Source organism: Syntrophales bacterium, assembly GCA_023228425.1.
In the GTDB taxonomy this organism is placed as follows: domain Bacteria; phylum Desulfobacterota; class Syntrophia; order Syntrophales; family UBA2210; genus MLS-D.
The window spans coordinates 1-44,394 of the sequence record JALOBE010000021.1 but is presented as its reverse complement, the minus strand read 5'-3'; the positions used below and the strand labels follow the sequence as shown (position 1 = coordinate 44,394).

Sequence of the window (44,394 nt, the reverse complement as noted above, 5' to 3'; positions counted from 1 at the left end):
CAAAACCCTATTTCTAATGGTTTCCATTAGAACATACTCAGGATAATCTCACAACTAAAAGCGACTAACGCTATCTATTATGACCAAAATCTGCTAATGGAAAATCTGGGTTAAAATAACAAATCACGCCGGGCAGGCAATGAAACACCATCTCATCCATCGCTCCTTATTCATCGAAACGATTTACCCGTTCTTTACGGTATTGCTGGTGCTGACCTTTGTCCTTCTCATGGGGCGGATCCTCCAGTTAATGGACATGATGATCAACAAGGGAGTCAGTCTCTTCAGCATGGTGAAGCTGATTCTCTTCCTGGTTCCTTCTTTTCTGTCGATCACCATACCGATCGCGCTGCTGATCGCCATACTGATCGGTATGGGGCGACTGTCCAGAGAAAATGAGCTTCTGGTCATGAAATCCGCGGGTCTCAGCCTGTACCAGCTCGTTCCCCCCATCGCCCTGCTTGCCGTCGTCGCCTTCATTCTTTCCCTGTTCCTGGGGTTCTTCGTCGTACCCGCGGGCAACACGGCGGGCCGTGAACTTCTCGTCGATCTGGCCCGGCAGAGGGCCGGGATCGGCATTAAGGAGAAAATTTTCAACGATGATTTTCCCGGCCTCATGCTTTACGCTGACCAGGTTTCAGTGGACGGATCCATGATGACGGGCGTGTTCATAGCGGATCAGCGCGTTGAGCACAGTCCCGTGACCATCATTGCCCGCAGGGGGAGACTTCAGGCTGACCCCGGGTCCATGGGTGTAACCTTGAGACTTGAGGAGGGAAGCACCCACATGGTGGGGGCTGACCTGGCAACCTATCGGAAGATGGATTTCGCGGTTTATGAAATCGCCCTCGACATGTCACAGACCATCGCGGGAGCCGGGGGAGAATCTCGTCGGGATGGAAGCGACACGATGACGATTGGCCGCATGCTCGGTGAGCTGAGGGACGCCGGGCGGTCCGCGGCGGAGCGCAACGTGCTGGTGATGGACCTGAACAAGCGTTTTGCCGTGCCCGTGACCTGCGTTGTTTTTGCACTCATCGCGTTTCCCTTGGGAATGGTACGGCATCGGACGGCCAAATCCCGGGGATTCGTCACGGGCCTGGTCATCGTCGTTGTCTATTACGTTCTTCAACTCGGTGGAGACGCGCTGGGAGAGACGGGAAAACTCTGGCCGGCCGCCTCCGCCTGGGGACCAAACCTGATTCTCGGTGCAGCGGGTGTATGGTCGTTCAGCAGAGCCCTGGCTGAAAAACCTCTTCTGGACGTTGAGGCGCTACAAAAAAGAATCAACCGCCGGGTCCTTCTGCCGCCGGCTCACATTGATTCCAGTCCTCCGGTTCCGCCGAAAAGGACACAAAGGAGATTTACCGCGGAGTACAAGCGCGCTATTCTTCGTGAAGCAGAGGCATGCAGACAGTCCCGCCGGATCGGCGAGCTCCTGCGCCGTGAAGGTCTGAGTTATTCCCATCTGTCAGCGTGGCGCCGGCAGGAAAAGCGTAACGTCCGGAAGGCCCGGGCAGTGGTGAAGGATACACCCGAAGAATAACGCTTCCGTACATGTCGAAGTATCGGAAGGCCGATTGATGCGTACCGTAGACACCTATATTCTCAAGGAATTTGCCAGGAATCTGGTTCTCATCATCCTGTCGCTGATCGTCCTGTATCTCGTCGTTGATTTTTTTCAGAGAATCAGGATGTTCATCAGTAATGGCGCGACGCTGCCCCAGATGGCGGCCTACTTCATCTACAGCCTTCCCATGATATTGGTCCAGATGACCCCCGTAAGTGTTCTCCTGTCATCACTTATCACCTTCGGCATCCTTTCCAGGAATTGTGAACTCGTCGCCCTGAGGGCCGCCGGTGTGAGCCTCTACCGGGTGGCCGCGCCCCTGGTCCTGGTTGCCGCGGGCATAGCCGCCTTTTCATTCATGGTAAACGAACTTGTAACACCCTGGAGCAATCAACGGGTCAAGTACACGAAGTACATTGAAATACAGAACAGAGCCCATGCGGGGTCTTTCAAACAATACCAGATATGGTACCGGGGGAAGGAGGGTATCTACAATTTTGCCGTTTTCGATCCCCATGAAGGTGTGCTGAGGGGGATAAAGATCAATTACCTCGACCGGTCGATGAATATGACCAGGAGAATCGATGCGGCTGAAGGACGTTGGCGCGATGGAGCCTGGGTCTTCGAAGATCTTATAATCACTACCTTCCCTGAAGGTGCATTCCCCCTGGTGGAAAAACTGGCATCCGCTCCGGTAAATCTTCCGGAAAAGCCCCAGGACTTCCTGGCTGTCCAGAGGGAGCCCGATGAAATGGGGTTTGGCGAACTGAGGAGGTTCATTGAAAAAATCCGTTCCGAGGGATATGATGCCACTCCCTACAGAGTGGATCTCTACGGCAAAGTCGCCTTTCCCATTGTCAGCATACTGATGGCGGTACTCGGCCTGTGCTTTGCCGCCCGCTTTGAGCGCAGCGGCGGTGTTGTCCAGGGCATAGGCATCGGAATAGCCGCGGGGCTTTCCTACTGGTTGTTCTTCGCCTTCGCCGTGTCTCTGGGCCGCTCCGGCGTTCTTCCGCCCATGCTGAGCGCCTGGGCGGCGAACCTGGTGTTTCTGGCGGGTACCGTTCTTCTTCTCAGGCGCGTCAAAACATGAGCAACAAAACGGGAATTACGTTCCCATCTCCCAGGAATTAAGATACCTGCTCTGCTCCTCCGTGAGGGTGTCAATGGAGATTCCCAGCGACGCGAGTTTCAACCGGGAGATTTCCTGATCGATGTCACGCGGTACGGAATAGACGATCTTCTTCAGACCCTTCCCCGACCCGGCCAGGTATTCCGCCGACAGGGCCTGGTTTGCGAAGCTCATGTCCATGACACTCGAGGGATGTCCCTCCGCAGCGGCAAGGTTGATAAGACGTCCCTCTCCCAGCAGATAAATCAATCGGCCGTCATCAAGGCGGTATTCGTCGATATGTTCCCGTACGCGGCCCCTGTACTCCGCGATTTCTTTCAGCCCCTCGATATCGAGTTCGACATTGAAATGGCCTGAATTGCTTACGATGGCACCGTCCTTCATGGACAGGAAATGCTCTTTCCTGATGACGTTTATGTTTCCCGTGAGGGTGCAGAAGAAATCGCCCGTCTGTGCGGCCTCGGCAATGGGCATTACACGGTATCCGTCCATGACTGCCTCGAGGGCGCGAAGAGGGTCTGTTTCCGTTATGATGATGTTGGCTCCCATTCCATGGGCCCGCATGGCCACTCCGCGGGAGCACCAGCCGTAGCCGCAGATCACGAAGACCGATCCCGCGAGGAGGCGGTTCGTCGCCCGGATGATGCCATCGACGGTACTCTGCCCTGTTCCGTAACGGTTGTCGAAAAGATGCTTCGTGTCAGCGTCGTTTACGGCAATGAGGGGAAACTGAAGAACACCGCTTGCCGCCATGGCGCGAAGCCTGATGACGCCCGTGGTTGTTTCTTCGGTTCCGCCGATGATGCCGGGGATCAGATCCCGCCGATCAGCGTGAATTCTGGACACCAGGTCCGCTCCGTCATCCATGGTGATAGCGGGTGCTATGTCAAGGACAGCGTCTATGTGACGGTAATAGGTGTCACGGTCTTCTCCCCGTATAGCGAATACCGGGATTCCGCTATGCTTTACCAGGTAGGCCGCCACGTAATCCTGGGTGCTCAGGGGGTTTGATGCGCAGAGGGCAACCTCGGCCCCCCCGGCTTTCAAGGTGTCCATAAGGCTCGCCGTTTCGGTGGTCACATGCAGGCAGGCGCCGAGGCGGATACCTGCCAGGGGCCGTTCCCGTTCAAATCTCTCGCGTATGCTGTTCAATACGGGCATGCTCTTGTTTGCCCACTGTACACTGGACCTGCCCTTGTCCGCCAGGTCGATGTCCGCAATATCATAATCCATAAATCTAAGTCCCCGCTTCCTTTTTCAGAATGTCGACCATGTCGGTTTTTTCCCACTCATAATCATCCAGGAAGAGATTACGCGCTATCTTTCGGTACACGTTCCCGTTGAGCAGGTCAAATTTCTCGATCATCCCCCGGGGTGTAAAATCGAAAACGCGCCGTATGATGGCTGAGAGCTCCTCATCGGGGATGACGCCGGTCCCGAAGGTGTTCACGAACACCGACATCGGCCGGGCAATCCCGATGGCGTAGGCGATCTGAATCGATATTTTTCCGGCCAGGCCGGCGGCCACCACATTTTTCGCCGCGTACCGACTTCCAAAAACAGCGGAGCAGTCAACTTTTTCAGGTGTCTTGTTGACGATCGCGCCGCCTCCGATCTGGGCTCCCGGGTAGGCTCCGTAGAGCTGGCAGACCAGTTTCCTGCCCGTTATGCCTGAATCGGCGGAACTGCAGGAGTGAACAGCCTGCCATTCCCCTGTGGGGTTAAAGAGAAATTCCGTCGCGTCGTCGACCCATTCACCGAGACTGTCAAAGGCAATTTTCCGGGCCATATCTTCGATGTTGTTGGCTTCAGACACGTAGCGGTAGTCGATGGAGTTTGACATGAGAACCTTCGCGAGCCTGGTCGGTTGCCCGCTGCTGTCATATTCGACGGTAACCTGTCCCTTGCCGTCGGGAGCAAATACGGGATCATTGCATGTTTCAAAGGCACGCATCATGGTATTTGCCAGGACGAAGGGAAGGGGCAACAGTTGAGGCGTTTCATTCACGGCGAACCCGAACATGATCCCCTGGTCTCCGGCACCGATTTCCTTGTATTTCCCCAAATCCGCTCTGGTGCCGATGTTGATGTTCGGCGACTGGGGTATAATGGCGTTGAAAACTCCCATGGAATGGCCGTTGAGACCCACGGCGGAATCATTGTAGCCCAGCGAAAGGACGGTCTGGCGGAGCGATTTTTCGATGTCAAGGTAAATCCGTGTGGATACTTCACCGCCGATGATACAGAATCCTTTTCCCAGAAACGCTTCGAGACCACAATGGGGCATGGTGTCAACAGTCATGCCGATTTTGCGTTCTTCCTCGAGAATTTTCGCTATAAGATGGGCCGTGATGGTGTCGGCGACAATGTCGGGATGCCCCATCTTGACTGCTTCAGATGTGATCAGCATGTCTTTTTTCCTCCTCGATGATTTTTTTAATGTCCTGTGGTGTGAATATGCCGCCCGACACGATCAGGGCGAAGGCGTGGTCGATAGGCATGTCCAGGGTAATGGTGTCTTCCTCCGGTACCAGCAGAAGGAAGCCGGAGGTGGGGTTTGGCGTCGTGGGAACAAAGACGTTGATCATGCGGTTCCTGGTCTTGTCCTGAAGCTCGCCCCGGGTGATTCCTGAAACAAAGGCAATGGAGTAGACCCCCCTGCGGGGATATTCAATGAGTACGACCCGGGAAAAACTCGTACTGTCCTCGCTGAATATGGCATGGGTGAGTTGCTTCGAAGCGATATAAATAGTTCGGACCACGGGTATCTTGTCAAGAAGTGTTTCCCCCCAGGCTACAACTTTTTTGCCCACATAGCTTCTGACGATGAGGCCGACCAAGAATATGAGCACTATCAGTACGACGAATTCGATTCCCGGGACGGGAAGAAGCCCGTCGATCTGAAAGTAGGACATCAGCGCCCGGGCAAGCCCCTTCATCATCCTGACCAGGAAGATCAGGAGATATACGACGATGCCGATGGGAATAAGCGCCGCCAGGCCCGTAATAAAGACACGTTTGATTGATTTCTTCATAACCTGTTGCGATTGAGCGTCATATCAAAGTCCCGGCAGGTTTTCAACAAATGAAAAGGGGTGAACACCGCGGCTCACCCCTGTCGATTCAGTATCGCAGTTGCCTTTACTGTGCGTTTCTGACGATCCTGTTGGATTCGTCAAGAAGAAAACAGCGTGTTTTCCAGGATCTCGTCTCCTGTTCGTCCACCAGGGCGTAGGTTGCTATAATGACAAGATCACCCTTCTGGGCCTTCCAGGCGGCGGCGCCGTTCAGACAGATGACCCCCGATCCACGCTCACCCTTGATGACATAAGTGGAAAACCGCTCACCGTTGGATACATTGTATATGTCGACCCGCTCGTGCACGAGGATGTCTGCGGCCTCCAGGAGTTCTTCGTCGATGGTGATACTTCCTTCGTAATGAAGCTGGGCATCCGTTACCGTTGCCCGGTGCAGCTTTGATTTGAGCATTGTCCTCTGCATGATTCTGTTCACCTCTATGGAATAGGGAGTGGTTCGCCGAAGACATAGTTGTCGATAAGGCGCGGCAAACCCACTCGCACTGCCAGGGCGATAACGGCCTCCCGGTCAATGTGTTCAATATTCTCCAATGTCTGCGTGTCGCAAATCGAAATGTAGTCGATGCCGGCGCATTCATGGACTTCGATGTTGTTCCTGACGGCATCGATGATCCTCGCAGCGTCGCGTTCACCTGATTCGTAGAGGTCTCGGGCGATTTTCAGGCCCCTGCTCAAGCTGAGGGCCGCCTCTCGTTCACCCTCCTTCAGGTAGGCATTCCGTGAACTCATGGCCAGGCCGTCATGTTCTCTCGTGGTGTCCATTCCGACGATTTCCAGGTCCATGTCGAGGTCGGTCACCATGCGCTTGATGGTGACGAGCTGTTGAAAATCTTTCTTGCCGAAAACGGCGGCGTGGGGCTTGACGATGTTAAAAAGCTTCGTGCAGACTGTGGCGACGCCCCTGAAGTGGGTCGGTCGGGAGCGGCCGCACAGGTTCTTTGTTACATTTTCAACGGTAACGTATGTCTGGTAATTCTTGCCGTACATTTCGGCGGCGGTGGGATAGAAAATGATGTCCACGCCAACCTCGGCAGCGAGTCTCTCATCCCGTTCGAAATCGCGGGGATACTTTTCGAAATCCTCACCGGGAGCGAACTGGGTGGGGTTGACGAAAATGCTGATGACCAGACAGTCGCCCCGTTTCTTTCCCTCTTTCATGAGGTTCAGGTGCCCGTCGTGAAGATAGCCCATGGTTGGCACGAAAGCGATGCGTCTTCCCTCCATTCGGAGAGACTCGGCGCGTTCCTGCATCTTTTTGCAACCGTTGATGACTTCCATCATCCAATGCCCGTTTCAGTATCAAAAAAGGCCTCCCCAGCGGACAGTCGGGAAGGCCTGTATCATCACCTCGTTCGGTTCTCGGATCCTTCCGTCCCGGTCCTTATCGGGGATCCAGGCGGTTTGCCGTGCTATTAGCAGAGGCGTCATTTTCTGTCAAGAACATTCGCCCCCTTTTTTTGTTTTTTCGGTCACTCACCACTCCGGTTCAACTCGTTGAGAGAAGATCCGGTCAGAATCGTGTCACGCTGCCAGGCCTTGTCATCCCGTTCAGGGTAGTCAAGGTTGAAGTGGAGGCCCCTGCTTTCTTTCCGCAGGCGCGAGCAAGCGATGATCAGCTTGGCGACCAGAGCGATGTTGCGAAGCTCCAGCAGCTCCGTGGTTATTTTAAAATTCCAGTAATATTCGTCAATTTCCCGGGATATGAAGTCTATTCTCCGCTTCGCCCGTTCAAGCCGTTTGTCGGAACGGACGATACCCACATAGTTTGACATGCACCGCCGTATTTCGTCCCAATTGTGGGACACCACAATGGATTCATCGCTTTCCGTCGCCCCCTTGGGATCCCATGGCGGAAGGGTCAGCGATTCGGCCCTGGTGGAAGGGAACAGGGCTTCGATTTTTTTGAATATCCGGTGAGAGAATACCAGCGCTTCCAGAAGAGAGTTGCTTGCGAGGCGATTGGCCCCGTGAAGTCCCGTGCAGGAAACCTCACCGCAGGAAAAAAGCCCGCCGATCGATGTTTCCCCCGACCCGTTGACCACGACACCGCCGCACTGATAATGTGCGGCGGGAGCCACGGGAATAGGGTCAGTCGCCATGTCGATACCGAATTCCCGGCACTTCCCGTATATGTGGGGGAACCTGTTCATCAGAAAATCCCTGCTACGATGCCTGATATCAAGGTAGACACAGTCATCACCGGACTTTTTGAGCTCCCTGTCGATGGCCTGGGCCACCACGTCCCGGGGAGCGAGACTTTTCATGGGGTGGTAGCGTTCCATGAAGGAGGTGCCGTCCTTCAGTATCAATACGCCCCCCTCGCCGCGGACGGCTTCGCTGACAAGGAATGACTTCGCTTCCGGGTGGAAGAGGCAGGTGGGGTGAAACTGGATGAACTCCATGTTCGACACCACGGCGCCGGCTCTGAACGCCATGGCAAGGCCGTCGCCGGTTGCAATGTCGGGATTCGTGGTGATCAGGTACACCTTTCCGGACCCGCCGGTGGCGAGAATGACGAAGCGGGCCCTGAAGGTCAGCACGACCTGACGCTTTACATCGAATACATAGGCTCCCAGGCACTGATCAGGGGAATCGTCCGCTCCGGTCAACCTCGACCGGGTAATGAGGTTGACGGCGAAATGATTTTCAAAAATGCTGATATTTTTGTTGATTTCAGCTTTCTCGACAAGAACCCTCTCAATCTCTCTGCCCGTGAAATCTTCGGCGTGGAGGACCCTCCGGTGGCTGTGGCCGCCCTCACGGCCGAGGTCATAGACGTTCGTTGACGCCGGAGAGTCGGCCCGGGTAAACCGCACGCCCCAGTCGATCAGTTCACGGATACGGTCGGGTCCTTCGGTAATGACGAAACGCACCACGTCTTCACGGCAGAGGCCGGCACCGCTTTCCAGGGTATCCCTCACATGGGATTCGAAGCTGTCCTCACGGTCCGTCACCGAGGCGATACCGCCCTGGGCGTAGTTGGTGCTGGATTCGATGGCATCTTTTTTCGTGACGATCGCAACGGTTCCCAGACGGGCCGCCTTGATGGCGAAAGCAAGTCCGGCGATGCCGCTTCCGAGAACCAGAAAATCGCGTTCGATTTCCATAAGCTTGCTCCAGCGGTATTGGTATTTACAAAGCTTCGTGTTTCTTATATACCTTTCGCTCGACCATGTGAATACCTTTTATGGAGTCAAATGTCCATGCGCGTGCTGGGAATCGAATCATCCTGTGATGAAACGGCGGCGGCCGTCGTCACCGGGGGGAGGACACTGCTTTCAAACGTCATAGCGTCTCAGGCGGATTTCCATGCCCGCTACGGGGGGGTGGTCCCGGAAATAGCCTCGCGCAAGCACATGGAGGCGATCATGCCCGTCATTGACGCCGCGCTGGACGACGCGGGCCTGACCCTGGATGCCATAGACGGGATTGCCGTCACCAGGGGCCCCGGCCTTATCGGATCCATCCTTGTAGGCCTGTCGGCGGCAAAGGCTCTTGCCTTTGCCCGGAACATACCCTTTGTGGGAGTCAACCACATTGCCGGTCACATCGCCGCAGTGTTCCTGACCGACAACCCGCCGTCCTTTCCTTTTGTTTCCCTGGTTGTTTCCGGGGGACACACGAATATTTACCGTTTCGGCAATTTCGACAGGGCGGTACTCCTGGGACAGACCCGGGACGATGCCGCGGGAGAAGCCTTTGACAAGGCCGCGAAAATGCTCAATCTGGGGTATCCCGGGGGGGTGGTCATCGACAGAATGGCCGAGGGTGCGGACCCCGAGCGTGTCAGGTTCCCCCGGGCCATGAGAAAAAGCCTGGACTTCAGCTTCAGCGGGCTTAAAACAGCCCTGCTGTCCCATATCAGGCAACGGGATTCGCTGGCGGAGGAGGAGGTGCCTCATCTGCTTGCCTCCTACCAGCAGGCAATTGTCGACGTACTTGTTGAGAAAACCCTGCGGGCCGCCGAAGAAGCCCGGGTGTCTACTGTTGTCGTTGCCGGGGGCGTCGCGGCGAACCGTCGTCTTCGCGCCTGTTTTCTGGAAACCTGTGAGGCGAAAGGGATCGCCCTCCACATCCCGCCGCCTATTCTCTGCACGGACAATGCGGCCATGATCGCCGCCTACGGTTCCAGTCTTCTCGAGAAAGGCATCCATCACCCCCTGGACCTCAACGCGCTTTCCCGGTGGCCCCTTGGAATGAGTGAGCCCTGAAAGGACACTATCCGCATGACGACGCCACGAAAAATCCTCGACCGTCATGACCTGCGACCGCTCAAGCGGTACGGCCAGTCTTTCCTGGTGGACCGGGACATCATGGCCCGTATTGTGGACAGCGCCGCCATCGGGCCCCATGACCACGTGGTTGAAATAGGGGCCGGCGTGGGCATTTTGACGGGTATGCTCGCCGACAGGGCGGGCCGTGTCACCGCCCTGGAAGTGGACCGCCGCATGATCGCCGTTCTGGAGGAGGAAATGGCGGGGCGCGAGAACGTCATGATCCTGAACGAGGACGTCCTGTCCTACGATTTTTCTTCGGCGGCGACGTCGGGAGACAGGGTGCGCGTCGTGGGGAACATACCCTACAACATATCCTCGCAGATCCTTCTTCATCTCATCCGCCGCCGGGAGCACCTTTCCACGGCAACGCTCATGCTCCAGAAAGAATTCGCCGAACGGATCCTTGCCGCACCCGGGACGTCCGATTACGGATCCCTGTCCGTTCTGACGGCGGTGTACATGATTCCGACCCGGGTCATCGCCGTGCCGTCCAACTGTTTTTTCCCCTCGCCGAAGGTGTCGTCGCTGGTCATCAGGCTCGAAACCAGGGACAGGCCGCTTGTCACCGTTAACAACCCCGACCATTTTGAAAACGTCGTGAGGGCATCCTTCGCCAAGCGGCGCAAAACCCTGCTGAACAGCCTTAAAGACAATCCCTTTCTGACCATAGACCGGAAACAGGCCCTGCCGGCCCTTGCCGAGTCGGGCATCGATCCGGACAGGCGGGGCGAGACACTTACTCCTCAAGAATTCTGCCGTCTGGCCGACAGTCTCGGCTGATTCGGGTTTTTTCTGGACCTTGAGGCTGTCCTGCGTTACAGTGATTCACATGTCTGATGATTGACGGCTTCGTACAATGGTACAGGAGGCTTGGTTGCGCTCACTCCTTCGTCACTGCGGTGTACCCGAAGTACGTCTCATTCCTCAAAATGTGCGCGCCGTGCCTCAAGGAGCTTTTTACAGAGCCGTCCTCATTTGAACGTTTTTCGACTTCTCGGTACCAGAGGCGTACGTATATGACATCATGCGGCACACGATACCGGAGATGGGAGCGTTGCCCGCACCGATGTCAATTTGGCCTCCTTCTCCGGGTTTGCCGGTGCCTCCATATTCAACGATGCCCGCTTACGGCACGTCAGTTGTATGATGCAGGCCCGCCGGAGGCGGGCCGGGGCGCTTTGTACGAGTTCATCATGATTGGCGGGTAGGGGGAGACAGGATTCTGCATGAAGGTTCTCTGCTCGAAGTGTGGTTATCCGAACGATTTGAAGAAGGTATCTTTCAAGGAGCCGACCCGGCGGTTTACCTGCGGGCGCTGCGGGCAGGTGACGGTTCTTGAAACGGGGACCATCGGTGTTCCCGAAGCTATAAGACAGCGGGAGACGGCGACGGTACGACGCCGCTTCGGGATCCGACGTCCTGTTCCCGGGCGCCGTGACACTCGAGGCCCTGAACCCGATGTCCCGGCGTCCGGGGAAGATCTGTTCCCCCTGTCGCGGGAGCCTTCGGGGGAAGGCAGGGGAGAAGCTGAATATCCGGTCAAGGTCCCGAAAAAGTTCAGGATGTTTGCCGTTTTCATGGCTCTGGTCATTGTCTCCGTGGCCCTTTCCACCCTGGGGACCCTCTATTACCGAACCAAGGCCACGGAAGCCGTCAATACCGCGAAAACCTACGTCATGGAAAACCCCGAGGTTGCAAGGGTGGCAGGTAAGCCGGTGAAGATCGAATTGACCCAGATGCAGTTTATCCGGGACGGGCAGAAAATAGAACGTGCACGGTTTGCAATGAAGGTAACCGGTGCCGACCGGACGATTACCGTGGTAACCTACCTGAAGAAAAACGGTGGTTGGGCCGTAACAAGCATCCGCCACCTCGACAGCTCCGGCATGGAACGAAGCCTGGATCGGGCTGACGCTCCGAGGGACAGAGAGAGGCGCCACGCTGTTGTGGCCGCCCGCCCCGTCCTGGGCGCATTCATAAAAGACTTATTCCCGCCTTCGCGGGAATGTCGCTGACACCTTCTGCCGAACCGGCCCGACATTTCTCAATCCCCAAGCGTCCGCAGGGGCCGGGTGAACCCTGCCTGGGGGCGTTTTACATGTAGGGGAAAATGTGCTTCATCACGACGGCAAAGTTGCTTCTCACCGCTTCCCGTCCCTCAACGATCTCCATGTGCCCCGGCAGCAGATACCGGGCGTCCAGTTCGGACAGGCGGGTGATGCTGTCCTTGAGAAGCGGGCTGCTTCCCCCGGGGAAGTCGGTGCGTCCCACGTTCTGAGAAAAAATCACGTCGCCTGAGAAGAGAGCCCCCTCCGTCGGCCACCAGAGGGCCAGTGACCCCGGTGAATGGCCGGGTACATGAATGATTTCGAAGGATTCGTTCCCGAATTCAGCGGTTCCGGGTTCAAGGAGGAGGTCAACAGGTATGCCGGGGGCTGTGAACCCGAACATGGCGTAAATATCCCTGCCGAGGCCCCGATGGAACGCGAGTTCTTCCTCCATGAGACAGATGGAGACGTTTTCACAACCCGCGAACTGTTCCGATCCCTCGAAATGGTCCGGGTGTGAATGGGTGTTGATCACATACCGTATATCCCCGCGATCAATTCCGTCATCTTCCATCCTCGCGAGCAGGTCCGGTACAAATGCCGACAGGCCCGGGTCTATGAGAGCTTTCACGCCGCCTCCGATGTAGTAGCTGTTGCAGTTGTTTTCGAAGAAATTGGTCCACTTATAGACATAGATGGTTTCAGTAAGTTTCATAATGTTCCTTTCGGTTATTCATCGTCGGGGCAGTTGTGTCAGTGGGTCTATGGGCCGATTTGCACGTCTCATTTCAAAGTAAACCCGGTAGTTTCCGCCTGTTTTACCTTGTCCGGACATGGCGATTGTATCACCCCGTGATACCTGGTTTCCCGTCTGAACCTTTCTGTTTTCAAGGTGGGAATAGATAGTCAAGTAGTCGTTCCTGTGCCGTATGATAATCGTTTCACCATAAAACTTTATAGGTGCCGAGTGAAGAACTGTACCCGCTTCCGCAGCGACAACGGGAGCCCGGGCTTCCGATTCTATGGTGATACCGTTCATCCGTGTTCCACCCTGCTGAAGGCCGAAGCGGGATGTGACCGATCCTCCAATGGGCCACAGAAATCGCAGGGGGCCATCGACGGGAACGGCGGTTTTGGAGGCTGCCGTTTCTTCAGACCTCTTTATGGACGCCGTCTGTTCCCGGGGCGTTCCGTCGCGGGCCGCGGGTTTGGGAGCCGCCGCGGGCTGAAGAGTCTCTTCCCGGATCTTTCGATGGGATGATGACCTTTCAGACGGCGCCGGAGCGTCCCGGGGGATGTCGGCCCGTGCCCCTGACACGACCGGCGTGCCCCGGGGAATGAAAAGAACGCGGTTACTTTCTATCCTGTGGATGTCATCGATGCCGTTCGCCGCCGCGATGTTTTCCGGGCTCGTGTTGTAGGTCGCGGCTATCTCGTAGAGGGTTTCACCGGGCTGCACCCGATGGTATACCCCTGCCGACCGTTCCTTGGCCGCGCAGCCGAGGCACACAAACAACAGGCAGAGTGCCGCGATGCCTCCAATGCTCCTCATGAGGAAAATTCGATGTTTCATGATCGTCATAATAACCATGTCAGAACAATAAATCCACCCAGGAGGAGAACGGTAAACACGACCGTCATCAGGTTAAAGTAGCGGTCGATGAAAGCACGTATAGCAGGGCCGAAGCGATAGATCAACGCGCCTACCAGGAAAAAGCGCGCCATCCGGCCAACGGCTGAGGCCGCGACAAATATCGGGAAGTTGATAGAGAATGCTCCGGCCGTGATGGTGATAACCTTGTAGGGCAGGGGAGTAAATCCGGCGATGAATACGATCCATGCGTTGTTCTGGTCAAAAAGACGGGCGATCTGCTCGTATTTTGCGACAAGGCCGTAAAATACGATAATTTTCATGCCTATGGACTGCATCGAAAAATAGCCGATGGCGTATCCCGCAATCCCTCCCAACACGGATCCCGCGGTGCATATGAGCGCGAATTTGAAGGCCCGTGCCGGAATCGAAAGCGCAAGGGCTATGAGAAGCACATCGGGGGGAATCGGGAAAAAACTCGATTCGGAAAAGGCCAGAAAAAAAAGCGCCCAGGATCCGTACGGTGTCTCGGCCCAGTGGAGAACCCAATCGTATAATCTCCGTATCATGGGTCAACTCAGCCCTTCCAGCCGTGTTCACCGATGAGGTTCACAAAGCGGCACCCCCCCAAATCCTCGTATTCAAGGTCGTCTCTATCCTCGGAGCGACGGGTTACCTTCGTCAGATTCTGGCTGTAGCCGCCGCCTACGGGGATGACCAGCCGCCCGCCCGGGGCGAGCTGTTCGATGTAGGTTCGGGGAATCTCCGGCGCTCCGGCGGTCACCATGATCGCGTCATAAGGTGCCTCGTCTTTCCACCCGAAGGTTCCGTCAGCCACAATCAAGAGAACATTGTAGCACTTCAGCCGGTCAAGGATGCGGCGGGCCCGTGACGACAGAGAGGCGATCCTCTCAAGAGAAATTACCCGGTCCGCTATTCGCGAAAGGATTGCCGTCTGGTACCCCGACCCGGTCCCTATTTCCAGCACCTTGTCGTAACCTGTCAGTTCAAGGGCTTCCGTCATCAGGGCTACCATGTAAGGTTGAGAAATAGTCTGCCGTTCGCCGATGGGCAGGGGGTTGTCGGCGTAGGCCTGGTCAAGAAGAGCCTCGTCCACGAAGAGATGACGGGGAATCTCCGTCATCGCGTTGAGGACCAGTGTGTCTGAAATGCCCCGAGCCCTGATCTGGGTTTCCACCATCTTCATTCGCTGTTTTAAATACTTGTCCATTAAGTCACTTCAGCGTTCTCTTTTTTGGCGGAATCCTGTATATCTTTTCGATCCACTGATGCTTTCGCAATCCCAGGGCCTCCCGTGTCACGACGAGGTAGTAGTATTTCAGCCGGGCCTGTTCCCGTGTCTGGTTATAGGTGTCGATTTCTTCGTTTATCTCGCGCAGGACCCTCCTGGTGAAAGACGTGCCGCCGTCGCACACCTCGACCTGGAAGCTCTCGATTTTACCGCTGATTGAGTACTCAAGGATTTTCAGCTCGTCCAGGACGGCGGACAGGTTTCTCCCCGCCCGACTGAGAACATCGGCTCGTTCCCTGAGGATTTCCTCCAGCGTTTTCTGGTATCCTTCATTCGACACGGTCACCACCGCGGAACGGTTCGCAAACCAATTCTTTCTCCCAATGATTCATGTTGTGTCCGGGTATTATCCTGCGACTACCATGGATGCGGGCCGTTTTCAATGAAAAAGGGCAGAGCCGCCGGCCATGGTACCGTTCGTCGACGGTCCTCTGTTTGACTTTGCCGGCACCCTGTATTACTAACAGAAATAAAGGAGGAAATCACTGTCGTCATGAGCCGTTTCAGGGCGCGCATTCTGCCGGCAGCGGTCGTGCTGGCCGCGGCGGTGATCCTTGCTGTCCTTGCCTGGGGGGCCGCCCGCATCATGGATCCCGACCGATTCGGCGCGATTCTGGCGGAGAGGATGGAAGCGCGGCTCGGCATGGAGGTTTCCCTCGAAAGGGCGTCTGTTTCGTTCAGCCGGGGACCCGTGATAACGTTTCGAAACATCACGATCGGAAGTCCGGACGGCACTTCACGCTTTACCTCCGGCGTACTCGAAGCCCGTCTTTCCCTCTTTTCCCTTCTGCTGGGGCGGATCACAGTTACCCGCGTGACCCTTGTGGGTCCGACGGTTGTGGTCGAGACCCTTGCCTTTCCCCCGTCTTCCTCCGGGGGCGGGGATGATGTTCCAATGCTCGACATTCGCGGCGGAACCCTGATTGTCGGCCGGGACCCCGGCCGGATTGTCCTGGATGGTATTGAAGGAAGCCTTGATGCCGGAGCGATCCACGGCACCGCCTCGTTCAAGGGGCAGAAGATCGTTGCGGATCTGGCCTTCAGCGAATCGTCATTGAGGGGTGTCGTCGATCTGAAGGATGTTGATCTTAAACGGGTTCACCCATTTTTACTGGGCAGAACCGATGCCCGGATTTCTGTTCTCACGGGCCCCCGTTCCGCTCGGCTGGATTGCACCCTTGCTGCAAGAGACTTTAAGTTGCATTGGTGGACCGAAGAGATTGCGGTACAGACTTCTTTCGTGCTTCAGGCTGACGAGGACCGGGTGTCTCTTTCGGACCTGGATTTCCACTGTCCCGCCATGCATCTGTCAGGAAGTGGGGAGCTTTCCGGATATCGCCACGGCAAGAATAATGAAGAGGCCCGACTGACCCTGTCGGCCCGGACATCGGAACTGGACTATGAGAGCGTTATCGCCCTTCTGCCCCTGCACCTCTTTCCGGAATGGCTTGATCTTCTTCTGGCCCGCCAGGTCCGGGACGGGACAGTCACCATTACGGAACTGAAATACGAAGGAACGCCGGCGGAACTGCTCTCGGCCGAACACTTCCTGGAAGGGCTTCGCATAGAGGCCATGTTGCGTGATCTGAGCTTTGGAGCCTGCCATGACGACAGCCGGGTCCACCGTATCAGCGGCCGGGCCGCGTTGTCCGGTGCGACCCTCTCATTTCACGACCTTTCAGGACAGGCGGGGTCGTCGCGGGTCGACGAAGTGGAACTCCTGTTTGATAACATCACCCGGGGGGATGACCTGGAGGTCTCTGTCCGTGTCAGGGCCGACATGGAACTGCCTGACTTTGTCACCGCCTGGCGTGCCTCCATGACTCCCCGAAATGTCTATGACCTGCTCGGCCCCCTCTCCGATGCCCGGGGCGGGAGGATACAAGGTTCGGTCTATACCTGGAGCGGCCCTGAACGGTCAGGGCCCGTGCGCGTACGGGGCGATGCCGCTGTGGAAGGCGGACTGTTCCGCTGGGACAACCATGTGCTGGAATCTCTCGAGGGCCGTGCGTACAAGGAGAGTTTTGAAGACTCACTCGTTATCAGTGCTGAAGGTATAATTGACGATTATGCCGTGGATGACTTCCGTCTGTCCATGCCCGATCCCTTTCGTGAGAAAACGTACGACTTGTCTTTCAACCTGACCCGCCCGCCCGGTCCCTACCTCGAGGAGGTCATACGTTTCGGAAAAGGGCTCACGATTGCCGCGAGCGGCAGGGGCGCGGGCAACCGGGTGGATGGAACAATACGCATCGCCTTGCCGGAAACGATCACGGCTGCCGGGGAATACGGTCCCGACGAAGTCAGGGTCGACGGTTCCTTTACCATAGGTTCCGATTGTATCTCGTCGGAGGATATCTCCATTCTCTACGGGGATGTCACCGGCCTGGTGTCGGGATGTGTAACACTTGGTGATGTCAAACGATTTGAAGGATCCATCACCCTGGATAACCTGGTGATTGACGAGCAGGTTTCCGAAAGGATGTCCCTGCTCGGGGGCTATGCCGGCTCTGCCCGCGTTCTTCTGCGTAACACGCTCTTCAGGGGTATACCCATTGAAACCCTGGAGACCCTGGCCGATTTGGAGGAGGGTGTTCTTCGTCTGGAGGATTTCGAGTGCCGTCTTTCCGACGGGAGGGTCCGGGGACGCCTTGTTTTCGAACCGTCGCTGACTCCCCGTTTTGACCTTGAACTGGATGTAGGGAGGGCGGACATCACAAAACTGATCGAAGCATTCTCGTCCTCTCAATCGCCCATCGAAGGTTGGCTTGCCGCCCAAGGTACCCTGCGGGGATCCCTGGATGCCCTCAACGGGGATATGGCCATTGAGGCCAACGATGGCCGCCTCCAGCACTTCTCCGTCATGTCGAAGATATTGACAGTGACCAACCTGTACAGGCTGTTTGCCCCTGAGCCCACGGGATTGTTTGAACAGGGACTGAAATTCAACCGCCTGGCCGTTTCCCTGAAAATACGGGACGGAATGGCCTCCTTTGAAGACTTTCTCATGGAAAGTCCTTCCATACAAGCAGCGGCGGCAGGCTGCTTTGATGTCGGTGAAAAAACGATCGATGCCGTCATCGTCATGCAGCCCCTGGAAACGATCGACCGGATCATAGGGATGATTCCACTGGTGAACTGGATACTCCTCGGGAATGAGCGGCGGCTTGTGGTGGTTTCCGCAAAGGTCCGGGGACCCGTTGAAGATCCTTCAATCAGGCTGACTCCACTGGATACTCTGTCCCGCCCCGTGACCGGCATTCTCCTGCGCACTCTCCGGCTTCCTCTTGATATCATTCTCAAGCCCGGTGTGCTGGTTCCAGGCGGGCAGTCCCGGTCACAGGGCACCGATCAACCGTGATGGTCCCGTAAAAAGTTGTCGGATGCTTGATTGTACTTCCTCATTCGACACTGCGGCGTATCTCGAAGTACGCATCGTTCCTCAGGATTTTCCCGTCTTGCCTGCACAATTTTTTTGCGATGCCGCCCCAGGTCGAACGCTTTTTGACTTTACGATCGATCAACCTTGACACGGTCATGGTTAATGTGTACTCTTCCCCAATTAAACTCCGGTTTAAATACCACGAAAGACAGATAAGAAGGCAGACTATGCCACAGAGAAAAAGGATTAAATCAGTACTTGTAGCCAATCGCGGTGAAATCGCCCTGCGAATCCTCCGAACCGTCAGGGAACTGGGCATGAAAGCCATTGCCGTGTATGAAAAACCCGATTCCAACGCGTTGTTTATCCGTTTCGCCGACCAGGCCATACTGATCGGGAGCGGTCCCCGGAAGGATTATCTTGATATCGATCGTATTCTCTGGGCGGCGCGGGTCAGCGGCGCCGACGCGATCCACCCCGGATACGGCTTTCTCTCCGAGAACCCTGATTTTCCCGAGGCCTGCGAAAAAGCGGGTATCGCTTTTATCGGACCTCCACAGGAAGTAATGAAGATCTTGAGCGACAAGGTCGTGGCTCGGGGAATCATGGAAAAGGCCGGCCTGCCCTTCATCCCCGGAACCGATGACCTTGCGGACGCAGAGGAAGGATTAAAACAGGCCCTCGCATTCGCTGAAAAGGAGGGCTATCCGGTAATGCTCAAGGCATCCGCCGGCGGCGGCGGGCGGGGAATCCGTAAAATTACCACACCGGAAGAACTCGCCGCCCAGATGCCGAACGCCCGTGCCGAAGCACGGTCAGCGTTCAACGACGACCGCCTGTACATAGAAAAAGGTATTGTCAGTCCCCGGCACGTGGAAGTTCAGATACTTGCCGATCATCACGGTACGGTGCTTCCCATGGGCACCCGGGACTGCTCCATTCAACGGCGGCACCAGAAACTGCTTGAAGTGGCCCCGGCGGATCTTCCCCCGGATGTGCTTGAAAACATATCGGAAACCGCTGTCGAAGCGGCACGCAGGGCAGGCTACCGCAATGCCGGTACCGTGGAGTTTCTCGTCGACTCAGAAACCAACCAGTTCTGGTTTATGGAAATGAACACGCGGCTGCAGGTAGAGCACACGGTAACGGAGGTTCTCACGGGTGTCGACATCGTTCGGGAACAGATACGGATCGCTGATGGTGAGTATCTGGAGATAGCCGACGCCTGTAACAATCTCATCGGGAAAGCGATCCAGGTACGAATAAACGCGGAAGATCCCAAGAACAACTTCATGCCCGAAGGTGGAAAGCTTGTCGCCGTGTACCAATCTCCGGGAGGCCCCGGTATTCGGCTTGACGGTATCGCCTACCAGGGCTATCGGGTTCCCACGGAATACGATTCGCTTCTGGTCAAGATGACTGTCAGGGGATACAACTGGGAGCAGGCTGTGCAGAGACTGCGCAGGGCGCTCAATGACTTCCTTATCGTAGGACCCAAAACGACCATTCCCTTCTACCTGGCACTGTGTGAAGAACCGGACTTCAAACGGGGCGTTTTTGATACGGCCTATCTTGAGAAACACCGGGAGATATTCGATTACCACGACCGGGAGAGGGAGATTACGAAACTGTCACGGCTGATAGCTGAAATACACGCCAAGAAACACAACCCCTTCGCCTCCTGATGGGCGGAGCGCGTGAAGAGATACAACAGGAAATTTTATGAGTGCAAAAAAGAGCCTTATCCAGGAAAGAATTACACCGAAAGAACTGAAACTCAAGGGCGTCGCCCATGTGCTCGACAAGATACGAAAAGCCGATGGGTATTACGTAACCAACAGCGAACGTGACCTGTCTCAGTCGGATTTTAAAAATCGGATCATGCCTCACACGCAGCTCCTGGTTTCAGGAGACCGGAACGAAACAGGATTTTTTTCCCTTGAGATAACGGGAGGTGCCTCCGTTCATGTGGACATGCTCCGCAAGCAGATCAATCCTCTGGAAAAGCTTGAATTGTTGAGCAGGTTCATGCCCGACACCATGTTTCAGACGCTGTGCCGGGGGATCAACCTCTTCGGATACCGGCCCTATCCGGACAATGTGGTCCGCATGACCGTGAAAAGTTTCGCGCGTTATGTCCACGTGTGGAGAGTTTTCGACTTTCTCAACCATATTCCCAACATGGAGGCCGTTTTCGAAGGAGTGAAGGCGGCGGACCGCATTCTCGAGCCTTCTATCTGTTTCTCCACCGGCGAAGAGCATACCGACGCCTATTACGTGAAAAAAGTGAGGGAACTGGTAGAGGTTGCCGGAGAAGACATTATCCTCTGCATTAAAAACCACGGCGGACTGGGAACACCGAAGCGGATCGGAGAGCTGGTGCGATCGATCCTGGACGTCTTTCCGGATCTCATCGTTCACTACCACGGACACAACACGGACGGAAACGACACGGGCCGCATCATTGCCGCCGTGACCAACGGGGCGAAGATCGTCGACGCCTCCGACCACGCCCTTACCGGATTCTATGGTCCTCCACCGTTACTGACCGTCGTGGACACCCTGGCCGACTATGGTCACAGGGCCATGGGCCTGGATCGGCAGAAGCTCATTGACGCGTCAAACCGTCTTCGTTCGGAGCGAAAATATTACAGCGAGTTTGAATCCCAGTTTTTCGGATTCGATCCTACCGTGCAGACCCACAAGCTTCCCGGCGGCGCCACGGGGTCGAGCTTCGAGCAGGCCGTCAAGGGAGGTTTTATCGATAAAATGCCGACAATTCTCCAGGAAGAACTTCCCCGGGTTCAAAAGGAACTGGGCAACTGGTGGAGTGTTACGCCGGGATCGCAGATTCTCTGGACAACGGCAGTCAGCAACGTTCTCGAAGGCAAACGCTATTCAAAGGCGAATGATGACCTGAAGAATCTCATGCTGGGTCGCTATGGAGAGCTTCCTTTCTACTGGCCCGCCGATGAGATTTACGAGGCCGTTTTCGGACCGGACTGGAAGAACATTGTCGAACGTGAACGGGGCTACCAGCACATTTCCGACATCGATGTCGACATTGAACGACGGGTTCTGGAGAAGCGTCTGGGCAGGGAAGCCACCGATGACGAGCTGGTCCTGTACCTGCAGCATCCCAACGATGCCGCGGCCTTCTTCAAGTTCGAGGAAACCTACGGCAAAACCTGGGTGCTTCCGCCCGACATATGGTTCAGGAGAGGCGGCTTCAATCTCGGAGAAGAGCATGAGTTCACCGACTATTGCGGCCAGAGCCATGTAGTGGAAATCGGTCCTATGAGAAGGACCAAGAATGGCGATGTGGTTACCTATTTGATGATAGATCATCACTCCCAGCCGCTTCTGACCGAAATGGATGCCGAAGGGGCCCGGATAGAGCGGAAACGAACTCTCTCCATGAAAGAAATCGTCGAGCTGGCACAGGTGGGGAACATGCTCTCTCCCCTCAAGGGTGTCGTGAATGCCGTTCCTGTGGATGCAGGGCACGATGTGGTAGCCGGCCAGGTACTTGTTGTTCTTGAAGCGATGAAGATGCTCAACAACGTGGAATCAAAAATCAGTGGAAAAGTAACAGAAATTCTGGTATCGCCGGGGGATGAAATTGACGTTGGTGATGCCCTGGTAATGGTGGAAAAAAAGAAGTAGTGCGCAGGACGGTTCGTTTTCCCTGAAGCCCTTTCAACGGTGCCGGTGACCCGGCATGCACCAGAAAAAGGAGGAAAGGATGAAAAAAGGAAAAATCACTGTTCTGATCATTCCACACGGCCGCCGGGCGGTTCGCGAACTGAAAGTATCGGTCGGCCTCATCACAACACTCACGTTTCTTTTCTTCATCGGTCTCGTGGCGACGGGATACCTGGGGAGCCGGTACATTGAATACAGGAAAAACCTGGTGGCTCTCGCGGAGTTGGAAGAAGCCCATCGGACCCAGGGGGAAAGCCTTTACGCGCTGGCGGAGAAAGTCTCCTATTTCGAAAAGAGAATCGCCGAACTCAACAATTTTGACCGCGAGATACGAATAATCTCCAATCTCGAAGTGGCCGGCGGGGAGGAAAACTTCTTCGGAGTGGGTGGGTCGTCACCGGAAGAAGACGAGGCAGTGGAGCGTCTCCTGGAAACGCAGCAGGTACTGATCGATGAGATTAACCGGGACATCGATCAGCTTCTCGAGGAATCGCTGGCCCAGGAGCGAAGTTTCCGCGAACTCGTAGAATACCTGAAAACGCAGAAATCGGTCCTTGCCAGGACACCCTCCATCTGGCCCGTTGTGGGATGGGTGACATCGGAATATGGAAAAAGAAAATCTCCCTTCACCGATCGGACTGAATTCCACAACGGTATCGACATAGCGGCTCCTCACGGCAGAAATGTCATGGCCCCTGCCGATGGCGTGGTGAAAGTGGTGAAAAACGACCGGCACATGGGAAAACTGATATGGATTGATCACGGTGACGAGGTGATGACCTGTTACGGCCATCTGCGAACCCAGTCCGTCAAGGCCGGTCAGCAGGTAAAGCGGGGTGAAGTCATCGGTACCGTGGGAAGCACCGGACGGAGCACCGGCCCTCATCTGCACTACGGCGTGCAGGTAAGTGGTGAATACGTGAACCCGCGGCGTTACCTCTTTTAGACAGACAGAGAAGTCAGTAACATTATCGCTACTTGGCAGGCTACTCCCGGTGCCGATGGTTGCCGGGTTTTTCATATGAGGGACCATGTTTCAATATCTTTTGAAAAAAATAGTGGGAAGCAGGAACGATCGTGAACTGAAACGATTGTCCCTGTATATCGATGAAATCAACGGCTACGAGCCGGAGATGCAGAAACTCACCGACGAGGCGTTACGAAACAAGACGATCTGCTTCAGAGAAAAGCTCGACCGGGGGACGGAGCTCGACGACATCCTGACGGAAGCCTTTGCCGTTGCCCGGGAAGCGGCCCGGCGAAACGTGGGCATGCGGCCCTTCGATGTGCAGTTGCTCGGCGGTATCGTACTGCATGAAGGGAAAATCGCCGAAATGAAGACCGGTGAAGGCAAGACACTTGCCGCTACCTTGCCCATCTACCTGAACGCGCTTTCGGGCAGGGGTGTGCATGTGGTTACCGTCAACGATTACCTGGCCGGCCGCGATGCCGCATGGATGGGCCCGGTTTATACCTCTCTGGGGCTCACCGTCGGGACCATCGTCCACGGAATGGACGACCGGCAACGGCGGGAGGCATACCGCTGCGACGTAACCTACGGGACGAACAACGAGTTTGGTTTTGACTACCTGCGGGACAACATGAAGTTCACCTTCGACGAGTATGTCCAGCGGGATTTTCACTATGCCATCGTCGACGAGGTGGACAGCATCCTCATTGACGAAGCCAGGACACCTCTCATCATATCGGGCCCCTCGGACGAATCGACGGACAAGTACGTAAAAATCAATCAGATTATACCCACTCTCAAGAAAGATGTCCATTTCTCGATCGATGAAAAGAGCAGGACGGTGGTGCTCACCGAAGAAGGCGTGGCGAAGGTTGAGAAACTGCTGAACGTGCAGAACATCTACGAACCCGGGAATATCGAAGTCCTGCACCACGTCAACCAGGCTCTGAAGGCTCACACCCTTTTCAAGCGTGACGTGGACTACCTGGTTTCCGACGGCCAGGTGGTCATCGTTGACGAGTTCACCGGCCGTGTCATGCCGGGAAGGCGCTATAGCGACGGTCTCCACCAGGCCCTGGAGGCCAAGGAAAATGTCAGGATCGAGCGGGAAACCAGACCTATGCCTCGGTCACCTTCCAGAATTATTTCAGGATGTATAAAAAGCTTGCCGGCATGACCGGTACAGCCGACACGGAAGCGGAGGAGTTCAAGAAAATATACAATCTCGAAGTGGTGGTCATTCCCACGAATATGCCCATGATCAGGGAAGATTGCGTCGACGTCATATACAAGACGGAAAAGGAAAAATTTGATGCCGTCATCGAAGAAATCAAGGAACTCAACGTCATCGGACGACCCGTGCTGGTAGGGACCATTTCCATTGAAAAATCAGAGCTTTTGAGTAAATACCTCAAGAAATACGGTATCAAACACAATGTTCTGAACGCGAAAAACCATGAGAAGGAAGCGGAAATCATTGCCGCGGCGGGTCAGCGAGGTGCCGTTACCATATCGACCAACATGGCCGGTCGGGGTACGGACATCAAGCTCGGTGCGGAAGTGGCGGAACTGGGGGGGCTTCACATTCTCGGTACGGAGCGCCACGAGAGCAGGCGCATTGACAACCAGTTGCGCGGACGGTCCGGGCGACAGGGCGACATGGGATCGTCCCGGTTTTACCTGTCCCTGGAGGACGATCTTCTCAGGATCTTCGGTGCCGACAGGATCTCGTCCATCATGGACCGGATCGGCGTTGAAGAGGGGGAACCCATTGAGCACGGAATTATATCCAAGGCCATCGAAAATGCCCAGAAACGTGTTGAAGGACAGAATTTCGATATACGGAAGCACCTGCTCGAGTACGACGATGTCATGAACCGGCAGCGGGAAGTCATCTACCGGCAGCGCAGGGAAATCCTTGCCGGGACCGACCTGTGGAGTACCGTGGACGAGATCGTCGAGGAACTCGTTGACGACATAGTCGAGGAATTCCTGAGCGAAAAACACCACGAAGAATGGAACCTGAAGGGACTGGATGATGTCTTGTTGAAGCAGTTTTCACTTCACCTCGATTTCGCGAAACGCGAACCGGCAGACCTGAACCGGGAGGAGGTGAGGGACGAACTCACGGAAGCCGTGAGCGGGCATCTGCAGAAAAAAAAGGAGGAGTACGGAGAGTCCATCATGGACTACGTGGCACGCATGGTCATGCTCCAGTCACTGGACGTTCACTGGAAAGACCATCTGCTGGCTATGGACCACCTCAAGGAGGGCATAGGGCTTCGGGGCTATGGCCAGAAAGACCCCGCCAGAGAATACCAGCGTGAAGGCTACGAGATGTTCATGGACATGGTGAACCGTGTCAAGGCAAGTTCCCTTGAAAAACTCTGTCTCGTCCAGATACGCCGCGAGGAAGAAGTCACTGAAATCGAACAGAAGCGCGAGCGTGAGTATGTGATGAGCCGGGGTGATCATGACGCGAAGACATCAACGGTGCGCAGGAAGGAAGCAAAGGTGGGCCGTAACGAACCCTGCCCCTGCGGGAGCGGGAAAAAGTACAAGCGCTGCTGCGGGAAATAGCCGCCGGGGACGGCAAGGCGTGGAGCGGTCAAACCATGTCAGAGAACCATAAAGATCCATCATCACTTCGAGTGCCCGGTTTCAGGGCGAACGGCATTGCCGCGGGCATCAAAACAAACGGCGGAAAGGACCTGGCCCTCATCGTTTCCGACCACCCGGCCCGGGCGGCTGCCGTTTTCACGACCAACAGTTTCAAGGCCGCCCCGGTTCTGCAGGATATGCGTAAAATCGTCTCCGGAACGGCGCGGGCCATCATTGTCAACAGCGGTTGCGCCAATGCCGCCACCGGGGAGCAGGGCGTTGCCGATGCCGGTGCCATGGCCCGGGTGGTATCGAGCCGCCTGGGCTTTCATGAAGACCAGGTGCTGGTTGCATCCACGGGAAGTATCGGCAAGCGTCTGCCCTTGGAGAGGATCGAGGGCGGGGCCGATGAACTGGTGGCGGGTCTTCGAGAAGAGGGCATGCAGGATGCATCTGAGGCGATCATGACGACGGATCGTTTCCCTAAAACGGCCCAGAGGAGCGTTCATCTGGGAGGCAGGGACATACGTCTCTGCGGTATCGCCAAGGGCGCCGGCATGATTGAACCGAACATGGCCACCATGCTCGCCTTCTTTTTTACCGATGCCGTCGTTGACGGACGGTACCTGGACCGGGTTTTCCGACAGGCCATGGACCAGAGTTTCAATGCCATTTCAGTGGACGGATGCATGTCCACCAACGACACGGCGATCATTCTGGCAAACGGGGCGGCGGGAAATGATCCGCTGAAGCCCCGTTCAACCGGATGCGTCATCTTTCGCGAAGCCCTTTTTGATATGGCCTTCCAGCTTGCCCGGCTGATGGTCAGGGACGGCGAAGGAGCCACAAAGCTTATCGACATCAGGGTGGAGGGATGCCGAAACCGTGGTGATGCAAAACGCGTTGCATACGCCATAGGCCGGTCCAGCCTGGTGAAGACGGCCTTTTTCGGCGGCGATCCCAACTGGGGACGTATCATTTCAGCCGTCGGATCAACAGGTGTTCCCCTTCATCCAGAGCAGACGGAACTTCACTTCAACGATCGTCTCATTTTCAAAAACGGCACGGGAGTTGTCGAAAACCACGCCGAACTGGAATCCATCATGAAAGAGGATACCATAGCCGTCCTCGTCAATCTGAACATGGGGGGCGGGTCATTCCGTCTCCTTGCCTCTGACCTTACCCATGAATACATTGACATCAATGCCTTTTACCACACCTGATTCCCCCGGAATCCCGTCGACGGCCCCGCCTCGTCGCGGGACAGCACCATTATGCCATTATCCAATCATCCGGAGCCGGAAGTGAGGGTACGAGGGAACGGGTTATCCTCAACACGATTCAAGGTCCCCACCGTGTCGATGTCGTGTCATTTATGTGAAATGTCTGGTAAAACATCGGCCCGTCGTCTAGAATCAGTACACGAGCTATCGTGAATCCATCCTTTCGCAATGAATCTACAACCATGAGAGGAGAACCGTCATGGCCATGATGAACGGGAAAGACTATGAGGAGAGCCTGCGTACACTGAACCTGAAGGTGTACATGTTCGGGAAGCGGGTGGAAAACGTGGTGGACGACCCTATCATACGTCCCTCAATGAACGCCGTGGCCGCCACCTATGAATATGCCCATCACCCTCGATACGAAGAGATTATGACGGCCACCTCCCACCTCACGGGGGAAAAAATCAACCGCTTTACCCACATACACCAGAGCAGGGAAGACCTCGTGAAGAAAAGCAAGATGGGACGACTCCTGGGATCGCTCACGGCCTGCTGCTTTCAGCGCTGCGTCGGCGTGGACGCCATGAATGCCCTGTCGATGACCACCTACGACATCGACAGAAAACACGGCACCGGGTATAATCGGCGTTTCCTCGAGTACCTCGAATATGTCCAGGAAAAGGATCTTACCTGTGACGGTGCCATGACCGATCCCAAAGGCGACCGGGGAAAGGCTCCGCATCAGCAGGCGGACCCGGACCTGTTCCTGCGCGTCGTCGATGAACGGCCCGACGGTATCGTGGTGAGGGGCGCCAAGTGCCACCAGACGGGTGCCGTGAACTCCCACGAGATCATCGTTATGCCTACCATGAGTATGAGCGAAGCAGACAGGGACTATGCCGTCTCATTTGCCGTACCTTCCGATACCGAGGGCATCGTCTACATCGTGGGTCGGCAGTCCTGCGACACGAGAAAACGTGAAAGAGGAACCATGGACCGGGGAAACCAGTTTTACGGAGGGCACGAGGCCCTGGTGATTTTCGACGATGTGTTCGTTCCCTGGGAACGGGTCTTCATGTACAGGGAGTGGGAATTTGCAGGCCGGCTGGTGGAACAGTTTGCCGCCTACCACCGACAGAGCTATGCCTGCAAGGTCGGCGTGGGCGACGTACTTATCGGCGCGGCCCAGTGTATCGCCGAATTCAACGGCGTCGACAGGGCATCCCACGTGCGGGACAAGATCGTCGAGATGAACCATCTGAACGAGACTCTTTTCTGCGGTTCGTTGTCCTGTGCCTGGGAAGGACACCGCGAACCCAGCGGAACCTGGCTTGTCGATGTGCTGCTGGCCAACGTGAGCAAGCAGAACGTAACCCGCTTTCCCTACGAGATCGCCCGCCTTGCCCAGGACATAGCAGGGGGTCTCATGGTGACCATGCCGTCGGAAGAAGACCTTCGATCGCCGGACGTGGGGCCATGGGTGGAAAAGTACTTCAAGGCCAACCCCGCGGTTTCCACCGAGTCACGGATGAGGATATTGAGGCTCATTGAAAACATAACCTTGGGATCGGCGGCCGTGGGATATCTTACGGAGTCCATGCACGGTGCCGGGTCTCCCCAGGCCCAGCGGATCATGATCTCCAGGCTGGTAAACATGGAGGCAAAAAAGGACAGGGCCAGAAAACTCAGCGGTGTTACGGATGATGCGTGAAAAAGCGAGGGCGGGACTGAACTGTTTCGGCGGCAGGGGTTTGCCTGCACTGTCCCGGAATCTTTTTGAGGGTGACTATAAAGCGGTGAGGGAAAGGCCCGGAACCGGATGAAGGGACGGACAGGGGAAACACAGGGAGGGGAAGATTGATGAGCGACCGGATACCGGACAAACCCTTTCCCCGCAGTTACTGGGTTGTGCCCGGCCGGTTCCTGGCGGGTTTTTATCCCGGCGACCGCCGTCCATTCCTCATGAAGGAGAAGCTTACAGGACTTCTCGTCTGTGGCATCCGCTGCGTTATCAACCTCCAGGAACCCGACGAGGTCGACCGGAACGGTATGTTTTTTATGGACTATGCTCCGGTGCTGGAACGGCTTGCCGGTGACGGGCCATCGGTGGTCTGCCACCGCATGTCCATACCCGATCTCGGTGTCCCGTCACCGGAATTCATGAAGCAGATTCTCAACCTCATCGATGAGACCCTGGAACAGGGCCTGCCCCTTTATGTCCACTGCTGGGGAGGCCGGGGGCGGACAGGAACCGTGGTCGGATGCTGGCTTGTCCGCCACGGTATTGCCGAAGGTGAGGACACGTTGCGGAAGATCGGGGAACTGCGCCGATCCGACCCGAGGAGAGACTGGCCGTCTCCGGAAATGCCCGACCAATTGGAAATGGTCCGCGCCTGGAAAGTGGGGCTGTGAACTCCGGGATTGTTCTGTCGCCGTGCCGAAGTATCCTGAATACCGGGAAATCCCGGCCGAAAAAAAGGCGCTCCGGTTACAGGAACATCCGCACCGGAGCACCATTCATTCCCTGAAGGAGCTTTTTACAAAGCTGTCCTCTGTCGGACGTTTTTCGAGATCGTCATCATTGAAGGATTCTCTTCCCGAAAGCCGTTAATCCTTCGCCATGTCTGTCTTCCACACTTCCCATACCTTGCCGACAAGGTGGGGGCCGGGTTTCAGCGTCATCTTTCCAGGCTTCCATCCTGACGGCGTGGCCTCGGCTCCTTTGCTTTCCCGTACGAGTTGGAAGGCCTTGATCTGCCTCAACGTTTCCGCCACATTCCTGCCGACGGGGGGTGTGAGAACCTCATATCCCTGGACGATACCATCAGGATCTATGATGAATCTGCCCCGGTTTTCTACACCTGCGTCCTCGCCGTACACACCGAAGGCTTTTCCCACCTTGCCGCCGCCGTCCGACAGCATGGGGAAGGGGACTCCACCGTCGACCATTTTTGATATTTCATGGTCGTCCCACATTTTGTGGACAAAAACGCTGTCGACGCTCATGGAAAAAACCTCGACGCCAAGATCCTGAAAATTCTTGTAATTATCGGCGACCGCCGATATTTCGGTCGCTCAGACGAAGGTAAAATCACCGGGGTAAAAGCAGAGGACTATCCACTTTCCAAGATGATCCGAGAGTTTGACTGATGTGAATTCACCCTTGTGATATGCCGGAGCTACAAAGTCCGGCGCCGGTTTCCCCACCTCTATCATCGTCCGTACCTCCTTTGCTGGTCCTGGTTGCGGTGGTTGCTGATCCTGCGCCCCTTCCGGCTTGCCTACCAGGCCGCCGGTCGGCCGGGCGCATCCCACGCTCTGTTCCGCCATAATCAGCCTCCTGTCATGGTTATCTGTTTCTGTTTCCTTGATTCCGGGGCACTGAAAGCCCCGGTGCTTCCGATTGTAACGGTTTCAATATCGCACAGATTCCAAGCCAAGTCAATGATCACCCACCTATGTGACCAGAGTCGCGATAACCCCTGAACTGATTGGTTTCATTGAACAAAGTAGCGCCGAAAGCCAGTGGTTCTCAAGTTTTAGCTTGACAGTCGGTTCCAATTGATCATTTATTGTCGGTCATAGGTATTCAGGACCATTTGAAAGGAAATCTATAATGCCGGAAAATCCATTGACCCTGCTCATGAACCCAAAGTCCATCGCTGTCGTGGGTGCGAACAACGACCCCATGAAAATGGGAACTATTCAGGCACTCAGCATTGTGAAGGACGGCTATAAAGGCGCCTTTTACCCGATCCATCTTACGGAAAAAACAGTCCTTGGCTACAGGGCTTACGCATCGGCCCGGGATCTGCCTGAACCCCCCGACCTGGTCGTTTTCATCGTTCCGAACAAGGCGATTACGGATCTGTTGGAGGATTTCGGAAAAATCGGGACCAGTCGGGCCATTATTGTCACCGCCGGTTATAAGGAAACAGGCGCGGCCGGCTTGGAGATGGAAAAGAGAATCATTGAAACGGCCGAGCGTTACGGGATGCGTTTCGTGGGGCCTAATTGCCTGGGAATCATCAATTCAGAGATTCATTTGAATACGACGGTGGCTCCCTTTCACCCTGGGCCGGGTCTGCTCGGGTTCGCCTCTCAGAGCGGTACGTACGTCACGCAGGCGCTGTCCTACCTGAGAAAAAGGGGAATCCGGTTCAGCAAGGCCATCAGCCTGGGCAATGAAGCAAATATCGACATTGTGGACGCCCTCGAGTACCTGGGTGACGACGAACAGACAAAGGCCATAATTCTGTATATAGAAGGAATACGGGACGGACGACGATTTGTCGATGCCGCCCGCAGGATCACGCGGAAAAAACCGGTAGTGGCTCAATATGTCGGCGGATCGGTCTCCGGAGCCCGTGCCGGGTTAAGCCACACGGGTGCCATGGCGGGTCCCGATTTCCTCTATGACGGTATCCTCAGGCAGGCAGGGATAATCCGTGTGGGCTCCATCGAAGAGCTCTACACCCACGGCTGGACGCTGGCAACGCAACCGCCCCTGGCCGGGAACCGCGTGGGAGTGATGACGAATTCAGGCGGGCCCGCGACGGCCATTTCTTACACCTGCGATCTGGTCGGGCTGGAAGTCCCCCGGTTCTCCGATGCCCTGCAGCGAAAAATCAAAAAACACATAGAGCCCCATGCATCGGCGGCGAACCCCGTGGACCTGACCTTTCACCTGGACATGAAAAAACTCGCCCTGACGTTGCCTGAAATGATGATTAAAAGCGGTGAAGTGGATGCCATTGTCCTGCACGGAGCCATGCAATCCGGGTTCATGAAAGAAATTCATGCCCATGTCGTCGACCTCGTCGGAGGTATCGGCGTGGAAGATTTTCTGCAGATGACCCCGCCCGTCAGCAAAGAAGCATTTGAGCTGACCCGCGGCTACGGTATTCCGATGGTAGTTTCATCCTTTTTCGGGGCTGAAGACGGTTACACGAAAGGGTACCTGGAAGCCGACACTCCGGTATTCCATTCTCCGGAACATGCCGCGCGGGCCCTGGGCTCCCTGTACCGCTACAAGCTGATACGGGAGCGGAAGCCGGCCGATTGGACCGTTCTTCCGCCGCCCCGTGAAACGGCGGTGGATAGTATCCTGCGGGCACAGGAGGCGGGCAGGAAGGCTCTGGATGAACATGAGGCCAAACGGGTCCTGGCCGCGTACGGTGTGCCCGTCGCCAGAGAGGTACTGGCCGTTACCGAGAGTGAAGCGCTCGAAGCTGCCGACAGCATCGGATATCCTGTGGCGCTCAAGGCCTGCAGCTGGGAGATCATGCACAAAAGCGGGGCGGGTCTGATCGCTCTCAACATAGACTCTGCCGAACGTCTCAGGGATGCTTTCCTGTCCATACGGAACGCGGCCGGGAATCCGGTTCCGGTGCTGGTGCAGGAGATGCTGCGCGGTAACAGGGAATTCCTGGCGGGCATGACCCGTTTCGAGGGATTCGGACCCTGCGTGGTCTTTGGTCTCGGCGGCGTTTTTACCGAGATCTACCGTGATACGACACTGCGCGTTGCTCCGATAGCCGATACCGATGCGGAAGAAATGTTTGAGGACATCCGCGCCAGGGAGCTGCTTCATGACTTCCGAGGCATGCCGCCTGTGGACAGTGACAGATTGCGGGACATAGTCAAGGCGGTGGGAACGGTGGCGCTTCTGCACCCGGAAATAGCCGAGATCGATCTCAACCCGATCATTATAAGCGGTGCGGACCCTGTCGTGGCCGACGCCCTGATCGTGCTGGGAGACACTCCGGCCTTTCAGGTACCCTGATGGCATCAGCGCTGCGCTTCATGGGCGTAGACCCCTGCCGCGGCAGAAGGCCTCACCGTCGGAGCGGCCCAGATCGAAGACTTCCTGGAGTCCTGCGGGGTTTGTGTAGTCCCATTTCGAAATGGAGATGGGCCTCGAGGGCTGGACGTAGGTCATGTTCGGCACCGGGGGTATCCGGTTGGTGTCGTACGTTCTCGTGAGAAGCACCAGGGTGTTTCCTCCCGAACCGCCAAGAATGCCCACGGGAACATTGTCCACGAGGCCCCCGTCCAGCACGGATTCTCCCCTCCAGGTGAGGAGGGGCGTTAAAGGCGGCGTGCAGGACGACGCGAGAATCAGATCCGCCAGTTCGTCGACGGTGACGCACTCCCTGACCGACACGACCCGGGGAGAGAATCCCAGGTGCCTGCCGAACGAGGGGTGCACCGGATCCTTGAGGTACCGTTCGGCCATGTAGCCGAGGATGCCGACCACGGCGGCACACCGTGCTCCCATCCGGCGCGGCGGGAGGCTGAGGAGTACCCGTATGTCGGGCCCCTCGTGGAGAATGCGCAGGGCGGAGGTATCGACTGCTTCGAGGATTGCCTTTCGATACATGCCGTAGTGGGGAAAGACGGGATCGCCGCCAAAAAAATTCGACAGATACACGTTCCGGCGGTTCCGGGCCGTGGCCTCCTTGAAGCGCTCCAGAGTTTCCTTCGTCTTCCCGGAAAAAACGACACAGGCCATGGCCGCCCCGGCACTCGCGGCGGCAACCCGCTTGGGCTGAAGTTCCATCATTCCCGAGATAGCATCCCAGAAGCCCACCTGCCAGAAGCATCTGGTTCCGCCGCCGGCAAAGACCACCGCGTCTATTGAGGGGGACGTTCTTGACTTCTTCAACTTGTAATCCGAACCGGGCCGTTCAGAGGAAAACAAGTTCGGTGACCCATTGATTTTCATGGAATATTTAAGCAGTAACCTTGTCTTTCGACTCGGGCACCAGGCCTGATGCGGTCAAGATATCCGTGACCAGTATGATTTTGTCAAGACTGACGGCTTCGCGCAAAGCGTCCCGGCCCGCCTCCGGCGGGCCTGCATCATACAACTAACGTGCCACATCGCTTATTCTGATGAAGCCGTTTCCTCAACAAATCTGTCGATCAATTCAGGCGTAAAATACTGCATGACCACAGCGTGGGAAAGTTTCCCGAATTCCGGAGAATCGATGCAGGCAAGCGCGTATTTGTGGACAATATCATCCGGGGGCCGGGTGAAACAGACTGTGTTGGCGAAGGGGTTTACCAGCGTGAAGTAGCCGATTTCTTCCAGTCGCTCGCGCAGGTAGTCTGTCATCGCCAGGGCGTGTTCCGCTTGCTTGCGGAAGCCTGATTCAGTGGTGGTCGTGATGCGCCAGAACATCTTCAGGGCGGCGAAACCGCTCCGGGAGCAGCTGATGGTCGGAATCACCCTGTCGCTCAGGTAAGAGATCGGCGTCGATTGAGTTTTTTCCAGGATCTCACGTTTACAGATAAAAACGCCGCATGGTTCGTTAAGAGAGATGAACTTGTGTCCCGATACAGCCAGGGAATCGAAGCACATCTTTCGCACATCCACGATGTCCCGCGCTTCCTGATTGCTGAGGAAAGGCAGGTATCCGCCCATGAGGGCCATGTCCACGTGGCGGTACACAGCGCGGGGCCTGACACGGTCAATGACGGCGTTGACAGCCTCCTGGTCGTCCACGGCGGATTTGAACGTACCGCCCACGGCAATCACGATCAGTGCGGGCCGGGAAGGATCGAGCTGTCTTTCAAGCTCTGCTGTATCCATGTGCCCAGCGGGCAACGCCTTGATGACACGCTCTTCCAGGTTCTGGATGTCGGCCAGCTTCTTTACCGAATAATGCGCCTCTTCCGATACATATACAATGGGGGCCATTCCTGTCTCGGCTTCGAGCAGCTTTCTGCCGAAATAGATCCCGTGCATGTTGCCGTCGGTACCTCCGTTGGTTATGACACCCCAGTAATTGTTTTCGAAACCATAGTGCCGTGCCCAGAAATCAAGAACCTTGCGCTCAAAAACATCCGTGTGCAGCATATCCCAGTCTTGCTTGAAGGGATCTCCCACGTTGATCAGCGTGAGATCGGAGAGCCCCCTGTCGACGAGCCATTGGTCATAGGCTTTCATGGACACGGAATGATTGAAAGGATATCCCCATTGGTTGTATTGTCTGTCAACCAACTCGGCGGCAATGGCGTCCAGCTCAGCCATGTCGACCCCCTGTGGGCGCTGATAGGTATTGAATTGTGTCATCCGTCGCTCCTGCTGTTGTCGGCTGCCCCGACGGGATGTAAAAGCTTCATTTGTAGTGTAATATTGAAAGGATATTGTTGCATTTGAAGCGAGTATATGAGACGGGTGTGTGTGAGTCAAGAGGTTTGTGTCCCGCCGTGTCCCGGTGCCCGGCAGGACGGACTTGGGGCGGCTCACTCAGTCAGCCCCTCATTCAGGTCGGAGGACCTGTTGCAGAAACTGACAACCGGCGGTAAGGATGGTATAGAGTCATCCCGTGGTTCCAACACGGGGAAGAGGGGAACCGCGGTCGGCCTGATGAGACTCGAGTCCGCTTTGACTCCTTCATAAGACCGCTGAACAAGTATATCATTTTGAGAGGAGAGACCCGTCCATGAAAGAAGAAAACCTGGTGTACCGGGGAAAGTCGAAAAATGTTTTCACTATTTCCGAAGGACCCTATGCCGGCAAGTATCGGCTGGTTTTTAAAGATGAAGCGACGGGCTACATGGAAAACGGAAAGCCCGTTTTTGACCCGGGATACGACACGGTCGTGGGAGAGATCCCCGGAAAAGGCGCAATTGCCTGCAGATTTGCCACTCATTTTTTTCGGTTGCTGAAAGAAAAAGGTGTTCCCTCACATTATATCGATACAGTCAGGGATAATGAAATGATCGTTGAGCCTGCTGAACCGCTCAATATGCCGGTGGATTCACCGGAATTCCCGGGATCGGCTCCACTGACGAATCTTGAGTTCACCTGGAGAAACAACGCCACGGGGAGCTTCTGGAGAAGATACCCCTTTGTGAAACCCTGCAGGAATCTGCACGGGGTCGTAGAGGCCTGGACAAAGGGAGATGTCGATATCCTCATTACCTTTGATGCATTGGAGGAAACAGGGGCGATGACCCGTGGAGAAATCACCCGGAGCATAGAGCTTGTCAAGAACATCGCAGAAATCGTGTCCCGGGAATTTGAGTCGAAGAATCTCCATGTTATCGACGGCAAATTCGAACTGGGGAGGCTGAAAGACGGTGACGGCACGATTGTGATAATCGACGAGATATCCCCCGATGTGTTGCGCGTATGCGAAGGATATTCTCCCGATGGCCGCGGCGACTGCAGCGCGTATAGACAGTGCACGGTGACGAACTACTCCGACGGCACGAGAACCATCAAGAACAGGAAACAGGTCCGTACGGCAGATTTCATGGATATATTTTTCTAGAAGAGATGAAGGAACCGGTCCGGCCCGTCGTGCGGGGCCGGGGCGCTTTGTACAAGCTCGTCACTATTGATCGAGGTCCCAGGCATTATCCCTGTTGACAAGAGCCTCATTTTTTTCATAGAGTGCCTCATCACTTCAAAGGATTAACGGTTTTTGAAAAAGTACAGTGTCCTGGCCGCATCTGTCCTGATGATGCTCTTCATCGGCTTTCATATGGCATGGAGTACATTTGTCCCTGTCCTGCGGCAGACCTACGGACTGACTACCGCTCAAACACAGACTATCTTCGGTACCTGCGTTCTCTTTGTGACGATTTTCATGTTTGTCGGGAGCCAGGTTGAAGCTCGCATCGGTCCCAGGATTACATCGATTATCGGCGGGATGATCTACGGGACGAGTTATATTCTGGCCGGTCATTCCAATGGATCCTATATCTCCCTTTTAACCTTGATCGGACTTGCCAGTGCCTGCGGCTCGGGGCTCTGTTACATGAGTCCCGTTTCCTGCGCGGCGAAATGGTTTCCCCGGAGGAGAAGCCTGGCGATCGGACTGGTTGTCGCCGGCTTCGGCGGCAGCGCCATATTTGTGTCGCGTCTCGGTGAATACCTGTTGATCCGGCAGGTCCCCGTTCTGAGTATTTTCACATACCTCGGTATCGCCTCACTCATTGTTGTTACAGTGGCCGCCCTGTTTCTGCAGAATCCTCCCGTCGATGAAAGCACGGTCATCAGCAACCCAAAGGCAGACAAGATATTGGCTGTCTTGAAGGATCGCAATTTCCTGGGTCTTTTCTGCGGGTTCTTTCCGGCATCCTGTGTCGGGTTAATCTGTATCGGCAACATTAAACCCTTCGGACTTTCTCTGGGCATGAATCTGGCGGTAGCGGGCATGGCCGTGACCGTCATGGCCGTTTTCAACACGGCAGGCCGCGTTGGCTGGGGACTGATCGGCTCCCTGATGGACGGAAAAAAGGCAATCTTCATCTCCCTTGTGAGCACCAGCATCGTCTGCCTGGCGGCGCCGTTTGCAATAACGGGCAGTATAACGTTCCAGAGTTTCGCCGTCCTTGCCGGGTTTAACTACGGTGCCTGCCTGGTGCTGTACGCCGCGGAAATTGCCCATATCTACGGGGCGCAGCGGATGGGGAGGATCTATTCCATTCTTATCGTTTTCAACGGTTTTGCCGGGTTTTTTGCTCCTCCTCTTGCCGGAAAAATGTTTGACTCCATGGGTACTTATTCAACGGTATTTTTACTGTTCGGCGGGCTCACCATCATCGGGACGTTTCTGTTCCATTTCATTTATCAACCTGGTGGCGTGGTCGAACAGAGAGGACGCGTTCCACAGAGGAACCGATGATCCGTGGCCCGGCCCGTCCGGCGTCACAATGAACTCCATGAGCGCTTTGTCACAGCGCCGGGGCAGGAAACGTCACGGCCGGAAAACAATCGTGCCTGCCGTTTCCCGCGGATGGTTCGTTCCCGTCCAGGTGCCGCTCGTTGGTGGAAATGACGGCAGGAGCCAAAGACAAAAACCCCGCGCGTCCCTGAGATAAACGGGATTTTAAGTGTCGAAAGGGGTATTGCAGGAGTTATACGGTCACGATGTGTATGTACCCGCGGACTTCGTGTCGTGCCTGCATACTATCGATGGGCAGGTAATTATACAGTTATCATTTCCTGCCGTCTGTAGTATCCTCACCGCAGAATCAATGTATCGAGGGTGGAGGCGGCCGTGCCGGGAGGTGACAACCCTGCGGCGCGACGGTTCTGAAAAAGGGGGATTGGCCATGATTCGATCGTTGGCTGACTTTACACGGATTGCAAAGGAAAAAGGACCCAAAAGGCTTGCCGTGCTGGCTCCGGAGGACGAGGAATTCATGCGGGCCGTCAAGACAGCCTGGGAGATGGGCTACATCGAACCTGTTCTCATCGGCAACGATGAGAAGATGGAACGGGTCGCGGAGCGGGTCGAATTCAACATCGACAGATTCGAGAAAATTCCCGGTACCGGGCAACAGGATATCTCTGACCTGGGGATTCAAATGATCTTCTCGGGCGAGTTGCCCATGGCCAGCAAGGGCCAGATTCCAACGTCCTTCATCTACCGCTCGATCATCCGCGAGGAGGCGAGGGCAGCCTCCGGCATGACCGTCAGCGTGATCACCTTCTGGGAGATACCCGGCATGGACCATCTGGTGGCCTTTACGGACACGGGCGTCAACATAATTCCCGACGCGAGGACCAAGACCAGGATCATCATGAACGCCGCCTTTGTCTTCCGCCTCATGGGAATTCCAAGGCCCAGAATAACCGTCCTGTCGGGAAAACGGGGGATAGGCCCCGATCTTCCCTCGCACCGGGACTACCGGTTCCTGAAGAAGGCCGCCGCAGCCGGCGAACTGGGAGACTGCGAGATCATCGAGGCCACGTCGTTTACGGAGATTTTTCGAGGTTCCTGCGGCCGGGATACGCTCCGGGAGGATACGGCGGGAGAGAAGATTCCCCACATCCTGCTGGTCCCCTGCCTCGATACCGGAAACATCCTCTGCAAGCTCGACTTCTTTCTCGATGTGACACGCGCCTCGCTGGTCGCCACGTCCAGGGGACCGGTGTGTATTCCCTCCAGGTCTGACCTCAGCGACAACATTGTTCAACAGCTGGCCATGTGTGTTGTCCTGGCGGACAACATGGAAAAGGTGAATGGGAGAGGTGGACCGACATGATCCCGCCATTTGAGGATATACTGAAATCGGCCATGGGAATGGAACCCAGGCGGGTTGTTGTCCCTTTCCCGGCAGCTGACGACATCCGTGCACTTTCCCGGGCCGCCGGGTCCGGCCTTGTCGTTCCCTGTCTGGTCGGTAATGGGGTGTCCTTGAAAAGATCCGTTGAACGGACTCCGCTGGCGTCCCTGAAACACGAGATTGCCCACGCGGCCGGTCGGAGGGATGCCCTGTGGCAGGCCATCACCCGGGTTCGGGAGGGCCTGGCCGATATGCTCATGCAGGGGGGTGTGCCTCTCCGTACCCTGATGAAGGCCGTCCTTGACCCTGTCATGGGTCTGAAGAAAAGGGGCGGGACACCGAGCTACATATCCCTCCTGGCACTCCCGAAGCAGGACAGGCTGATCCTCATCACGGACACCTTTCTGAACGACTTCCCGACCCTGGTCGAAAAGCAGGGTATCCTGAACAATGCCGTCCATCTTGCCCGTCTGCTCGGCATCGAGACACCGAAGGCGGCCGTCCTCGCCGCCATAGAGCAGGTCAATCCCGGCATCTCGTCGACCCTGGACGCGGCGATTCTCTCAAAAATGGGTGAACGCCGACAATTCGGAGCGGCCGTGGTGGAAGGGCCGCTGGACATCGATTGCGCCCTCAGCAAGGTCGCGGCGGACCGGAAGGGTGTTGTGAGTGCGGTGACCGGGAATGTCGATATCTACCTGGTTCCCGAAATCGATACAGGTTATTTGCTGGTTGAAGCACTGGTATACTTCGGAGGAATGGACACGGTGGGTCTTGTCGCGGGAACAGCCGGTCCGGTGATCCTGAAGCATCCCTGCGTGTCCGAAGAGAACCGGATTGTGGAAATCGGCCTGGCCGGACTCCTGTGTGCCGGGGAGGCAGACGGTGGATAAAAACCGCAGTCTTCTCATCATCAATGTGGGCTCCACGTCGACGAAGGTTGCCTGCTACCGCGGTGAGCAGGCCCTGGCCCGGGACACCATCGTCTACCATGTTGATGATCTGGCCCGGTATGCTTCGCTTGCGGACCAGTTGCCCCGGCGCGAGCAGGACGTCATTGCCTTTCTGGATAAACACGGTATCGAGACGGCGGGAATCGATATGATAGTCAGCCGGGGAGGCCTTGGCCGTCCGGCACCCGCGGGAGCTTACCGTGTGGATGAAGCCATGTGTCGTGACCTTCTGGAGGGAACCTACGGAAAACATCCGTCCGCCCTGGGGCCGGCCATGGCTTTCAATATCTCGAACCGATACGGTATTCCCGCAATAGTGGTGGATCCGCCGAGTACCGACGAGCTTGAACCTCTTGCCCGTGTGTCGGGAATACCCGAGATTGAGCGCAAGAGCGCTTTTCACGCCCTGAATCAGAAAAGTGCGGCACGATGGTGCGCCGCCGGGATGGGAAAAGCATACGAGGAGATCAACGTCATTGTGGCCCATCTGGGCGGTGGTATCACCATCGGCGCCCATCGGAAGGGCCGGGTCATCGACTGCACCCACGGGCTCGCGGAAGGGCCCTTCACTCCCGAGCGTGCCGGGGCACTTCCGACGATAGACCTGCTGGAGATGGTCTTTTCCGGGAAGATGGACAGACAACAGATCGAGCGTCGTCTGGTGGGCGAGGGAGGCCTGGCGGCGTATCTGGGTACGACGGACGCGCGGAACCTGGAAGAACGGGTCCGCGGCGGCGATGAAGAGGCGGAACGGATTTTTGAGTCACTGGCCTACCAGATCGCCAAGGACATCGCTGCCATGGGAGCGGTTCTTGCCGGAGAGGTCGACAGGATCGTCCTGACGGGCGGGTTGGCCCGTTCGACCATGCTCACCGACTGGGTCGGCGGAAGGGTCCGGTTCATAGCCCCTGTTGTGATCTTGCCCGGTGAGGATGAAATGCAGGCGCTGGCGGACGGTGGGGTCAGGGTTCTCAGGAATGAAGAGAGCGTCAAGTCCTACCTCGGGTAACGGTTATCCAAAGACTGACGGCCTCGTAAAAAGGAGTCCGGATGCTGCGTTGCGCTGTATCCTTTCATTCTTCAGGGTGTGCGCGCCTTGCCTCAGGGAACTTTTTACAAAGCCGTCCTCTATCAGACGTTTTTCGATTTTTTACGAGGTGAGAGAAGGCTGTGAAGTCACTAAAAACGCTGCGCGCCGTCCGGCATGAAGGAGATGAGGCAGATTAAGCTTGACAGAAAGCGTATTTTAGTGCATTTTTCACCGAACCTGTTTTTGTGGATTTAGGAGGCAATTTAATTATTTACACCAGTCAAAGGGGGAGAGAATGAAAAAGATCGTTATCAGTTTTGTTGCCGTCCTGTTCCTGTTTTGTGCGGGGAACCTCTATGCTCAGGACGTGATCAGGCTTGGTGTTGCCGGGGCGCACAGCGGGGACCTCGCATCCTACGGCATTCCTTCATCCCATGCAGCCAAGCTGGTGGTCGACGAGATTAACGCCAAGGGCGGCGTCCTCGGGAAGCAGGTGGTCATCATGCAGGAAGACGATGTGTGCAGGCCTGAAGTCGGCGCGAACGTTGCCACGAAGCTCGTATCGAACAATGTTGACTTGGTGCTCGGACACATCTGCAGCGGTTCCACCGAGGCCGCATTACCCATCTACAAGGATGCGGGTATCGTTGCCATGGCCCCCTCGGCCACGAAGGTGGAATTGACGAAGTCCGGTGATTATCCGAATTTTTTCAGGACCATTTCCCCTGACGATGCCCAGGCGAAACTCCAGGCGGATTTCTGTATTGAACAACTCAAAGTCAAGACCGCGGCTGTTCTTCATGATAAAGGAGCCTACGGAAAGGCGCTGGCTGAAGAAGTGAAGCAGTACCTGGAAGAAGGGAATGTCAAGGTAGTGCTTATGGAGGGAATTACCCCCGGTGCCGTGGACTACTCGGCGGTGATCAGCAAGGTGAACCGTTCCGGAGCCGAGGTCGTGATCTGGGGCGGATACCATCCTGAGGCGGCAAAACTCGTCACCGGCATGAAGAAAAGGAATATGGATGTGATATTCATCGGTCCCGACGGCGTTCGGGACGACACCTTCATAAAAGTCGCAGGTGAATACGCCGAGGGCGTTTACGCCACGGGTCCCATCGATACCACGTCGTACCCTCTTGCCATCGCCGCCATCGAACGGCACCGTGAAGTCTACGGTTCCGATCCGGGCGCTTTCTATCTGAATGCCTACGCGGCCGCCATCGCGCTGCTCAACGCCATCGAGAAAGCGGGATCCACCGACTATGACAAGATCGTGCATGCCCTGCGGACCGAATGGGTTGAAACGCCATTGGGGGAAATAAGCTTTGATGAACGGGGCGACGCGATAGGTATAGGCTTTGCCATGTACCAGGTTCAGAACAACGCGTACGCGGAGGTGGGAAAGTAAGTCAGGGAACACATGCGCACAAGGGAGCAGGGTTCACTGCTCCCTTTCATTTTTCAAATAGAGGGCGGACCACAGGATAACCAGCCTGTAGAACCATGGACTACTTTTTTGAACTTTTTCTCAGCGGCATCACCCGGGGGAGCATCTATGCCCTGATCGCGCTGGGCTATACCATGGTTTACGGAATCATCCAGCTCATCAATTTCGCCCACGGTGAGATCTACATGATCGGGGCCTTCACGGCGCTCATCTTTGCCAGCGCTTTTTCCCTGCTGGGCATGAGCGGTCCCTCCCTGCTGATCCTGGTCGGCGTTATTGCCATGATTTACTCGTCGGCCTATGGATACACCATTGAAAAAATAGCCTACAAACCTCTTCGGGGTGCCCATCGACTTTCCCCCCTTATCAGTGCCATAGGCATGTCCATTTTTCTCCAGAACTACGTGCTCCTGGCCCAGACCTCGGATTTTCTTTCCTTCCCGAGCCTGATCAGGGAGTTTGAATTCATGGCTCCCGTTTCCCACATCATACGCTCCTCGGAGCTGATCATCGTCGTCACCACCGTCATCGCAACGCTGGTTCTGACGTTGTTCATCAAGTTCACCCGTATCGGCAAGGCCATGCGCGCCACGTCCCAGGACAAGACCATGGCCGTGCTGCTGGGTGTGAATGTAAACCGGGTGATATCAACGACCTTCATTGTAGGCTCGGCTCTGGCAGCCATCGGCGGAGTCCTCATATCGTCCCACATCGGCCAGATCAACTTCTACATCGGGTTCATTGCCGGCATCAAGGCATTCACCGCCGCTGTCCTCGGCGGTATCGGCAGCATTCCCGGAGCCGTCCTGGGAGGCATGGTACTCGGCTGGACTGAAAGTTTCGCCACGGGCTACGTGTCCAGTGACTATGAAGACGTCTTTGCCTTCGCATTGCTCGTGCTCATCCTTATCTTCAAGCCCACGGGGATACTCGGCAAGGCTTCGACGGACAAGGTGTAGCGTTGCCGGGCGGCCGGATCCATGGAAAGAAAAGCTGACAGCCTTATCAGACGTATGGGAACTGAAATCGGGAAAGCCCTGATCGTTTCACTGTGGTTCATGTTCCTCACCTTTCCTATCATGGTCATCAAGATCAACCCCCTGGAGCGCTCCATTGACTGGCGCTGGATAAACCTGCTCTACGTGGGAGCCGCCGCGTTCTTCCTGTCCTTTGTATGGCGGTACCTGATGGAGCGCAAGGAAGTGGGTGCCGGCAGGGATGACACAATGAGCTGGCAGAGGCGTGTCGGGCGGTCGATCCGGTCGGATTCCCGAATTTACCTGCCCGGCCTGATTCTGCTCGTCATCTTTGTCGTTCTTTTTCCTCATTTTTTTTCAACCTACCAGACGTCGATAATGATCACGGCGCTCATGTACGTCATGCTTGGGTTGGGCCTGAACATCGTGGTGGGTCTCGCGGGTCTCCTCGACCTGGGGTACGTAGCTTTCTATGCCGTGGGTGCCTATTTTTACGCCCTCATGAACTTCCATTTCGGGCTGGGATTCTGGATGGCCCTGCCCATGGCAGGCCTGCTGGCCACCGTCTTCGGCGTCCTGCTCGGCTACCCGGTGCTGCGTCTTCGAGGTGACTACCTGGCCATTGTCACCCTCGGTTTCGGGGAAATCATCAGGCTGATACTGGAAAACTGGAGCGAGTTTTCCTTTGGTCCCAGCGGCATTGCCGGCATTTCCCGGCCCGGCAGCTTCGGTGTCTCCATGACCCTCGACCAGCACATGATCTACCTCTACTACATCATGGTGGCCCTGGTCATCTTCACCATCATCGTGGTGAGCAGGCTCAGAAACTCACGAATCGGCAGGGCATGGATCGCCCTCAGGGAGGATGAAATCGCCTGCCAGGCCATGGGAGTGGACAAGACAAAGACAAAGCTCTCGGCCTTTGCCCTTGGCGCCACCTGGGCCGGGTTCGTGGGTTGCATCCTGGCCGCGAAGACCACCTTCATCAATCCGGCCAGCTTCACGTTCCTGGAATCGGCCATCATCCTGTCCATCGTGGTTC

Annotated in this window: 36 protein-coding genes and 2 pseudogenes; 24 read left to right on the top strand and 14 right to left on the bottom strand. The window is 56.0% G+C overall.

Annotation, left to right across the window (positions count from 1 at the left end):
• Positions 1 to 139 precede the first annotated feature (139 nt).
• The 3 genes and pseudogenes from lptF to lptG all read left to right on the top strand — a co-directional run bounded on the left by lptF (position 140) and on the right by lptG (position 2,663).
• Positions 140 to 1,177, top strand: a pseudogene (gene lptF, locus M0Q23_08615) (LPS export ABC transporter permease LptF).
• 177 nt (positions 1,178 to 1,354) lie between these two features.
• Positions 1,355 to 1,486 (top strand): annotated as a pseudogene (locus tag M0Q23_08610) (transposase).
• A gap of 97 nt (positions 1,487 to 1,583) precedes the next feature.
• Positions 1,584 to 2,663, top strand: a complete 1,080-nt coding sequence (gene lptG, locus M0Q23_08605; protein MCK9528682.1) for an LPS export ABC transporter permease LptG — start codon at positions 1,584 to 1,586, stop codon at positions 2,661 to 2,663.
• A gap of 15 nt (positions 2,664 to 2,678) precedes the next feature.
• On the opposite strand, the gene ahcY is transcribed toward lptG, so the two are convergent.
• The 6 genes from ahcY to nadB all read right to left on the bottom strand — a co-directional run bounded on the left by ahcY (position 2,679) and on the right by nadB (position 8,907).
• Positions 2,679 to 3,935: an adenosylhomocysteinase gene (gene ahcY / locus M0Q23_08600; GenBank protein ID MCK9528681.1), complete on the bottom strand. Its 1,257-nt coding sequence runs from the start codon at positions 3,933 to 3,935 to the stop codon at positions 2,679 to 2,681.
• A 4-nt stretch (positions 3,936 to 3,939) separates the two neighbouring features.
• Positions 3,940 to 5,112: a methionine adenosyltransferase domain-containing protein gene (locus M0Q23_08595; GenBank protein ID MCK9528680.1), complete on the bottom strand. Its 1,173-nt coding sequence runs from the start codon at positions 5,110 to 5,112 to the stop codon at positions 3,940 to 3,942.
• On the bottom strand, positions 5,096 to 5,737 hold the full coding sequence (locus M0Q23_08590) for a DUF502 domain-containing protein (protein ID MCK9528679.1): 642 nt from the start codon (positions 5,735 to 5,737) through the stop codon (positions 5,096 to 5,098). Before M0Q23_08590 ends, M0Q23_08595 begins: the two co-directional genes overlap by 17 nt.
• A 106-nt stretch (positions 5,738 to 5,843) precedes the next feature.
• Entirely contained in the window at positions 5,844 to 6,203 is a 360-nt protein-coding gene (locus M0Q23_08585; GenBank protein MCK9528678.1) for an aspartate 1-decarboxylase, read from the bottom strand.
• Positions 6,204 to 6,217: 14 nt separating this feature from the next.
• A complete protein-coding gene (panC, locus tag M0Q23_08580) occupies positions 6,218 to 7,081 on the bottom strand; it encodes a pantoate--beta-alanine ligase (GenBank protein MCK9528677.1) in 864 nt (287 codons plus the stop codon).
• A gap of 188 nt (positions 7,082 to 7,269) precedes the next feature.
• Positions 7,270 to 8,907, bottom strand: coding sequence for an L-aspartate oxidase (gene nadB / locus M0Q23_08575; GenBank protein MCK9528676.1), 1,638 nt, complete (start codon positions 8,905 to 8,907; stop codon positions 7,270 to 7,272).
• A 90-nt stretch (positions 8,908 to 8,997) separates the two neighbouring features.
• Here nadB and tsaD point away from each other — a divergent pair, with 90 nt between their 5' ends.
• The 3 genes from tsaD (at position 8,998) to M0Q23_08560 (ending at position 12,092) form a co-directional block, all read left to right on the top strand.
• Positions 8,998 to 10,011, top strand: a complete 1,014-nt coding sequence (tsaD, locus tag M0Q23_08570) for a tRNA (adenosine(37)-N6)-threonylcarbamoyltransferase complex transferase subunit TsaD (protein ID MCK9528675.1) — start codon at positions 8,998 to 9,000, stop codon at positions 10,009 to 10,011.
• 15 nt (positions 10,012 to 10,026) lie between these two features.
• Positions 10,027 to 10,857, top strand: a complete 831-nt coding sequence (gene rsmA, locus M0Q23_08565; protein ID MCK9528674.1) for a 16S rRNA (adenine(1518)-N(6)/adenine(1519)-N(6))-dimethyltransferase RsmA — start codon at positions 10,027 to 10,029, stop codon at positions 10,855 to 10,857.
• 446 nt (positions 10,858 to 11,303) lie between these two features.
• Entirely contained in the window at positions 11,304 to 12,092 is a 789-nt protein-coding gene (locus tag M0Q23_08560; GenBank protein ID MCK9528673.1) for a hypothetical protein, read from the top strand.
• Positions 12,093 to 12,171: 79 nt separating this feature from the next.
• Here M0Q23_08560 and M0Q23_08555 read toward each other — a convergent pair whose 3' ends face one another.
• Genes M0Q23_08555 through M0Q23_08535 form a run of 5 tightly spaced genes read right to left on the bottom strand, consistent with a single transcriptional unit; the run spans position 12,172 to position 15,308 of the window.
• Positions 12,172 to 12,840 (bottom strand): MBL fold metallo-hydrolase, encoded by a 669-nt coding sequence (locus M0Q23_08555; protein ID MCK9528672.1) that lies wholly within the window; start codon positions 12,838 to 12,840, stop codon positions 12,172 to 12,174.
• 18 nt (positions 12,841 to 12,858) lie between these two features.
• Complete coding sequence (locus M0Q23_08550; GenBank protein ID MCK9528671.1) at positions 12,859 to 13,698, bottom strand: LysM peptidoglycan-binding domain-containing M23 family metallopeptidase; 840 nt, start codon at positions 13,696 to 13,698, stop codon at positions 12,859 to 12,861.
• A 5-nt stretch (positions 13,699 to 13,703) separates the two neighbouring features.
• A complete protein-coding gene (locus M0Q23_08545; protein ID MCK9528670.1) occupies positions 13,704 to 14,285 on the bottom strand; it encodes a DedA family protein in 582 nt (193 codons plus the stop codon).
• 8 nt (positions 14,286 to 14,293) lie between these two features.
• Positions 14,294 to 14,947, bottom strand: coding sequence for a protein-L-isoaspartate(D-aspartate) O-methyltransferase (locus tag M0Q23_08540; protein MCK9528669.1), 654 nt, complete (start codon positions 14,945 to 14,947; stop codon positions 14,294 to 14,296).
• Between the two features lie 4 nt (positions 14,948 to 14,951).
• The gene (locus M0Q23_08535) at positions 14,952 to 15,308 is read right to left on the bottom strand and encodes a hypothetical protein (GenBank protein MCK9528668.1); all 357 of its coding nucleotides are present in this window, start codon (positions 15,306 to 15,308) and stop codon (positions 14,952 to 14,954) included.
• A 213-nt stretch (positions 15,309 to 15,521) separates the two neighbouring features.
• On the opposite strand from M0Q23_08535, the gene M0Q23_08530 reads away from it, so the two are divergent.
• The 9 genes from M0Q23_08530 (at position 15,522) to M0Q23_08490 (ending at position 29,324) form a co-directional block, all read left to right on the top strand.
• A complete protein-coding gene (locus M0Q23_08530) occupies positions 15,522 to 18,389 on the top strand; it encodes an AsmA-like C-terminal domain-containing protein (protein ID MCK9528667.1) in 2,868 nt (955 codons plus the stop codon).
• A 248-nt stretch (positions 18,390 to 18,637) separates the two neighbouring features.
• Positions 18,638 to 20,095: an ATP-grasp domain-containing protein gene (locus M0Q23_08525; GenBank protein ID MCK9528666.1), complete on the top strand. Its 1,458-nt coding sequence runs from the start codon at positions 18,638 to 18,640 to the stop codon at positions 20,093 to 20,095.
• Positions 20,096 to 20,132: 37 nt separating this feature from the next.
• The gene (locus tag M0Q23_08520) at positions 20,133 to 22,076 is read left to right on the top strand and encodes a pyruvate carboxylase (protein ID MCK9528665.1); all 1,944 of its coding nucleotides are present in this window, start codon (positions 20,133 to 20,135) and stop codon (positions 22,074 to 22,076) included.
• Between the two features lie 79 nt (positions 22,077 to 22,155).
• Positions 22,156 to 23,061: a M23 family metallopeptidase gene (locus tag M0Q23_08515; GenBank protein ID MCK9528664.1), complete on the top strand. Its 906-nt coding sequence runs from the start codon at positions 22,156 to 22,158 to the stop codon at positions 23,059 to 23,061.
• Positions 23,062 to 23,146: 85 nt separating this feature from the next.
• The gene (locus M0Q23_08510; GenBank protein MCK9528663.1) at positions 23,147 to 24,262 is read left to right on the top strand and encodes a hypothetical protein; all 1,116 of its coding nucleotides are present in this window, start codon (positions 23,147 to 23,149) and stop codon (positions 24,260 to 24,262) included.
• Positions 24,238 to 25,665 (top strand): SEC-C domain-containing protein, encoded by a 1,428-nt coding sequence (locus M0Q23_08505; protein MCK9528662.1) that lies wholly within the window; start codon positions 24,238 to 24,240, stop codon positions 25,663 to 25,665. Before M0Q23_08510 ends, M0Q23_08505 begins: the two co-directional genes overlap by 25 nt.
• A 35-nt stretch (positions 25,666 to 25,700) precedes the next feature.
• Positions 25,701 to 26,909: a bifunctional glutamate N-acetyltransferase/amino-acid acetyltransferase ArgJ gene (gene argJ / locus M0Q23_08500; protein ID MCK9528661.1), complete on the top strand. Its 1,209-nt coding sequence runs from the start codon at positions 25,701 to 25,703 to the stop codon at positions 26,907 to 26,909.
• 259 nt (positions 26,910 to 27,168) lie between these two features.
• Positions 27,169 to 28,623, top strand: coding sequence for a 4-hydroxyphenylacetate 3-hydroxylase family protein (locus M0Q23_08495; protein ID MCK9528660.1), 1,455 nt, complete (start codon positions 27,169 to 27,171; stop codon positions 28,621 to 28,623).
• A gap of 149 nt (positions 28,624 to 28,772) precedes the next feature.
• Entirely contained in the window at positions 28,773 to 29,324 is a 552-nt protein-coding gene (locus M0Q23_08490; protein MCK9528659.1) for a hypothetical protein, read from the top strand.
• 195 nt (positions 29,325 to 29,519) lie between these two features.
• Here M0Q23_08490 and prxU read toward each other — a convergent pair whose 3' ends face one another.
• The gene (gene prxU, locus M0Q23_08485) at positions 29,520 to 30,242 is read right to left on the bottom strand and encodes a thioredoxin-dependent peroxiredoxin (GenBank protein MCK9528658.1); all 723 of its coding nucleotides are present in this window, start codon (positions 30,240 to 30,242) and stop codon (positions 29,520 to 29,522) included.
• 286 nt (positions 30,243 to 30,528) lie between these two features.
• Between prxU and M0Q23_08480 the strand changes: the two genes are divergently transcribed.
• The gene (locus M0Q23_08480; GenBank protein ID MCK9528657.1) at positions 30,529 to 32,697 is read left to right on the top strand and encodes an acetate--CoA ligase family protein; all 2,169 of its coding nucleotides are present in this window, start codon (positions 30,529 to 30,531) and stop codon (positions 32,695 to 32,697) included.
• 18 nt (positions 32,698 to 32,715) lie between these two features.
• On the opposite strand, the gene M0Q23_08475 is transcribed toward M0Q23_08480, so the two are convergent.
• Positions 32,716 to 33,579, bottom strand: a complete 864-nt coding sequence (locus M0Q23_08475) for a patatin-like phospholipase family protein (GenBank protein MCK9528656.1) — start codon at positions 33,577 to 33,579, stop codon at positions 32,716 to 32,718.
• A 222-nt stretch (positions 33,580 to 33,801) separates the two neighbouring features.
• Entirely contained in the window at positions 33,802 to 34,992 is a 1,191-nt protein-coding gene (locus tag M0Q23_08470; GenBank protein MCK9528655.1) for an aminotransferase class V-fold PLP-dependent enzyme, read from the bottom strand.
• A 373-nt stretch (positions 34,993 to 35,365) separates the two neighbouring features.
• On the opposite strand from M0Q23_08470, the gene M0Q23_08465 reads away from it, so the two are divergent.
• The 8 genes from M0Q23_08465 to M0Q23_08430 form a co-directional block, all read left to right on the top strand.
• Positions 35,366 to 36,199 carry a hypothetical protein gene (locus M0Q23_08465; protein ID MCK9528654.1) on the top strand — a complete coding sequence of 278 codons (834 nt, stop codon included), beginning with the start codon at positions 35,366 to 35,368 and terminating at the stop codon, positions 36,197 to 36,199.
• 153 nt (positions 36,200 to 36,352) lie between these two features.
• Complete coding sequence (locus M0Q23_08460) at positions 36,353 to 37,558, top strand: MFS transporter (GenBank protein ID MCK9528653.1); 1,206 nt, start codon at positions 36,353 to 36,355, stop codon at positions 37,556 to 37,558.
• A gap of 430 nt (positions 37,559 to 37,988) precedes the next feature.
• On the top strand, positions 37,989 to 38,924 hold the full coding sequence (locus M0Q23_08455; protein ID MCK9528652.1) for a phosphate acyltransferase: 936 nt from the start codon (positions 37,989 to 37,991) through the stop codon (positions 38,922 to 38,924).
• Positions 38,921 to 39,838, top strand: coding sequence for a phosphate acyltransferase (locus M0Q23_08450; protein MCK9528651.1), 918 nt, complete (start codon positions 38,921 to 38,923; stop codon positions 39,836 to 39,838). The genes M0Q23_08455 and M0Q23_08450 overlap by 4 nt, the downstream gene beginning before the upstream one ends.
• Positions 39,831 to 40,907: a butyrate kinase gene (gene buk / locus M0Q23_08445; protein ID MCK9528650.1), complete on the top strand. Its 1,077-nt coding sequence runs from the start codon at positions 39,831 to 39,833 to the stop codon at positions 40,905 to 40,907. Before M0Q23_08450 ends, buk begins: the two co-directional genes overlap by 8 nt.
• Before the next feature lie 316 nt (positions 40,908 to 41,223).
• A complete protein-coding gene (locus tag M0Q23_08440; GenBank protein ID MCK9528649.1) occupies positions 41,224 to 42,336 on the top strand; it encodes a branched-chain amino acid ABC transporter substrate-binding protein in 1,113 nt (370 codons plus the stop codon).
• Positions 42,337 to 42,431: 95 nt separating this feature from the next.
• Positions 42,432 to 43,334 (top strand): branched-chain amino acid ABC transporter permease LivH, encoded by a 903-nt coding sequence (locus M0Q23_08435; protein MCK9528648.1) that lies wholly within the window; start codon positions 42,432 to 42,434, stop codon positions 43,332 to 43,334.
• Positions 43,335 to 43,355: 21 nt separating this feature from the next.
• Positions 43,356 to 44,394: branched-chain amino acid ABC transporter permease (locus M0Q23_08430; GenBank protein MCK9528647.1), on the top strand; the 1,039-nt coding region annotated here is incomplete at its 3' end.

Excerpts from the sequence above, each read along its gene's own strand:
- lptG (MCK9528682.1), top strand. The coding sequence starts at position 1,584 with ATGCGTACCGTAGACACCTATATTCTCAAGGAATTTGCCAGGAATCTG.
- M0Q23_08470 (MCK9528655.1), bottom strand. The coding sequence starts at position 34,992 with ATGACACAATTCAATACCTATCAGCGCCCACAGGGGGTCGACATGGCT.
- M0Q23_08590 (MCK9528679.1), bottom strand. The coding sequence starts at position 5,737 with ATGAAGAAATCAATCAAACGTGTCTTTATTACGGGCCTGGCGGCGCTT.
- M0Q23_08435 (MCK9528648.1), top strand. The coding sequence starts at position 42,432 with ATGGACTACTTTTTTGAACTTTTTCTCAGCGGCATCACCCGGGGGAGC.
- M0Q23_08495 (MCK9528660.1), top strand. The coding sequence starts at position 27,169 with ATGGCCATGATGAACGGGAAAGACTATGAGGAGAGCCTGCGTACACTG.
- rsmA (MCK9528674.1), top strand. The coding sequence starts at position 10,027 with ATGACGACGCCACGAAAAATCCTCGACCGTCATGACCTGCGACCGCTC.
- M0Q23_08595 (MCK9528680.1), bottom strand. The coding sequence starts at position 5,112 with ATGCTGATCACATCTGAAGCAGTCAAGATGGGGCATCCCGACATTGTC.
- nadB (MCK9528676.1), bottom strand. The coding sequence starts at position 8,907 with ATGGAAATCGAACGCGATTTTCTGGTTCTCGGAAGCGGCATCGCCGGA.
- M0Q23_08480 (MCK9528657.1), top strand. The coding sequence starts at position 30,529 with ATGCCGGAAAATCCATTGACCCTGCTCATGAACCCAAAGTCCATCGCT.
- M0Q23_08560 (MCK9528673.1), top strand. The coding sequence starts at position 11,304 with ATGAAGGTTCTCTGCTCGAAGTGTGGTTATCCGAACGATTTGAAGAAG.
- M0Q23_08455 (MCK9528652.1), top strand. The coding sequence starts at position 37,989 with ATGATTCGATCGTTGGCTGACTTTACACGGATTGCAAAGGAAAAAGGA.
- M0Q23_08555 (MCK9528672.1), bottom strand. The coding sequence starts at position 12,840 with ATGAAACTTACTGAAACCATCTATGTCTATAAGTGGACCAATTTCTTC.
- M0Q23_08525 (MCK9528666.1), top strand. The coding sequence starts at position 18,638 with ATGCCACAGAGAAAAAGGATTAAATCAGTACTTGTAGCCAATCGCGGT.
- panC (MCK9528677.1), bottom strand. The coding sequence starts at position 7,081 with ATGATGGAAGTCATCAACGGTTGCAAAAAGATGCAGGAACGCGCCGAG.
- tsaD (MCK9528675.1), top strand. The coding sequence starts at position 8,998 with ATGTCCATGCGCGTGCTGGGAATCGAATCATCCTGTGATGAAACGGCG.
- M0Q23_08450 (MCK9528651.1), top strand. The coding sequence starts at position 38,921 with ATGATCCCGCCATTTGAGGATATACTGAAATCGGCCATGGGAATGGAA.
- M0Q23_08585 (MCK9528678.1), bottom strand. The coding sequence starts at position 6,203 with ATGCAGAGGACAATGCTCAAATCAAAGCTGCACCGGGCAACGGTAACG.
- M0Q23_08530 (MCK9528667.1), top strand. The coding sequence starts at position 15,522 with ATGAGCCGTTTCAGGGCGCGCATTCTGCCGGCAGCGGTCGTGCTGGCC.
- argJ (MCK9528661.1), top strand. The coding sequence starts at position 25,701 with ATGTCAGAGAACCATAAAGATCCATCATCACTTCGAGTGCCCGGTTTC.
- M0Q23_08490 (MCK9528659.1), top strand. The coding sequence starts at position 28,773 with ATGAGCGACCGGATACCGGACAAACCCTTTCCCCGCAGTTACTGGGTT.
- M0Q23_08550 (MCK9528671.1), bottom strand. The coding sequence starts at position 13,698 with ATGAAACATCGAATTTTCCTCATGAGGAGCATTGGAGGCATCGCGGCA.
- M0Q23_08440 (MCK9528649.1), top strand. The coding sequence starts at position 41,224 with ATGAAAAAGATCGTTATCAGTTTTGTTGCCGTCCTGTTCCTGTTTTGT.
- ahcY (MCK9528681.1), bottom strand. The coding sequence starts at position 3,935 with ATGGATTATGATATTGCGGACATCGACCTGGCGGACAAGGGCAGGTCC.
- M0Q23_08465 (MCK9528654.1), top strand. The coding sequence starts at position 35,366 with ATGAAAGAAGAAAACCTGGTGTACCGGGGAAAGTCGAAAAATGTTTTC.
- M0Q23_08545 (MCK9528670.1), bottom strand. The coding sequence starts at position 14,285 with ATGATACGGAGATTATACGATTGGGTTCTCCACTGGGCCGAGACACCG.
- M0Q23_08505 (MCK9528662.1), top strand. The coding sequence starts at position 24,238 with ATGTATAAAAAGCTTGCCGGCATGACCGGTACAGCCGACACGGAAGCG.
- M0Q23_08540 (MCK9528669.1), bottom strand. The coding sequence starts at position 14,947 with ATGGACAAGTATTTAAAACAGCGAATGAAGATGGTGGAAACCCAGATC.
- M0Q23_08510 (MCK9528663.1), top strand. The coding sequence starts at position 23,147 with ATGTTTCAATATCTTTTGAAAAAAATAGTGGGAAGCAGGAACGATCGT.
- M0Q23_08520 (MCK9528665.1), top strand. The coding sequence starts at position 20,133 with ATGAGTGCAAAAAAGAGCCTTATCCAGGAAAGAATTACACCGAAAGAA.
- M0Q23_08515 (MCK9528664.1), top strand. The coding sequence starts at position 22,156 with ATGAAAAAAGGAAAAATCACTGTTCTGATCATTCCACACGGCCGCCGG.